Raw genomic sequence first — 43,911 nt, 5'->3', positions numbered from 1 at the left:
GAGGCGCCGGCCTCACCCGGCAGGTTGCGGCCCGGCTCGTAGGCGGCCAGGGGACCGCCGTTGACGCCGCCGTCGGCGAAGGCCTGCAGCTGCGCCATGGCGGCCGCCTCCCCGGGACGGCAGGGGCAGAGATCGGCGCCGCTGAAGGGGAAACCGAGTTCCTCGGCACTGGGCACAGCGTCCAGCATGGGCAGGGCCTGCCACAGGGGCGCCCGCTCCGCCGGCAGGGCGCTGGGCTCGAGATCCAGCAGACCGCCCGGCGCCGCCACCGGCTCCAGGCCGCCGGCGGATCCGGCGCCGAGGGCGGCCCGGCCCTCCACCTGGCCACGCCAGTTGCGCAGGAAGGGGCCGTAGACCCGATAGGGCTCCCCGGCGCCGGTGCGGATCGCCTCCGGGGCCACCAGCAGCTGGTCCCAGTCCACCAGCACCCGGGTGTCCTGGGCGCGCAGCGCCGCCGCCACCTGCCGGTCGCGCTCGCGGCCGTAGGGCTCCACCTCCCGGTTCCAGGCCACCACCGCGGCCCCCGTCGCCCGGGCCGCCTGGGCCACCAGGACCGCCGGATCGCCCTGCAGGATCAGCAGCCGGCTGCCCGCCGCCCGCCAGCGGGCCGCCAGCTCCCGCAGGCTCTCGCTCAGAAACCAGGCCCGGGCCGGAGCCATCAGCGGGCCTGAGACGATCGCCGGATCAAGCACGTAGAGGCCGGTGACCGCCGGGGTGGCGGCGGCCGCCGCCGCCAGGCCCAGGTTGTCGGCCAGGCGCAGGTCGCGGCGATGCCAGAACAGCCAGCGCTCCGGGGCCATCAGGATCCCAGCAGCTGGCGGGCGCGGTACCAGGCGGTCACGGTCTTGCCGTCCAGGGCCTCGTCGCCGCTGGCCAGGAGCGCATCCAGCTGGGCCGGCTCCAGCAGCAGCACCTCCATGTCCTCGTCGTCGTCACCGGGGGGGCGGTCCTGCAGCAGGGTGAGATCGCGGGCCAGGAACAGGTGGATCACCTCGTCGGAGTAGCCGGGGCAGGGGTGCATGGCGCCGAGGGGGTCCCAGCGGCTGGCGCTGTAGCCGGTCTCCTCCTCCAGCTCCCGCCGCATCGAGCCCAGGGGCTCCTCCCCCTCCTCCAGGGTTCCGGCCGGGAACTCCAGCAGCCGGCCGGCCACGGCGAAGCGGTACTGGCGCAGGATCACCACCCGGCCGTCCTCGAGCACGGGCACCGCCAGGGACGCCCCCGGATGGCGGATCACGCCGTAGGTGCCCTCAATGCCGATCGGCAGCACCACCCGGTTGAGCTCGAAGCGCACCTTGCGGGCCTGGAGGGCGGCGGTGGTTTCCAGATGGGTGCAGGGCTCGGGGGGCGGCAGGGGAGCCATGGGGCAGGCCATCGGGGCCCCCAGTGTGACGGGCGGGGGCCGCTGGGCGCGGTATCAGAGGCCTTCCGGCCAGCCCGGCTCCCCCGGCAGTACCAGGGGCGGCGGCTCCAGGGCGGCCCGCGGCAGGGCCGCCAGCCCTGCGGAGGCCGTGAGGGGGGTGCCGGTGGGCGCCACGGGAAGGGGCAGGTCCGGGTCGATGGCCGCCAGGGGGGCGAGCACGAAGGCCCGCTCCCCCAGGCGCGGATGGGGCAGCTCCAGCTCCGGGCTGCCGCAGGTGAAGGGCCCGCACCAGAGCAGGTCGAGATCGAGACGGCGGGGTCCCCAGCGCTCGCGGCGCTCCCGGCCGAACGCCGCCTCCAGCTGCAGCAGCCGCGCCAGCAACCGGGGGGGATCAGGCCATCGCTCCCCCGGCAGTGAGGCCGCTGCGAGCCGCGCCAGCAGGACGGCGTTGAGGTACGGGGGCTGTCCCGGCGGCCCCCCCACCGGCTGGGTGCGGAACCGGGGCGACCAGCTCAGCTGCAGGGGCACCACGGCCCAGGCGGCCAGCTCCGCCTCCAGCTGCGGCCGCACGGCCGTGAAGGTGGCGACGGGGTCGCCGAGGTTGGCTCCGAGGGCGATGGCCAGGCTGACGGAGAGGGGATCGGCAGGGGAGTGGACCATCGACCGTCGCCCTCGGGCCTTCGCCAGCAAGACCCTTCCGGGCCGGTGGGAGCCATCCTGGCCAACGGCCGGCGGCGGGGCGGCGCTGCGGCAATCCACCGGAAGGGGCCGGCGGTACTTGAGGCGTCCATCGACGCCGCCCCGATGTCCTTCCCCCTGTCCGTGCTGCTGCTCTCCCTCGCCAACCCGCTGCCCGGCGGCCTGGCTGGACCGGCGTCCCTCAGCGCACCGCTTCCGGTGGACGGAGCTGGGGCGTGGCTGGCCCAGAAGCCGGCCGGGGCCCTCGCCCCGTCGCTGCAGGGCCGCCCGGTGGTGGTGGATATCTATGCCAGCTGGTGCCCCGCCTGCCGCACGATCGCGCCGACGCTGCGCTCCCTCGCGAAGAGTCAGGCCGGCAAAGCCACGTTCGTGACCTTCGACGTGTCCGATGCCGCCACGTTGAAGGCCTCCCGCGAACGGGCCAGGTCGCTCGGGCTTGGCGCGTTCCTGGAAGCCAACCGCAGCCAGACCTCCCTGGTGGCCGTCATCGACCCCCGCAGCGGCACCAGCGTGCAGACCTTCCGGGCCAGCACGGATGCGGGCGCCTACGTCGCCGCCATCGGCAAGGCCCAGTCGATGATCCGGCGATGATCCGGTCCCCCCTGAACCGCACCGGACCGGCGTTGCTGGTGGTCCTGGCCGCGGCGTCCCTGGCGGCGGCACTGGCGCTGGAGGGCCTGCCGCGGATCGGGGCCCAGCTGGATCAGGCGATCCTGGCCGCGTCGCAGGCCTACGCCGAACGGTTCGAGGCCTGGCCTTCGCCCCCACCGCTGCTGGTTCCGATGGCCGCGTTCCTCGGTGGGCTGCTGGCGAGCGTGTCGCCCTGCGTGCTGGCGATGCTGCCGTTGAACCTCGGCTACATCGGCACCCTCGGGCCGCTCAGCCGAGGCCAGGCCGTGGTCAGGGTGGCCGGCTTCGTGGCCGGGACCGTTCTGGTGCTGAGTCTGTTCGGCCTGGTCGCCTCGTTCGCCTCGGCGGTGGTGGTGGACCACCGCGGCCCTGTCCACCTCGGGGTGGGTCTGGTGATCCTGCTGATGGGGCTCCATCTGGGGGGATGGCTGCCGCTGCGGCTGCCCCGCCTGCCGGCACTGCCCCCATCGGGAGGGCCGTTCCTCGTGGGAATGGGCTTCGCCCTGGTGAGTTCCCCCTGTGCCAGCCCCGTGCTGTTCTCGGTGCTGGCCGCTGCCGCCGGCACCGGCTCCGGTCTGCTGTCGGTGGTCACGATGGTGAGCTACGCCCTCGGGTACACGGCCCTGATCGCGGCCACCAGCCTCTGGGCCGGTCTGATGGGGGCCTCCCGGAAGCTGCTGCGCCATGGCGCCACCCTCACGCGGCTCAGTGCGCTGGTGCTGCTGGCGGCGGGGGGGTTCTATGTGCTTCAGGGGCTGATCTGGAGCTGGCGGAACGGATAGACGACGGCCATGGCCCCGCCGCCACCCGGTCGGCGAGACTGGCCATCCCACCCAGCCACTGCCCCATGGTCGTCAGCGGGTCCCCTGCCGCGCCCGCCGGTGCCGCCCCCACCGGCAGCTTTCCGCTGGCCGCCATCACCGGCCACGGCACCCTGAAGCTGGCCCTGCTGCTGGCGGCGGTGGACCCCGGCCTGGGCGGGGTGGTGATCGCCGGCGGGCGCGGCACCGGCAAGTCGGTGCTGGCCCGGGGGCTCCATGCCCTGCTGCCGCCGATCGACGTGATCGATCTGGCCGATGGTCCGGGGCTGCGGCAGGCGGATCCCTCCCGGCCCGACGAGTGGGACGGCCCCACCCGGCAGCGCATCACCGAGCTGGGCGGCGATCCCAGCGGCGCCGATCCGGAGGCCCTGCTGCCCACCCGGGTGATTCCTGCCCCGTTCATCCAGGTGCCCCTCGGCGTCACCGAAGACCGGCTGATCGGCTCGGTGGACGTGGCCGCCTCCCTGACCGCCGGGGCGCCGGTGTTCCAGCCCGGACTGCTGGCGGAGGCCCACCGGGGGGTGCTCTACGTCGACGAGCTCAACCTGCTCGATGACGGCATCACCAACCTGCTGCTGGCGGCGGTGGGCTCCGGCGAGAACCGCATCGAACGGGAGGGGCTGAGCCTGTCCCACCCCTGCCGCTGCCTGCTGATCGCCACCTACAACCCGGAGGAGGGGGCGGTGCGCGACCACCTGCTCGACCGTTTCGCCATCGCCCTGTCGGCCAACCAGCTGCTCGACACCGACCAGCGGGTGGCGATCACCCGCTCGGCCCTCGACCACGGCGCCTCCAGCAGCGCCTTCGGCGCCCGCTGGCAGGAGGAAACCGAGGCCCTGGCCACCCAGCTGCTGCTGGCCCGCCAGTGGCTGCCGGACGTGACCATCGACCGGGAGCAGATCCGCTACCTGGTCACCGAAGCCATCCGCGGCGGCGTCGAGGGCCACCGGGCCGAGCTCTACGCGGTGCGGGTGGCCCGGGCCCATGCGGCCCTCTCCGGCCGCGACCGGGTGGACGCGGACGATCTGCAGGTGGCGGTGCGCCTGGTGATCGCCCCGCGGGCCCTGCAGCTGCCGCCCCAGAATCCCGACCAGCCCATGGAGCCGCCGCCACCGCCACCGCCCCAGGGGGAGCAGCCCCCCGAGGACCCGGAACCGCCCGAGCAGGAGCCGGAGAACGAGGAGCCCGAGGATCAGGACGAGGAGGACGAGGACGACAGCCCGGAGGACCAGGCCCCGCCCCAGATCCCCGAGGAATTCCTCCTGGATCCCGAGGCCACCGCCATCGACCCCGACCTGCTGGTGTTCGCTTCGGCGAAGGCCAGGAGCGGCGGCAGCGGCAGCCGGGCGGTGGTGTTCAGCGACAGCCGCGGCCGCTACGTCAAGCCGATGCTGCCCCGGGGCCCCGTGCGCCGCATCGCCATCGACGCCACCCTGCGGGCCGCCGCGCCTTACCAGAAGGCCCGCCGCGCCCGGGAGCCGCACCGCAAGGTGATCGTGGAGGAGGGGGACCTGCGGGCCAAGCAGCTGCAGCGCAAGGCCGGCGCCCTGGTGATCTTCCTGGTGGATGCCAGCGGCTCGATGGCCCTGAACAGGATGCAGAGCGCCAAGGGGGCCGTGATCCGCCTGCTCACCGAGGCCTACGAAAACCGCGATGAGGTGGCCCTGATCACCTTCCGCGGCGAGCAGGCCGAGGTGCTGCTGCCACCCACCCGCTCGATCACCGCCGCCCGCCGGCGGCTGGAATCGATGCCCTGCGGCGGCGGCTCACCCCTGGCCCACGGCCTTGCCCAGGCGGCCCGGGTGGGGGCGAACGCCCTGGCCACCGGCGACCTGGGCCAGGTGGTGGTGGTGGCCATCACCGATGGCCGCGGCAACGTGCCCCTGAGCCGCTCCCTGGGCCAGCCGGTGCTGGAGGGGGAGGAACCGGTGGACCTCAAGGCGGAACTGCGCCAGGTGGCCAGCCGCTACCAGAGCCTGGGTCTGCGGCTGCTGGTGATCGACACGGAACGCAAGTTCATCAGCAGCGGCATGGGCAAGGTGCTGGCCGAGGCGGCCGGCGGCCGCTACGTGCAGCTGCCCAAGGCGAGCGACCAGGCCATCGCCGCCATCGCCCTGGAGGCGATCAACGGTTTCTGACCGTGGGAGCCAGCCGGTCCTGGGCGGCCTGGCGGGCGGCCCTGGCCTCCTGCTGGCGGGCGTCCTGGCGGGCCTTGCGGTCGCGCGCCGCATCCACCTCGGCGGGGTAGAGCTCTTCGAAGAACCGGCCCAGGCCGATCGAGACGCTGCGGATGCCGTCGAGGAACTTGGGATCCCCCGTGAGCTTGCTCACGTCGCCGCCGACGGCCGACCAGCGGTCGGTGAGCTGCTTGGCGTTGGTGAGCGTGGCCTGCAGATCGGCCACGGTCTTCGGGTTGTCCAATGCCGCCGCCAGGTTGCCCACGTGCTTGCTGGCCCGGGCGGCATCGGCGCTGGCCAGGTTGAGGTTGCTCAGGATCGGGTCCACCTTGCCCACCGAACGGTTCAGCTGGTTGACCAGCACCTGGGCGTCCCGCAGGAAGACCTGGCCACTCTTGGTGAGCAGTTCGGTCTCCTTGGCGGTCTTGGAGAAGGCGGCGGTGGCCGCCACCATCTGCTGAACGAGCTGTTCCTTCTCGGCCTGGTCGAGCAGACCCTGGACCGTTTCGGTGACCGTGTCGAGGCTGGCCGCCGCGATTCCCTTCACCTGGCCGCCATTGCAGACCATGCGGGTGTTGTTGCAGCCCCGCTCCCGTGGCCCCGGCAGGCTGGCCGGCAGGGGGGGACCTCCCACCAGCAGGGACACCTGGGCGTCGCCCCCGAGCAGGGAGGCATTGCCGACCCGGGCCACCAGGGGGCGGGCCAGCCGCAGGCGCGGGTCGGTGATCTCCAGGTCGGCCACCACGGCCGCGTCGGTGACGGTGACCCGGCGCACGCTGCCCACCAGCACGCCGCGGAAGGTGACCGGCGAACGGTCGGCCAGACCGGCGGCATCGGCGAAGCTGGCGCGGATCGTCCAGGTGTTGCCTCTCAGGGAGATCCCCCGCAGCCAGAACCACAGACCCAGGCCACTGGCGATGGCGGCCAGCAGGGAAAATCCAACCAGGGCTTCACGGACACTCCGGCGCATGGGCTCAGTTCTCGGCCGGCTGCATCGGTCCGTGCAGACTACCGCTCCGAAACTGCACCACATAGGGATTGGTGCTGACCCGGAAGTCCTCCACCGTGCCGACCCAGCGGAAGCGGCCGTCGTAGAGGAGGGCGACGCGTTCGGCGCAGCGGTCGATCGTGCTCATCACATGGCTGACCACCAGGGTGGAGGCGTGCACGATGCGGGAGGTGCGCACGATCAGGTCCTCGATGCGGGTGCAGGCCACCGGGTCGAGGCCGGCGGTGGGCTCGTCGAAGAGGAGCAGGGGGGTGCGGGCCGAGGCCAGGGTGGGGTCGTCGATCAGGGCACGGGCGAAGCTCACCCGCTTCTGCATGCCGCCGCTGAGCTCCCCCGGCATGCGGTCGGCGATGCCCGCCAGCCCCACGGCGTGCAGGGCCTGGTCCACCCGCTCGGCGATCTCCCGCTCCCCCAGGCGGCTGAAGCGGTAAAGCAGGAAGCCGACGTTCTCGCGCACGGACAGCGAGGCCAGCAGGGCGGGGTTCTGGAAGACCAGGCGCACGTCCGGGGGGTGGCGCTGGTCCAGGCGCAGGTAGGTCTGGGGTTCGCCGTGGATGCGCAGCAGGCCGGAGGTGGGCAGCTGCAGCCCCGCCAGCAGGCGCAGCAGGGTGGATTTGCCGGAGCCCGAGGGTCCCACCACGACGAGGCGCTCGCCCGGCGTGAGGCTGAGGTCGACGCGGTCGAGGACCATGTTGGGTCCCCAGCGCATGCTGAGGTTCTCCATCTGGGCCACCGGTGGGATGGCCGGGGGAACTTTCAGCGCGAGTTGACTGGAGGCCAAGGAACCACGGCGAGGGGGCCCCTGGGGCCCGGCTCCCATCCTGCCGGTTCAGGACGGGCTTTTCATCCGTACAGTTCCGTTGGTCTGTGCCGCGTCGCCACGCCCTGCCCTTGACGGTTCGAGGCCCCGCTGCGAACGCCCGTCGGCGCCGGGGCGGCTCCCGCCCGGGGCGCCCCCGCTGGGTGGGCCGCGGCGACCTGCGTCAGCAGGACCTGATGAGCCGCTCGCGGCGGGCGGCCCGCTGGCTGCAGCCGGGGCTGGTGGTGAAGCGCTGGATGATCACCTCGGGCCTGGGCCTGGTGATCGCCCTGCTGGGGGCGGCGGTGTGGGCCGACCTGCAGCCGATCTACTGGACCCTGGAGACGATCCGGTGGGGCCTCAACCGCCTCACCCAGGTGATGCCCCGGGGGATCACCGGCCCGCTGGTGCTGCTGATCGGCGCCGCCATGATCTGGCTGGGCCAGAGCCGCAGCTTCGGCGCCATCCAGCAGGCCCTGGCCCCGGAGAAGGACACCCTGCTGGTGGATGCCCTGCTCGCCCAGCGGCGCCTGAACCGGGGCCCCACCATCGTGGCCATCGGTGGCGGCACCGGACTGGCCACCCTGCTGAGCGGCCTGAAGCGCTACAGCAGCAACCTCACCGCCATCGTCACGGTGGCCGACGACGGCGGCAGCAGCGGCGTGCTGCGGCGGGAGCTGGGGGTGCAGCCTCCCGGCGACATCCGCAACTGCCTGGCGGCCCTGGCGCGGGAGGAGCCCCTCCTGACCCGCCTGTTCCAGTACCGCTTCAAGGCGGGCAGCGGCCTGGAGGGCCACAGCTTCGGCAACCTGTTCCTGAGCGCCCTGACGGCGATCACCGGCAGTCTGGAATCGGCGATCATCGCCAGCAGCCGGGTGCTGGCGGTGCAGGGGCAGGTGGTGCCCGCCACCAACGCCGACGTGCGCCTGTGGGCGGAGCTGGAGAACGGCGAGCGGATCGAGGGGGAATCCCAGATCGGCCACGCCCCCTGCCCGATCGTGCGCCTGGGCTGCACCCCGGAGCGTCCGCCGGCCCTGCCGCGGGCCCTGGAGGCGATCGCCAACGCGGAACTGATCGTGCTGGGACCGGGGAGCCTCTACACCTCCCTGCTGCCCAACCTGCTGGTGCCGGAGCTGGTGAGCGCCATCAGCGCCAGCAAGGCGCCGCGGCTGTACATCTGCAATCTCATGACCCAGCCCGGCGAAACCGACGGCCTGGACGTGGGCGGCCACCTGCGGGCGATCGAAGCCCAGCTGGCGAGCCTGGGGGTGGAGCAGCGCCTGTTCACGGCCGTGCTGGCCCAGGAGGACCTGGATGACTCCAGCCTTCTCGACATCTACCGGCTGCGGGGCGCCGAACCGGTGACCTGCGAGGCCTCCGTGCTGCGGGAGCAGGGCTACGAAGTGATCCTGGCGCCACTGCAGGGGGCCCGCCCCAGCGCCACCCTGCGCCATGAACCCCGCAGCGTGGCCAAGGAAGTGATCCGCTTCTATCGGAAGCACAGAAGGGATTGAAGCGGTGGTGAGTCCCGCCCCCTAATCTGCCGGTCGCCACAGGTCAGGAAGAGGTATGGCTTAACCGTCTGTCAGATCCACCGGTACGGACCGGGTATGGGTTCATCTGAGCACGTTTAAATAGGGCAGGAAACCTACCCGAGGACCTAGCCCACGGAAGCGCAGCTTAGGTGATTTTAAGCAAAATCACCGGTAGTAAAAAAGGATGTTCAACGCTGAAACAAAGAGAAGCTCATCAATGCTGGCCAACATCCTCAAATCCATAAGAAAGTCTTGCTTGACGGGATCAGCTCCAAGGGCTCTGCCGGCTGCCGGAGCTTTGAACAGGAGGCACGGTCGGCTACCGCTAGATTCATCCTGTTGGCTTGAGGCTGGACATGTACGCATCAGAGCACCCCGACGTTGATGCCCTTGCCGGCCGCCTCAACGATCTCATGATCATGAAGCCAAAGCCTTCACCATATCCACTCATCAGGATGGGGGGAGACAGGGATGGCGCCTATCTGATCCCGAATGATCTGGCAGACATAAAAGCCTGCTTCTCTCCAGGCGTGAACAATACGAAGAACTTCGAAGACGAACTGACAACCAGTCATGGAATCACCTGCCATCTCTGCGATTACTCCAGCGACATCAAGTCCCTAGAGACGCCGCTGATCGAACCGATGCAGACTTTCACAAAGAAATGGCTTGATATTGATGACAGGGAAGACAGCATCACCCTGGACGAATGGGTCGAGGGCCAATGCCCTGATCACAAAGATGATCTGCTGCTCCAGATGGACATTGAGGGCGCGGAATACAGAAACCTGCTAGCGTGCAAGCAGAGTACACTGAGCCGCTTCAGGATCATCGTCATTGAACTCCACGGGCTTGATTCGGCCAACAACCCAGTAGAGTTTGAACATGAACTTGGCCCACTCCTGAGGAGGCTCGACAACACCCACATCTGCGTCCATGCCCATCCCAACAACTGCTGCGGAGAGGTGACGATTGAAGGCTCAGACCTAGTGATTCCGCGTGTCATCGAGCTCACTTTTCTGAGGCGAGATCGCTTAATCCAACATCAGAACGGCAGCACTCACCAGCCGCTGCTTCCTCACCCCCTGGATCTTGACTGCAACGTGAGCGAACGACCGCCCCTGCTTCTTGAAGGCGCATGGGTTGATGAAAGGAGCTTCGCTTCGGAATCGCCTGCCGGCATAAGCACCTGGAAAAAGGTCGGCCTGTTGTCAAAGAGACTGGATCATGCATGCCTGCAACTTCAACAGCTCAAGGAGCAGAACAGGCAACTTGAACACACTCAGGAAAAAGCAAAGCAAAGAATCGACTATCTGGAGAAACGACTTGGCGAACTTGATCGCCCAATCAAGATCTACATTGGCCTCAAACGATTATTGAAACCAGGCAAGCGAGATGGCTGAATCTCCTTGAGTTGCCAATTCCCCGAACGGCTGAAAAGAATCAGCCTCGGCTCCAAGAAAAAGGAATGATCATCCTGCCTGAAGGCGCTGGTCCTCCCAACCTGTGATCCGCACTCTCTAGGCTCCTGCTCGATGGTGAAGTCCAAAGCCAACAACAGCGACAGCAACGGCATACAAGTTACCTGTAGTTAGATTGTGCACTAGACTTTCACGAACCTCATGATCACGGCGGCGAGAGCAGGATCCGAATGAGCAAAACTACGATCTCTATCGTGATCCCCACCTTGAACTGCAAGGGAGTCATTTCACGAGCGATGAACTCTATCATTGAACAGAATCTCACAACGATTGAGGTCATCATCTCCGACGGAGGCTCGGCCGATGGGACGGTGGACTTTTCACTCGCCACGCTGGCCAGCAACAAGATTCCAGCGTCAGCAGTGATCTATCCTGGAAGTAGCATCTATCAAGCGATCAACCTCGGCATCAAGATAGCCGCGGGCGAATGGATCTACATCTTGGGCTCAGATGACAGACTTTACCAGTCAGATGTGCTTCAATGCATGGAACATCGGCTTTCAGACTCCAAAGCTGACGTGGTCTATGGAGACGCGTGGGCCGGAGAAAGTGATGGCTTTCTTCTGGGTGGCGTGTTTGACCTCAATCGACTGTGCCGAGAAAACATCTGCCACCAAGCCCTTTTTTACAGACGAAGTGCATTGCAGTCGCTACAGCTGGAATACAACATCAAGTACGAGCTACTGGCTGACTGGGACTACAATCTACGATTGCTATCGCATCATCAATTTCAACATATTCCCATCATTATCGCATTCTTCAGTGGCAAGGGCCGGTCGAGCACCGAACGGGACCATGCCTTTGAGAGGGACCGGGCGAGGAACATCCTTCGCTATTTTGGATTTCGGACAATCTTCATGCTTCACCCGCTTCAGTTTGAGCCCGTAGCGGCCGTGACCCAGCGCCCCTTCCAAGGCCACCTGCTACGACAAGCCAACAGGGTGATGTTCCCCCTCTACAGACGCTTTGCCAGGCTCGGGCAGCAAATCCTGGCCCACTGAACCATCTGGGAGAGCTGGCTCACAGCTTCAGCTTCCGAAGGACACGCCGAACAAGCCGGAAAGCCAGAGGCTGGCTGCCTGCAGCCAGTGCGGCTTGCGCTATCTCCAGCTCCCTGCGGAGCCGATCTCCCCTTGAACTCTTCTGCATCACCTCCTTGAGATGAAGCAGATAAATCCAGATAGTCTGGGAAGGGCTCGAGGCGTCGCTCGCAGGTTGCGGATGCCTAAGCCGATCCTCCAGAAATGGATGATTAAAGTCGAACTTCAACCCCAATGGGCATGATCCGGAATCACCAGTTTTCACGGGGAAAAGCACGCCGACTTTGGATGACTGCGATGCCAGCAGGGCAGAGTAGCTCCGTTCCATCGCGTGAAGCGGGGTTCCATCATCGGCCAGGGGTTCCTCAGGATAGAAGGCCTCATTCAACGAGATCGCAGCAAAAGGCAGAAAGCGGTTGACGACCCCCCAGAACATATTTCCAGCCGGAAAGATCAGGGGCAAAAGCAGATAATGATCGCTGATCCCAGCGGATTGAAGCAGATCGGAAGCCTGAAGAAGATTCCTATGGCTTCCCCACCCTGCATGCCGAACTCCAATGAAAGGCCTTGGATAGATGGCTCCAATGTCTTCTTCGGTCATCCACCTCTCCATCCGCAGATAGTCCTGCCGTGAGGATGGGATCAGACAGCGGCAGATATCCTCCGTCCATGCCCATCCTGCATCACCATCATGATCGCCAAGAGCGTGCTGCCATTGCTCGTCCCAGACCGGGCTTCGCTTGAGATGCAGCTTCAGGAATAGATCATAACCTGACCCATGGCGCTGCAGCATCTTCCAGAAAGGAAGCACATCACGACCTCGGTTCTCGACCACCTCAACGACAAACTGAGCGCCTCCAAGTACAAGCTCGTGCCGCCAGGCCTCAATGCCTGCCGCCTTCTCGGCCGTATCGGTTGTGACGACTATGCCAGAAAAACAATTGGCAGCCGCCAAACGTACCAGAAGAGGCTTGAGGCGGTCGGGATAAAATGCATGAATGACAGCCAGAGCACGCCTTCGTGGACTAACATCAACTGACTCACATCCAGAGGAAACAAGCTCATCCAGGGGTCTGGGATGATCCGATAACTCCAGTGCCTCCCATCTCGGCATCAGGGTAGGCAAGGAATAGGGCTCAGAAGAATTAAGATGAAGATAGGATGAGAGGCCTCTCGAAAGACACTCATCAAGGTGGGATTTCCACTCGGGTAGCACTCCGCCTCTCCTGCTGAAGACAGCCTAAACCACTTTCGGAGTCTTTCCCATTCGAACGATCTACCCAGGCAGCATCACAAGGCTAGGATTTGATCTCTAAGTGAATAGCGACATCCCCGTGTCCCTACCCAAGGCCATTGCCTTCTATCTTCCCCAATATCACCCGATTCCTGAGAATGATGCGTGGTGGGGTAAGGGATTCACGGAATGGCGAAATGTCACCAGGGCAAGGCCGCTGTACCCCCGGCATTACCAGCCGCACCTGCCCGCCGATCTGGGCTTTTACGACCTGAGGCTGCCGGAAGTCCGCCAGGCCCAGGCAGAGCTGGCGCAATCTTTCGGCCTGTATGGTTTCTGCTACTACCACTACTGGTTCAACGGTCGGCGCGTGCTGCAGCGGCCGTTCGAAGACGTTCTGGCTTCCGGTGAACCGGACTTTCCCTTCTGTGTCTGCTGGGCCAATGAAAACTGGACCCGGCGCTGGGACGGATCCGATGATGAGATTCTTCTGGAGCAGATCTACAGCGAACAGGACGACCGCGAGCACCTGTTGTCCCTGTTGACGGCCTTCAGGGATCCTCGCTACATCAGGATCGCAGGTAAACCTCTGTTTCTCGTCTATCGCACCAGCGCCCTGCCCCATCCGGCCCGAACGGCAGAGATCTGGCGATCCATCGCCCATGACCATGGCCTGGGAGATCTCTATCTCGTTTCCGTTGAATCGAAGGAGACTGAGATCAGGAACCCTCAGGACTTCGGCTTTGATGCCGCGGTGGAGTTTCAGCCCTGCTGGCCGATGCTCGGCTCTCTCCCGCACCAGACCCCCAGTCTGCGGGAAAGGGTCAAGGGCTTGATCAAGAAGGAGTCACCGGGGAAAAGCATCCACCGGGTCGTCGATTACGACAAGGTCAGTCAGGCGGCCCTTTCCAGGCCTGTCCCCCCCTATCCCCGCTTCCCCTGTGTCACCCCGTCCTGGGACAACACCGCCCGGCGACGCTGGGGGGGCATCATCCTCCAGGATGCAACGCCGGAGCGGTACGGCCACTGGCTCAGGCAGACCCTGGCACGCCTCCCGGCCTGCGGTCTGCCTGAACCGATCGTGTTTATCAACGCCTGGAACGAGTGGGCCGAAGGCAACCACCTCGAACCCGATCAACGCTGGGGTAGCCGCTATCTGCAGGAAACGCTCGCCGCCCTCAGCGGCTCAGGTCTCCCATAGGCGCCATCAATAGGCATCCTGCATCTCATAGAAATCAGGCTGCACGTAATCCTTGCGCAGCGGATAGCCCTTCCAGTCCTCCGGCATCAGCAGGCGCTTGGGATGGGGATGGCCCTCGTAGGCGATGCCGAACATGTCGAAGGTCTCGCGCTCCTGCCAGTCGGCCCCGCGGAACAGGCCATAGAGGCTGGGGATCGACAGGGCACCGTCCCGGGGGAGGAACACCTTGAGTCGCACTTCCTCGGGACGCGCCTCGGCCGGCAGGGGGCCGTGGCCATCGGCCATGGCCGAAAACTGATCGACCATCGACGCCAGCTTGACCAGGTGATAGAAGCTCACCAGCCGGCCCCCCGGGCCCTCGTCGTAGCCCCCCTGGCACTGGAGGTAGTCGTAGCCGGCCGCCTTCAGGGCCGTGGCCACCAGGGGCAGAGCGGCGGGCTCCACCCCCAGCATCTCGACGCCCGAGTGGTCCGGGCCGAGGCTGACGGCATCAAAACCCTGGCCGCTCAGCCACGTGGCCACGGGCCCAGGGGCAGCGGCCTGCAGGGCACTGGCTTCGGAGGCCGTGCCGTCCGCGGCACCAGGGGTGACGGGGGACTCCTCAGGCATCGGTGGTGGGGGCGGTGGGGGCGGAGGCGGTAGCGCTGTCAGCGGCGGCGCCCATCGGCAGACCGGCGGCGGCGGCCAGGGCGGCCTGCTGGGTTTCCGCCCGCAGGTAGGCCCCGGTGACGATCGGGTCGATCCGTTTCATCTGGTGGGGGATCGTGCAGTAGCGGTGGGTGGGACGCAGGTTGCCGCGCTCGGCCAAGGCTTCGTTGCCCACCTTCTTGCGCAGCTTGATCACCGCATCGAAGATCGCTTCCGGACGGGGCGGGCAGCCGGGCAGATAGAGGTCGACGGGAATCAGCTTGTCGACGCCGCGCACCGCCGTGGTGGAGTCGGCGGAGAACATGCCGCCGGTGATGGTGCAGGCCCCCATGGCGATCACGTACTTGGGCTCCGGCATCTGCTCGTAGAGCCGCACCAGGGCCGGCGCCATCTTCATGGTCACCGTGCCGGCCACGATCAGCAGATCGGCCTGGCGGGGGCTGGAGCGGGGCACCAGACCGAAGCGGTCGAAGTCGAAGCGGGAGCCGATCAGGGCCGCGAACTCGATGAAGCAGCAGGCCGTGCCGTAGAGCAGCGGCCAGAGGCTGCTGAGCCGGGCCCAGTTGTGGAGATCGTCGAGGCTGGTGAGAATGATGTTCTCGGAGAGGTCGGCGGTGACGCCGGGGGCGCCCACGGGACCGCAGCTGGCCTCGCGCAGATCGCGCAGGGCATCGACGGAAAGGGAGCCGGCAGGGGGTGTGAGGGTCATGGTGGGGAGGTGCTCAGCTCCACTCGAGGGCGCCCTTGCGCCAGGCGTACGCCAGGGCCAGCACCAGGATGGAGATGAAGATCAGAGCCTCGATGAAGGCCAGCAGCCCGAGTCGGTGGAAGGCCACCGCCCAGGGATAGAGGAAGACGGTCTCGACATCGAAGATGACGAAGACCAGGGCGAACATGTAGTAGCGGATGTTGAACTGGATCCAGGCCCCGCCGATCGGTTCCATGCCCGATTCATAGGTGAGCTGTCGCTCCCCCTGGCGGCTCTTGGGAGCCAGCAGCTTGTTGGCCACCAGCGCCAGCACAGGAACCGCCGCCGAAATCAGCAGGAAGCCCAGAAAGGCGTCGTAGCCGGAGAGCACGAACATCGGCAGACCCAACCTGGCGCGCATTCTGCCACCTGCCTCCGGGGGCGGCGGTCGCCGGGACGACCGGCCCGGCCGGCCGCCGGGAGGGGCCGCTGGGCCCGGGGTCGCCCTCGATAGAGTCCCCTGGTATGGCCAGGCACGGGATGAGCACGGAACCGCCGACGGAGACATCCACCGAAGAGCTCCCCAGCGGGGCCGCCGGCACCCTCGGCGGGGCGGCCGAACCCGTCGCCGAGGACCCCTCCAGCCACCGCTTCGAGTGCCGCAGCTGCGGCTTCGTGTACGACCCGGCCGAGGGGGTGAAGAAACTGGGGATCGCGGCCGGCACCTCCTTTCTCGATCTCGACCCGGTCGGGTTCCGCTGCCCGGTCTGCCGCAGCCGGGTGGGAGCCTTCAAGGACATCGGCCCCCGCAACAAGCCCAGTGGCTTCGAGGAGAACCTCAACTTCGGCCTGGGGGTGAACCGCCTCACCCCCGGCCAGAAGAACGTGCTGATCTTCGGGGGGTTCGCCCTGGCCTTCGCTTTCTTCCTCTCCCTCTATTCCCTGCGTTGATGCCTGCGCCCCTCCCCGCCCTGCCGGCCATCCTTCGCCCGCTGCGGCCCCTGCTCAGCCTGGCCCTGTCCCTCGTGCTCGCCCTCGGCCTCACGGGCTGCGTCACCACCGGACTGCCCACCGCCGCCGCCAGCCCCTGGCAGGCGGTTCCCCTGGACACCCGCTCCAACCCCCTCGACGTGGCCTTCAGCAGCGCCGACCACGGCTTCCTGGTGGGCAGCAACCGGCTGATCATGGAAACCGACGACGGCGGTGCCAGCTGGCAGGAGCGGGCCCTGGACCTGCCGGAGGAGGAGAATTTCCGGCTGATCAGCATCGACTTCAACGGGCCTGAGGGCTGGATCGTGGGCCAGCCCGGCCTCCTGCTGCACAGCGACGACGCCGGCAGCAGCTGGAGCCGGCTGCTGCTCGACACCAAGCTGCCCGGCGAGCCCTACCTGGTGACGGCCCTGGGGCCGAAGACCGCCGAGCTGGCCACCAACGTCGGCGCGGTGTACCGCACCACCGATGCCGGCTCCAGCTGGCAGGCCCTGGTGGGCGATGCCGCCGGCGCCATCCGCGACCTGCGCCGCAGCGCCGGCGGCGACTACGTCAGCGTCAGCAGCCTGGGCAACTTCTTCGCCACCTGGGAACCCGGCCTGCCCGCCTGGCAGGTGCACCAGCGGGTCAGCAGCCAGCGGCTGCAGTCGATGGGCTTCCAGCCCGACGGCCACCTCTGGATGGTGGCCCGGGGCGCCCAGCTGCGCTTCGACGGCGACCCGAGCACCGCCGAAAGCACCGAAAGCGGCGACTGGAGCAAGCCCGTGATCCCGATCACCAACGGCTACGGCTACCTCGACATGGCCTGGGATCCCCGCGGCGCCGTCTGGACCGGCGGTGGCAACGGCACCCTGCTCGTGAGCAACGATGCCGGCGCCAGCTGGCAGCGGGATCCGGTGGGCAGCGAGCAACCCACCAACTTCTCCCGGATCGTCTTCGCCGCCGATGGCAAGGGCTTCGTCCTGGGAGAGCGGGGTGTGCTGCTGCGCTGGGTGGGCTGAGGGCGGGGGGCAACTGCATCCCTCTGTAACCAACCCCCCGACCCGCTCCCGCCAGCCGCTGGCCGACCCCTAGGATTGCCGGGCTGAACGCTTGTTGCTATGGCTGCCGGCTCCACAGGGGAACGCCCGTTCTTCGAGATCATCACAAGCATCCGCTACTGGGTCATCCATGCGGTGACCCTGCCGGCCATCTTCCTGGCGGGCTTCCTGTTCGTGTCCACCGGCCTGGCCTACGACGCCTTCGGCACGCCCCGTCCGGATGCCTACTTCCAGGCCCAGGAAACCAAGGCTCCCGTCGTGAGCCAGCGTTACGAGGGCAAGAGCAGCCTTGATCTGCGCCTCCAGGAACCATGACCCAGTCCACCGCCCCCACCACGCCGCGCAATTACCCGATCTTCACGGTGCGCTGGCTTTCCGTCCACGCCCTCGGCATCCCCACGGTCTTCTTCCTGGGTGCCTTGGCGGCCATGCAGTTCGTCCGTCGCTGAGACATCCATGCAGCGCAATCCCAACCCCAACAACCTGCCGGTCGAGCTGAACCGCACGAGCCTCTATCTCGGGCTGCTGTTCGTGTTCGTCATCGGCATCCTCTTCTCCAGCTACTTCTTCAACTGATCGGGAGGCACCCCATCCATGAGCGGCAAGAAATCCTCACTTCCTGACGGCCGGATCCCCGACCGCCTTCCCGACGGCCGCCCGGCCGTGGCCTGGAAGAGCCGGTGGACCGAAGGGGTCCTGCCGCTCTGGATGGTCGCCACCGCCGGTGGCATGGCCGTGATCTTCGTGGTCGGCCTGTTCTTCTACGGCTCCTACGTGGGTGTCGGTTCGGCCTGATCGGTCGCTGGCCAAAGCACGGTCCCAACTGACCCATTCAGTCGGACACATTCAGCGGATCTCCAGAGATCCGCTTTTTTGTTGGCTCTTTCCTTGACGCCGTTTGTCCACCATGGGTTGCCAGCCATGGGCTGGCCTCGGGCAACCGCGCCTCGGTTCAGCCCTGGCGCCGCAGCTCCTCCGACGGCAGCGCCAGGAACGCCTCCCGGCTCAGCACCCGATCCCCTGATCCAGCCTCGGCATCCAGGGGCAGCAGCCGCACCTGATCGGCCCCGGCCTCCTCGTCGCCCAGCACCAGGGCCCAGCGGGCGCCGCTCCTGCGGGCCCGCTTGAGCTGCTTGTCGAAGCCGGCGCCGCTGAGATCCAGCTGCACCGCCAGGGGCGCCCCGGGGCGCTGGCGGCAGCGACGGGCGAGCTCCAGGGCGCAGGCCTCGCCCAGGGCCCCCCGGTTCACCAGGTAGAGGTCAGGCTGGGCGGCCGTCACCGGAGCCTGGGTGCCCGCCTCCATGGCCTGGCTGAGCAGCAGCACCAGCCGCTCCATGCCCAGGGCCCAGCCGATGGCGGGCGTGGGGGGGCCGCCCAGCTGCTCCACCAGGCCGTCGTAGCGCCCACCGCCACACACGGTCGCCTGGGCCCCCAGCTGGCTGCTGGTGATCTCGAAGGCGGTGTGGCCGTAGTAGTCGAGGCCCCGCACCAGGCGCGGGTTGAGCTCGAACGGGATGGCGAGGGCCTCCAGACCCTGGCGCACCCGCAGAAAGCGCCCATGGCTCTCGCCGCTGAGGGCATCGGCCAGGGTGGGGGCTCCGGCCAGCAGCGCCTGGGTGTCGGGGTTCTTGGAATCGAGCACCCGCAGGGGGTTGGTGGTGATCCGGTTCTGGGAATCGGGATCCAGACGCTCCCGATGGGCCTCCAGCCAGGCCACCAGTTCGGCCCGGTAGCGCTGCCGGTCCTCGGGACTCCCCAGGGAATTGAGCTCCAGGGACAGGCCGCCCACCCCCAGGTCCATCAGCAGATCCCAGGCGATGGCGATGGCCTCGACGTCGCTGCGGGGATCGGCGTGGCCGAGGAACTCCAGGCCGATCTGGTGGAACTGGCGCTGCCGGCCGGCCTGGGGCCGCTCGTAGCGGAACATCGGCCCGCCATACCAGAGCCGCTGGGGTCCCTGGGCCACCAGGCCATGCTGGATCGCGGCCCGCACCACCGAGGCGGTGCCCTCGGGCCGCAGGGTGCAGCTGCGGGCGCCGCGGTCCTCGAAGCTGTACATCTCCTTGCCCACCACGTCGGTGGCCTCACCGATGCCCCGGGCGAACAGCTCCGTCACCTCGAGCAGGGGCGTGCGGATCTCCTCGACGGCGGCCCGGCGGAAGTGCTCCCTGGCGGTGGCCTCGATCCGCTGCCAGAAGGGGGTCTGACCGGGCAGCAGGTCGACCATGCCCCGCAGGCTCTGGAGCGGTTTCAAGACGGTGCGGATCGGCGAGCGCCCCATTGTGCCCGAAGGGCTCGGCTCAGACGTCGTGGAAGGCGCGGTACCAGGCGGCAAAGGAACCGATCCCGGACTCGATCGCCGTGGAAGGGCGGAACCCCACCCAGGACTCCAGGGCGGTGGTGTCGGCGGCGGTGGCCGGCACGTCCCCGGGCTGCATGGGCTGCAGATCCCGGATCGCCGGACGTCCGAGGGCCTGCTCGAGCAGTTCGATGAACCGCAGCAGGGGCACGGGCCGGGCATTGCCGATGTTGAAGACCCGGTGGGGGGCGGCGGCCGTGGCGGGATCGGGGTGCAGGGGATCGAAGGCCGGGTCCGGAGTGGCGGGCTTGTCGAGGCAGCGGATCACCCCCTCGACGATGTCGTCGATGAAGGTGAAATCCCGCTCCATGCGGCCCTGGTTGAACACCCGGATCGGTTCCCCGGCCAGGATCGCGCGGGCGAACAGCATCGGCGCCATGTCGGGCCGACCCCAGGGGCCGTAGACGGTGAAGAAGCGCAGGCCGGTGGCCGGCAGACCGTAGAGATGGCTGTAGGTGTGGGCCATCAGCTCATTGGCCTTCTTGGTGGCCGCATACAGGCCACCGGATGGTTCACCGGGTCCTGCTCGCGGAAGGGCATGTGGCGGTTGCCTCCGTAGATCGAGCTGCTGGAGGCATACACCAGATGCTCGACACCCGCGTGGCGGCAGCCTTCGAGCACCGTGCCGAACCCCACCAGATTGCTCTGGATGTAGAGCGCCGGATTGTCGATCGAGTGCCGCACCCCGGCCTGGGCGGCCAGATGCAGCACCCGGGCGGGACGCTCGGCGGCGAACAGGGCCGCCACCGCTTCGGCGTCCACCAGATCGAGCTGATGGAAATCAAAGGCTCCGGCAGGAGCCAGGGCCCGCAGCCGCTCCAGCCGGGCCCGCTTCAGGGCCGGGTCGTAGTAAGCGTTGAGATTGTCGAGCCCCACCACCCGCTCGCCCCGGGCCAGCAGGCGCTCGGCAGCCGCGGCCCCGATGAAGCCGGCGACCCCGGTGACCAGGATCGGCCCCTTCGCCGTCAACGGACTGCCTGCATCCGTTCCCGGAAGTAGGCGATGGTGGGCTCCAGCCCCTCCTCCAGGCTCACCTTCGGCTCCCAGCCGAGCAGCTCGCGGGCCCGGTCGATCACCGGCTGACGCTGCAGAGGGTCGTCCTGGGGCAGGGGCTGGGTGGTGAGCTCCAGCGAGGGCTGAATCCGGTCCCGGACCTTCTCGGCCAGCTGGCGGATGGTGAACTCGCCGGGGTTGCCGATGTTGATCGGGCCGGTGTGCTCCCCGTTCATCAGCCGGATCATGCCCTCGATCAGGTCATCCACGTAGCAGAAGGAGCGGGTCTGGCTGCCGTCGCCATAGAGGGTGAGGGGCAGACCCTGCAACGCCTGAACGATGAAGTTGCTGACCACCCGGCCGTCGTCGGGGAGCATGCGGGGGCCGTAGGTGTTGAAGATGCGCATCACCCGGATCTCGGTGCCGTGCATGCGCTGGTAATCGAAGCAGAGCGTCTCGGCGATCCTTTTGCCTTCGTCGTAGCAGGAGCGGATGCCGATGGTGTTGACGCAGCCCCGGTAGCTCTCGGGCTGGGGATGGACCTCCGGATCGCCGTAGACCTCACTGGTGCTGGCCAGCAGCAGCCGGGCGCCGACGCGTCGCGCCAGCCCGAGCATGTTGTAAGTGCCGAGGAAGCTGGTCTTGGCGGTCTTGATCGGGTTCGACTGGTAGTGCACCGGCGAGGCCGGGCAGGCGAGGTGCCAGATGCGGTCGATCTCCAGGCGGATCGGCTCGGTGACGTCGTGGCGGATCAGCTCGAAGCTGGGGTGGCCCAGCCAGTGGCGGATGTTGTCCTTGCGACCGGTGTAGAAGTTGTCGAGGCAGATCACCTCCTCGCCGGCCTCCATCAGCCGGTCGACGAGATGGGATCCGAGGAAGCCGGCCCCGCCCGTGATCAGATTGCGCCGCGTCACTCAGCCCTCACCCACCCGCCAGACGTTAAGACCCGCCGCCCGGGCGGCCGCGGCATCGGCGATGGCCCTGGCGTCGAACAGCCAGGCCGGACGGCGCATCACCGCCGCGATCGCGCCCCAGTCGAGCCGGGCGTAGTCACGCCATTCGGTGAGGATCAGCACCGCATCGGCTCCGGCGGCCGCCTCCAGCGGCGATGGCGCCGTCTGCCAGCCGCCGTCGGCCGGCGAAGAGGGCTGGCCGAGGTCCTCGGCGATCTGGGCAGCTGACACCTTCGGATCCACGATCACCAGACGGGCCCCCTCCTCGATCAGGTCCTGGCAGATGCGGATGGCGGGGGCCTCGCGGGTGTCGTTGGTGTCCGCCTTGAAGGCGAAGCCCAGCACCGCCAGCCGCTTGCCGGTGACGGTGCCGAACAGGCGCTGGACCACCAGCCGGGCGATGCGGTCCTGCTGCCAGGTGTTGAGGGTCACCACCTGCTCCCAGTAGCCCGCCACCTCTTCGAGCCCGTAGTGACGGCAGAGGTACACCAGGTTGAGGATGTCCTTCTGGAAGCAGCTGCCGCCGAAGCCGGGTCCGGCCTGCAGGAACTTGGCGCCGATCCTGGAATCGGTGCCGATGGCGCGGCCCACCTCGCGCACGTCGGCCCCGGTGGCCTCACACAGGGCGGCGATGCTGTTGATCGAGGAGATCCGCTGGGCGAGATAGGCGTTGGCGGTGAGCTTGGAGAGCTCACTGCTCCAGAGGTTGGTGCGCAGGATCCGTTCCTGGGGCACCCAGGTGCCGTAGATCCCGGCCAGGGATTCGATCGCCGCAGGGTCCTCGCCGCCGATCAGCACCCGATCGGGGGCCTCGAGGTCGGCGATCGCCGTGCCCTCGGCCAGGAACTCGGGATTGGAGAGCACGGCGAAGGTCTTGGCTTGCCGGCGATCGCCCTCCGGGCGGTTCTGCTGGGCGGCCCCCAGGATCGCCTTCACCGTCTCGGCGGTGCGGACCGGCAGGGTGCTCTTCTCCACCACGATCGTGTGGCCCCGGGCGGAGGCGGCCACCTGGCGGGCCGAAGCCTCGATCCAGCGCAGATCACTCGCCTGGCCGGCCCCCACGCCCTTGGTCTTGGTGGGGGTGTTCACCGAGAGAAACACCATGTCGGCGGCGGCGATGGCCGCATCCACCTCGGTGGTGAAATGGAGGTTGCGCCCCCTGGCCCGGCCCACCACCGCATCCAGTCCGGGTTCGTACACCGGCAGGCGGCTCAGATCCGGGTCGTTCCAGGCCGCGATCCGCTCGGCATTGAGGTCGACCACCGTGACCTGAATCCCGGGACAACGGTCGGCGATCACGGCCATCGTCGGCCCCCCCACATAGCCCGCCCCGATGCAACAGATGGTGCGAATCGGCGGATGGGCCGGGTCCATGGGGGATGGCAGTGCTGCGGGGACATTACCGCCATTGCCTGGCTTTGGCCGTGGCCGGGCGGGGAGAGGGCGGTGCCGGAGGTTAAGGACGGGTAAGTTGTGGCCGAGAGCCTGACGGGGGCCGGTCCTTGACCACGGTGCTGCTGACGGGAGGAGCCGGATTCATCGGCAGTCACACCTGTCTGACGCTGCTGGAGGCCGGTCACCGGGTGGTGGTGATCGACGACTTCAGCAACGGCCGTCCCGAAGCCCTGCGCCGCGTGAGCGAACTGGCCGGGCTGGGGGGCTGGCGGCAGCTGTCCCCGGAGCGCTGGGCCGCAGGGGATGGGGGCCCGGCCCGGTTCACCCTGCTGAAGGGGGATGTGCGCTGCCCCCTCGACCTCGACCGGGCCTTCGGGGAGGGGGAGGCGATGGGCGGCGGCGGCATCGCCGCCGTGCTCCACTTCGCCGGCCTCAAGGCGGTGGGGGAATCGATGGGCCAGCCCCTGCGCTACTGGGACGTGAACGTCGTCGGGGCGGTCCGGCTGCTGGAGGCCATGGACCGCCACGGCTGTCAGACGCTCGTCTTCAGCAGCAGCGCCACCCTTTACGGCCTCACCGACCGGGTGCCGATCCCCGAGACGGCCCCGCTGCAGCCGATCAATCCCTACGGCTACACCAAGGCCGCGGTGGAGCGGATGCTGGCCGATGTGGCCGCCAGCACCCCCGGCTGGCGCATCGCCCTGCTGCGTTACTTCAACCCGGTGGGCGCCCACCCCAGCGGGCGCATCGGCGAGGACCCCTCCGGCCCCCCCAACAATCTGTTTCCCTTCCTGTGCCAGGTGGCGGCGGGGCGCCGCCAGCGGCTGGAGGTGTTCGGTGGCGACTGGCCCACCCCCGACGGCACGGGCGTCCGCGACTACTTGCACGTCATGGATCTGGCCGAGGGCCACGGCCGGGCCCTCGAGGTGCTCCAGGCGGAGCCACCCCAGCTGCTCACCCTCAATCTCGGCAGTGGTCGCGGCCACTCCGTGCTCGATCTGGTGCGCAGCTTCGAGGCCACCAACCACCTGACCCTGCCCTACGCGGTGGTGGAACGCCGGCCGGGGGATTCCGCCATCAGCGTCGCCGATCCCCGCGAGGCGTCGCGGCGCATGGGCTGGCGGACCCGGCGCTCCCTGGCGGACATCTGCCGCGATGGCTGGGCCTGGCAGCGCGCCAATCCCGAGGGCTATCGCAGCGACAGCGATCGGCAGGCCGAGCCCGGGCGGGCCCTCATCGAGGTGCAGGGGGTGTCCTGAGGTACAGCCGCATCCCGTGGGCGTGCCGCACCAGCGGAAACCCCACCCGGGCGAGCTGGGCCGTGGAGAGCCGGTTGATGGAGAGATCGCCGTAGCGGCTGACCAGATCGGGCTGCCAGTGGTTGCTGGCCCGGGCGATCCGGCTCTCGTAGGGCGGGTAGGCATCGCGCAGCAGCACCACATCCACCCGCCGCCCATCGAGCCAGGCCCGCAGCGCGGCGGGGGAGGCCAGGGCGCTGCGCAGCCCCGGGTACTGGCCCGTCTCCACCGTGGGCGCCGCCAGCCTGGTGATGTCCCTGGCGGCCAGCGGAACCAGGCACTGGCGCATGCCCAGCACCGCGCCGACGAAGGGATCGCTCAGCAGGGTCCGGCCCTGGAGCCGCGGTTCCCGCTCGCACAGCTCCTGCAGCGGCTCGAGGATCGGCTCGATGGTGGCGCCATCCGCCGGCCGCACCTCCTCCAGGGGGGTGAGCAGGTGGGGCACCTTGGAGGCGAACACATTGGTCTCGCCCTGCAGCCCGAGCGGGACCGCCAGCACGGCGATCAGTCCGGCCAGCAGCACCATCAGGATCCCGCGTGCCCATGACAACCCCCAGAAGCGCTGCCGCCGCCCGACGGGGTCGAGGGCCCGGGCCATCGCCGGGATGCTGATCCAGAACAGACTCGTCCACACCAGCCGGTAGGCGCTGTCCGGCTCGATCAGCTTGAAGACCAGGTCGCTGACGAAGGGGGCCCACCACTCCAGCAGCACCAGCGGCGGCAGCAGCGCCAGGGCCAGCACCGCGCCGGGGACGGGACGCCGGCCCCTCCAGGCCACGGCACAGGCCAGGGACAGCCCCAGGGCCGCCAGAAACACCGGCTCCCAGGTGGCCACCGGCAGACTGGGCCAGAAATAGAAGAAGCGGTGGCCCAGAAGCCGGTAGTCGTGGACGAAGCGCATCGTCTCCGGCCAGGCGTAGAAGGAGGCGAGCCGCTCCGGCCAGGGAAGCCTGTTCAGGGCCAGCAGCACCAGGCCCGCCAGCGCCAGAGAGACCCCTAGTCGCCGCCGGGAGGGCCAGACCACCAGGCTGGCGGCCGTGGCGACGATCAGCAGGTTGACCGTCAGGAAGGCGGTCACGCCATGGGCGTGATAGGCCAGGTAAGCGGCCCCCAGCAGCAGCGCCGTCGCCGCGCCCAGCGGGCGGGCGCCCGGCCAGCACGGCCGCTGCAGCAGCCGCAGCAGCGGCGTGGCGGCGGCCAGCAGCAGGGCCAGTCCGGGCAGGGTGCCATTGAGGGCGATCTGGTGGAAGAAGGAGAAGTTCTGGTGCCCCATGCCCAGCAGGAACAGCAGGGCCGTGAGCCAGGCGAGGGCCACCCGGCCGGTGAGGCGCAGGCAGAGCTGGCAGCTGGCGGTCAGCACCAGGAAGGTGTTCAGCGCCGCCACCAGGCTGGCCCGCCATGGGGCCAGGGCGTCGGGGAAGCCGAACAGATAGCTGGCCGCGGTGAAGAACCAGTTGGCCGGGGCCCGGTAGCGCACCGGGTCGAGGCGCACCGTGTCGAGCAGGTCGCTGCCGAAATAGGTCGTGTAGTAGACGAAGCCATCGGAGGGAAACTCCAGCACCACCCCGCGCAGGGCCAGGGCGATGGCACACACCAGCGCGGGGGCCAGCACCGCCAGCAACGGCCGCCCCAGGGCCGGGTCGGCCAGCCGCTGACGCCAGCGCTGCGGCCGGATCCCCACGGTTACCGCCACCACAAGCAGGTCGATCACGACCAGCAGCCCATAGGCCTGACGCAGCGTGGGCCCCGCCGGCAGCAGGGACAGCCAGCCGATGGCGGCCCAGGAGCCCACCCCCAGCAGCAACATCTGCCAGCTGGGCCGGCGCCAGCGCCATCCCCACAGCAGCGGTGCGGCGATGGCCAGCAGCAGCGGCAGAAAGGGTTGGGTCAGCGCTGCCATTCGGCGCAGGGGAAGCCGCTGCCCCGTGACCCTAGGGGACCTGCCGGGATGGCCCGTTGCGGCGACGGCTCAGGGCCGCTCGTCCCGCAGCCGCTCCCCCCGCAGCTCCCGCAGGCGCTCCCCCAGGGCCGGTCCCGGCCGCAGGCCGGCGGCGATCAGCTCGCCCGCCGACACCGGAGAGGGGAGATGGCGCCAGCGGCACCACCAGCGCAGCAGGGGCCGCCGCGGCAGGGCCCCGCTCACCAGCGCCAGGGCGACGGCCTCGGCGGACCAGCCGGGCCGCTCCAGGAAGGGGGTCCAGGCCTCGGCCGTGGCGGGTGGCGCCTCCAGGGCCGGCCAGCCCTGACGCAGCAGGGCCAGCTGGGCCAGCAGCCGCTGCTGCCCGTGGGGGAGCTGCAGCCGTGCCGCCACGGTCACCGCCGACGTGCTGCCGGCTAGCAGGGCCGCCAGGGGAGGGAGGCCGCAGCGCCGGGCCCAGCGGAGGCGGCGGCGCCAACCCCTGTCGTTCTGCAGCGCCGGATCCACCAGCACCAGGGCGCCCCACGCCTGCAGACAGCCCAGCGCCGCCTCCCACGGTTCCCGCTCCAGCAACAGCTCCAGCTCCATCCGCAGCCGCGTGCCCAGGGCGGGCGGCACCCGTCCGCTGCCGGCGCCACGGCTCGCCTCCCCCCAGGGCCAGCGCGCCAGGGTGGCGCGGAGCTGCTCCAGGCTGGCGGGGGCCAGGCTGAACCCCAGCCGGGCGGCATAGCGGGCGGCCCGCACGATCCGGGTGGGATCGTCCTCCACACTCCTGGGGTGGAGCAGGCGCAGCTGCCGCCGGCCCAGGTCGGCCCGGCCGCCATGGGGATCGAGCAGGGACAGGCTGGGTCCAGAGCTGGCGAACACCAGGGCCATCGCGTTGATGCTGAAGTCGCGGCGGGCGAGATCCTCCTCCAGGGACCCGTCGATCACCACGGGGTTCTCCCCGGGGGCCGGGTAGGTCTCGCGGCGGGCGCTGGCCAGGTCGAGCAGGATCCCGTCCAGCTCCAGCTCGACGGTACCGAAGGCCTGGTGAAACTGGCAGAAACCCACCGCCGCGGCCGGGACATCCGCCAGCAGGGTTTCGGCCAGGCGATGGGCCGCCGGGCGCGGATCGGCCGGATCGGCCCCCGGGGCCAGCTCCACCACCAGGTCGATGTCCGGCAGGCCCCGAAGGGGATCGCGATGCACCCGATGCAGCAGCAGATCGCGCACGGCGCCACCCACGACGGCCAGCACGGCGCAATCCGCCGACCGATGGAAGGCGGCCAGCAGCCGGGGGGGCAGGGAGAGCTCTCCGGCATCGATCGCGGAGACCGTCATCGAGGCAGGCCCATGGAGCGCTGTCCAGAAGGCGCAGGGTACACTCGGGCCAACGACATCGTGCGACATCCCGATACATAAACCTCGGGAAGGTGTCCGCCTGTCATTGCTCCTGGAAGCCGCCACGGGCAGACGTCACGGGCAATCACCACAGCCCGTCGGCACGGCCAGCCGCCCGCCCATCGCCAGACCATCCACCGATGGGCCGAACCAGTGACGGCAAGCACCAACAACGACATCCAACAAGTCACATCCAAACCGCATGACTGACAGCGCCAAGAAAATCATCAAAGCGCCTCTTGGTATCTACAAAAGAATCAAGATCAAGGCGTTTATTCTGGTTGATTATCTTACGTCTCTGTGCGAGTACTGGCTTGGTCCCAACGGCTCCCGCAGCAGTCCATCGAGGCGGCTGATGCCCATTGGGAAGCCGTCCGTCGATGGCTCCACACCAACACGCATTGCTGTCTTCGTTGCCTATTCAAAGCGGCTGACACTGTCGAACAGGGCCTATCTCGAAGCGCTCAACAAAGCCGGCTTTGCAGTCCTCTACATCAACAACGAAACCACGGAGGAGGGGTCGCTTGATGCCATCAGCCAGCTGAGCTGGCGCGCCTTCAACAGGCGCAACATCGGCCGGGACTTTGGTGGCTTCAAGGACGGCATTCTGCTGCTTCTGGAGGAAGGCCACCTGCAACGATGCCAGCTCCTCTGCGTCGTGAATGATTCGATGCAGTTCATCCCAGGCAGGAATGCCGATGCCCTGGTCAGGTCCGTGGAGGCCTTCGCCAGCTCCGACCGGAAAGCCCTCTTCAGCCACATCAGCCATCAGATTCAGACCCACTATCAATCCTATTTTCAAGTTCTCAAGCCCGAAGTCTTCCTCGCCAAGCCATTCATCCGTTTCTGGAAGAACTACTTGCCTTTGTCCCATCGGGGCCACTGCATCTACAAGGGGGAAATCGAACTGTCTCAGCAGGTCTACCGACGCTTCAATCCCGTCGAGACCCTCTACACCAGCGACAAGCTACTCGAGGCCATCGAGCAGTCCTGCCCGGAGAAAACGGGAGTGCCCGCTGGGGAAGTCTTCCGGCTGATGCCCTCTCCGGCCAGGACGTCGCAGATGAAGAAGATTGGCTACTCTCTCAACCAGCTGATGGCGAAAAGCGATAAGAACGAGCATCTTTCTCGTGTGGAACTCTATAGCATTCCTGATCTGATTGAGAATGGCAATCCCAGTCACATCGCAGCTTTTCTCTATCCCTTCTATCTCCACTGTCCATTTGTGAAGCATGACCTCGGAACCGCAGGCAGCTACACGATGGCCCAGGCCATCAGCCTGTTCAAGGAAGCTCTTCTCGATTCCATGGGGGAAGAACGCCAACAGGAGATCAAGGCACTCGCGGATGAATTCCGTGATCTCATCTACGCACGTGGCGTTCCCCTGAGCTACAACAACCGGCTGCGCGAAGCCGCCTTGAAGGGCATCACAGGCGCCTTCGTCTATCCCTCCACCTATCAATGACCGGCGGGCGGGCGCTGCAGGCGATCCATTTCATCACGATCAATTATCACTGCAGTGATTTCATCATCGGGCTGATCGAGCACACGTTCGCCTCAGGGGACCCCGATCTGCACTTCATCGTCGTCAACAACTCGCCCCGGGACGCCGGCCTGCGGCACTGGCTCCCTTCCACGCCGAACCGCCAGCGGGTGACCCTGATCGAGGCCGGTGGAAATCTCGGCTTCGGCAGCGGCTGCAACCTGGGGCTCGCCCACGTGTGGCAGACCGACCGGCAGGCGGTGGCCTGGCTGATCAACCCCGATGCCCGCCTCGATGCCGGGGCGATCGCCTACGTCCGGCAGTGCCTGCGCGACGACGAACGGATCGCCCTGCTCGGCACCCGGATCCGGGACCCCCAGGGGGATGTCTGGTTCAGCCACGGCAGCTTCAACCGCTGGACCGGCCAGGTCGGCCATCGCTTCCCCGGCGACGACTGCCGCCCCCTTCCGGTGCGCACCTGGCCCACCCGCTGGATCTCCGGCTGCAGCCTGATCTTCCGCCTGGGGGTGCTGCGGGACTGCCCCCAGTTCGACCCCCGCTACTTCCTCGACTACGAGGACGCCGACATCTGCGAGCGCCACCATCGGCTCGGCTACCGCCTGCGGGTCACCCAGGCCGTGCTGGTGGAGCATCAGGTGTCCGCCATCACCCAGCGGGCCCCCCGGGCCAAGTACCAGCACGCCACCTTCAGCAAGCTCTACTTCCTGCACCGCCACGCCACGCCGCTGGCCCTGCTGCTGAACCTGATCTATTACGCCGTCCGCCCCCTGAGCTTCTGCCTCTCCGATCCGGAGCGGGCCCGGGGCCGTTGGTGGGGGCTGGGGGATTTCCTGCGCTGGTGCTGGCGGCGGCTCCTGCGCCGGCCGGAGCCGCCCCACCCGCGCACCTCCTTCACCGTTTCATCCTGAGGAAGCGGCCCGCCAGGGCCCGCAGGGTGGGCCAGCGCTGGGCCGGCGGACAGTAGCGCCAGAGGATGGCGGCCACCGCCGGCAGGTAGAGGTGGGACTTGGGGTGGAAGAAAGTGAACAGCAGCCCCCGCAGGCTGCCCAGGGGCAGGCGTTTCTGCTCGTCGCCGAAGTCGTTGAGGACCACGACCCCCGGGGTCACCCGGGCCTCGACGCCCCGGCGGACCGCCCGCATCACCCACTCGGAATCGGCGTGATAGTGGGGCAGCCAGCGGGCGTCGTAGAGGCCGACACGGCCAAAGACCTCCCAGCGGATCAGCACCCCGTTGCCCGGCATCGCCTCGGCGGGGAGCACCTCGGCGGCCGCCAGCGCCGGATCCAGCTGGCTGGCCAGCTCGTCGTGGTGGGACAGGCGCAGGAAGCGGTCCGTGCCCCAGTCGGTGCGGGTGCCCAGGGCCCAGATGCGCCCGGGCTCGGCCAGCAGGTCGATGCGGCTGCCGAGGATGCCGCAGCCGTGGCGCTGGGCCAGGGCCACCATCCGCTCCACGTAATCGGCCGGGACGACGGCGTCATCGTTGATGGTGAGCACGTAGTCGGTGCCGGCCGCCAGGGCCCGCCGCACGCCGCGGTTGGTGGCACCGGCCCAGAAATCCCTGTCCCCGGCCGCCACCACCGTCACCTTCGGATGCAGCCGGCGGATCGCCGCCACGGTGCCGTCGCTGGAGTTGGCATCGACCACCACCACCCGCAAAGCGCCGTGGGTCTGGCCGGCCATGGCGGCCAGGAAGCGCAGGGTGGTCTGGCGGCGGTTGCGGGTGGGCACCACGGCGGTGACCAGCGGCAGGGTCATGCCGGCTCGATCGGGGCCAGGCGCGGGTCGAGGATCTTCGGCCCCATGCCCTCGAACTTCACGGCGATGGAGGTCTTGTCGCCGCTGCCGAACAGGTGGGTGACCTGGCCCTCGCCGAAGCTGCTGTGCCGCACCCGATCCCCCACGGCCCAGGTGCGCGGTGCGCCGCGGCGGCGCACCGCATTGGCGGGAATGCCGGCCGACCCACCGGCCGCGACCCGCTGGCTGTCGTCCCGATCCACCCGGGTGAGCCGCTCCAGCCGCTGCTCCCGCCGCAGGGCCGCGCCGCCGCTGCGGGGGATGTCGCCCTGCAGCAGGGCCTCGGGCAGCTCGGAGAGGAACACCGAGGGCACCGCCGGCTCCCGCATGCCGCCCCAGAGCCGCCGCTCGCTGGCATGGGAGAGGAACAGCCGTTCCTTGGCCCGGGTGATGCCCACGTAACAGAGGCGACGCTCCTCCTCGAGGGCGGCGGGGTCCTCCAGGGAGCGGTAGCTGGGGAACAGGCCCTGCTCCAGCCCCACCAGGAAGACCACCGGAAACTCCAGCCCCTTGCTGGCATGGAGGGTCATCAGCGTGACCCTGTCGGCTTCGGTGTCCTTGCTGTCGGCGTCGCTGGCCAGGGCGGCGGAGGCCAGGAAGCCCTCCAGGGAACCCTCCTCGTTCTCCTCCTGATACTGCAGGGCCGCATTGACCAGCTCCTGCAGGTTGCGGCGCCGCTCCTCCGATTCATCGGTGGCCTCGGCCAGCAGTTCGGCCAGGTAGCCGCTCTGCTCCATCACCCGCTGCACCAGCTCGGAGGGGGGGGCATCCTGGAGGCGGCGGCTGAGGTCGGTGATCAGCTCCTGGAACTGCAGCACCCCCCGGGCGGAGCGGCCGGCGAGGGAGCGGACGGCCTCCGGATCGCTGACCACCTCCCACAGGGGGAGCCCCAGCTGATTGGCCGCATCGGTGAGCCGCTCGATGGTGGTCTTGCCGATGCCCCGTCGGGGCACGTTCAGCACCCGCAGCAGGCTGACGGTGTCGGCCGGGTTGACCAGCAGGCGCAGGTAGGCGAGCACATCCTTGATCTCGCGCCGGTCGTAGAAGCGCAGGCCCCCCACCACGATGTAGGGGAGCCCCCAGCGCACCAGCGACTCCTCCATGGCGCGGGACTGGGCGTTGGTGCGGTACAGCACGGCCATGTCGCCCCAGCGCAGATCGGGGTGGGACGCCTCCAGCATCCGCATCCGGTGCACCACCGCCTCGGCCTCGGCGATCTCGTCGTCGCAGCGGGTGAGGCTGATGGGCTCCCCCTCGCCGCGGGTGGGGCGCAGCACCTTGTCGATCCGCTCGCTGTTGTTGGCGATCAGGGCGTTGGCCGCCTCCAGGATCGTGGCGGTGGAGCGGTAGTTCTCCTCCAGCTTCACCATCGTGCCGGTGTCCCCGTCGAGGGAGCCGTCGCCGAACTCCTTCTGGAAGCCCATCAGGATCGTGAAGTCGGCGGCCCGGAAGCTGTAGATGCTCTGGTCGGCGTCGCCCACCACGAACACCGAGCGCCCCTCCCAGTCGTCGAATGTTTCGGGGGGATGGCCGTTGGCCACCAGCAGCTTGATCAGGTCGTACTGGGTGCGGTTGGTGTCCTGGTACTCGTCCACCAGCACGTGGCGGAAGCGGCGGTGCCAGTAGTGGCGGATCTGCTCGTTCTGCTGCAGCAGCTGCACCGGCATCAGCAGCAGGTCGTCGAAGTCGAGGGCGTTGTTGGCGGCCAGGGCGCGGCGATAGCGGCGGTAGGCCTCGGCCTCATGCTTGCCGCGGGGGCCGGGGTGCTCCTCCTCGAGCCGCTCCGGCAGCCAGCCCTGGTTCTTGGCACTGCTGATCGCCCAGCGCACCTTCTTGGGCTCGAAACGCTTGGGGTCGAGCTGCATCTCCTGGGTGACGATCTCCTTGACCAGGCTCTGGGCGTCGCTCTCGTCATAGATGGAGAACTGGCGCGTCCAGGTGAGTCCCTCGGGGTCGCGGAACTTGTCGATGTCGAAGCGGAGCAGCCGGGCGAACAGGGCGTGGAAGGTGCCGATCCAGAGGTCCTTGATCACCTCCCGGTAGATACGGCTGCGCAGCTGCTTCTGCTCCCGGGCCGGCAGGGTGCTCCAGGGCTGGCCGAACTGGCTCTGGGCCAGCCGCTGGGCCAGCAGCACCTCCAGCCGCTCCTTCATCTCCCGGGCGGCCTTGTTGGTGAAGGTGACCGCCAGCACCTGGGCCGGATCGACGCCGTGGTGCCCGATCAGATGGGCGATCCGGTGGGTCAGGGCCCGGGTCTTGCCGCTGCCGGCCCCGGCCACCACCAGCAGCGGGCCGGTGTGGTGATCGACCGCCCGCCGCTGGGCCTCGTTCAGACCGGCCAGAAAACTCACAGGCTCCGGCGGAGAAGGTTGAAATCGGACCCTAGCAGCCCCCTCCCGATGGGCGGGCCGGTCCCGACAGATGCGGGTCGCTCAGCTAGAGAAGGCGGCGCGAGTCTGTCGATGGGAGCAATAGCCTTCCAGCCACAGATTCCTCCTCAACACCATCAACCGAGCGGGCTGGATAGGCGGCGTTCAAAGGAGGCCAGATCATTGAAGGTATCCGAGCGCTGGCGGAGCTGGTCGAAGGTTCCAGAGGCCTTGATGCGCCCAGCCTCGAATTCGAAGATGCAATCCGAGCGCATCACGGTGGAGAGCCGGTGAGCGATCACCACCAGGGTGCAGCGGCGTCCGATCACCTCGATGGCATCCATCACCTCGGATTCGGTGCGGTTGTCGAGAGCACTGGTGGCCTCATCCAGCACCAGGAACTTGGCATTGCGGTAGAAGGCGCGGGCCAGGGCCAGCCGTTGCCGCTGGCCTCCGGACAGACGGATGCCGTTGTCACCAATCGGCGTGAACAGACCGAGGGGGAGGTCGGCGACGATGTCGGCGAGCTGGGCGGCCTGGAGGGCCTCCCAGACCCGCATCTGATCGACCTCATCGACCTCCTCGGCGAAGGCGATGTTCTCGATGATGTTGCTGTTGAGCAGGTTGATCGCCTGGGGAACGTAGGCGCAGTTCGCCTGCCAGGCCGGTACATCGGCCTCGTCCACATCGATGCCGTCCAGCTGGAGGGTGCCCGAGGTGGGACGCAGCAGGCAGAGGAGCTGGTTGGCCGTGGTGGTCTTGCCGCTGCCGGTGGCACCGACGAAGGCGACACGGGACCCCACCGGAATCGACATGGAGACGTCACGAAGGACATCCGTGTCCGACCCGGGATAGCGATAGGAGATGTTGTTGAGACGGATCACCCGTTTGGGCATCACACCATCCGGGGAGGGCACACCCTCGGAGCGAATCGTGAGGCGGGCCTCGGGAAGCTCGATCAGCTTGAGCGTTTCCTCCAGGTCGGGCAGGCCGGCCCGCAGGGAGGTGATGGCGCGGAAGCTGTCCTGCAGGGGAGGGGTGAGCTTGAGGGAGGTGACCGCCACCGTGGCCAGGAACGGAATGATCTTCAGCAGCGCCCCAGGGTCGGGATTCGAAAGCAGGGGCAGCATCCCGGCCGCGAAGATCATCGTGATCCCGAGCGGCTCGATCAGGGCTCGCGGGGTCTCGGGCAGGACATCAGCCTTCCAGATGAAGGGGATGGTTTCACGGCCGGCCTGTTGGTAATGGCGCTCGAAGTAGGGCTCCGAGCCGGTGAGCTGCACATCGAGAATCGTGCGCATCGATTCCGAAAGGATCGTGTTGGTGCGCACCTCCAGCAGGATCCTCTGACGGGCGGCAAAGCGCAGGAACGGGGTGATGGCGGTGGAGATGAGCAGATAGCCGCCCAGCAGGCCAACGATCAGCACAACGGCCATCAGCTTGCCGACGATCAGCATCCCGGCGGAGAGCAGGGCGATCACGAACACACCACTGGCCAGCTGCAGCAGGGGCAGCACGACGATGTCGGCGACGCGCGACACGTTGATGAGAACCATCGAGGAGATATCTGACTTCGATTCGCCCAGAAAGTAGACATAGGGCTGGGCGATCAACTTGCGCTGCGCCATATCCGATAGATCGCGCCAGATTGACGCCTTGAGCCGCAGCTGAAACGCCCGCAGCAGCAGCTTGGAGAGCGAGGAAAACCAGGCGGCCGCCACGAAGGCCACCACCAGCACCACCACCTTGACCCGGGGATCTTCCGGTACCAGGCCCTCCCAGGGGATGGAGGGGCGGTTCTCTCCGCCGACGACGACCGTGAACAGGCGAGCCACCAGGGCCACCACCACCAGATCGGCCACCCCGGCGAGGATCGCCAGCGGGATGAGACGCATCAGCGCCCGCTTGCGGCGACGCGGCAATTGGGCCAGAAGTCGCACCAAACTCTTGAAGGTTTGGCTTTTGCGAAACATCTGGTCAGACTTTTGCGGAAATCGTACCCGTGCGGCCAGAAGGGCCGTCGCCACGCCAGCCAGTCAGTTCAGTGATCGCCACATGGCCGAAAACCGGCGCCGCCACTGGTCGATCCGCAAGGCCAGCAGGGGGGGCGAGCGCAGCGGCGACGCCCCTCCCCGCAGCAGGTGGGTCCAGTGGGCGTCGATGGCCTCCAGGGCCGAATGCCAGCGTTCCTGCAGCACCGGCTCGCTGCAGGCCTCCAGCAGGCTGGCGAGGCGGCCCGGCGGCGGCAGCCACGCCAGCGGGTCGGCCACCGCCGCCTGGATCCGCTCCAGGTCGTTCTCCAGGCTGCCGCAGCCGATCTGGTGGCCCACCACCCCCGGGTCAAGGCTGTCGGCCAGGGCGTGGTTGAGGCTGCTGAACACCACGCAGCCGCAGGCCATGGCCTCCAGCGGCGGCAGGCCGAAACCCTCGCTCACCCCCCGGCCGCGCCAGTAGTCGGCGGAGTCGTAGAGCACGACGGCCGCGCTGTTGAACAGGTCCACCAGGTCGTCCACCCAGCCGCTCTGCACCTCCACCCGCAGCCCCCGCCGGCGCAGGGCCGGCACCAGCCGCTCCAGGACATAGCGGCTGTTCTTGCGCTGCTGCACGAGCACATCGATGGGGCGGCCGACGCCCGCGGGGGCCGCCCGATTGCCCCGCTCCAGCCACTGGGGCTGGAGGGCGTTCGGCACCAGGAACAGGGGATGGCGGGGGGCCCTGTCGCCCCAGTAGCCGAGGGTGTTGCGGCTCACCGCCAGCACCGGCACCCCGGGCGGCAGCGAAAACCCGTAGCCGCTGCTGTGGGCGTGGTAGGCCACGGGCCGTCCCAGCAGCTGCCGCATCAGGCGGGGCACATCAAAGCCCCAGCTGACGACCCAGAGGGCGTCCCCAGGCGCCGACTCCCGGGCCAGCAGGTCAGCCAGGAACGGGTGGTCGGGCTCACGGTTCCGGTAGGTGACCACCTCGGTGGGGGTCAGCTGGGAGGTCAGCCGGGCGGTCTGCAGTTCCACCAGCAGGCCACCGCCGCGGAAGCGGCCGGTGGTGCCGGGAAGCAGGAAGCGGATCGGGCGCACGCGGTTCGAAAGGGCGGCGGCCGCCGCCGGCCTGGCAAACCTAGGCGGGCACGGCCTCGGTGCTGCCGGTGCGGGTGCGGCGGGTGAGGAAGCCGAACAGCACCTTGCCGATCGCCGCCACCAGATTGCCTTCCAGCTCCTGGAACATCTTCATGTTGCAGTGGAAGGCCTCATTGGCCTCCGCCACGATCCGGTCGGCCATGGCCTGGTCGATGGGCAGGCTGTCGAGGGTGGCGCGGTAGTTGGCCTTGAAGGCCTTCTCGTCGTCGATGGCGTCGAATTCGTAGAAGCGCAGGCCATCGTGCTCCCCCAGGTTCATCGCCTTCTGGGCGATGTTCTTGAGGATCTGGCCACCGGAGAGGTCGCCGATGTAGCGGGTGTAGTGGTGGCCGACCAGCAGTTCGGGGCACTCCCGCGCCACCTGGTGCAGGCGGGCCACATACTCCTGGGCCCCGGGGGTGGCGCGGATCTGCTGGCGCCAGTCACCGCCGAAGTAGAAGGTGAGATCAGCCTCGAGGGACTCGCGGCGGTTGAGCTCGGGGGAGGCGATCGGACCGACCACCGGATGGTCGGCCAGCTTGCCGATCTCCTCCTCCATGGCGCTGTAGACGAACCACAGGTCGGCCACCAGGGTGCGATAGCTGGCCTTGTCGACGACCCCCTTGAGGAAACAGCTCACGAAGCCGGTGTTCTCGGCCATGGTGTGGGCTTTCTTCGTTCCCTCACGGAGTTGGGAAGCAAGGGCGACGGGCATGGGATCGGGAGGCTGCGCGGGCAGACGTCCAAACGTAGGTGGGGCCTGCAGGACGGCGCGGCAAGGTTGCGAAGGATTACGCGGCCCGGCTGCCGCCGGCCGACACATCGCCGAAGAGATCGAACAGCTCGCGGCACACCTGCTGCAGCACGCCGACCACCTCCTCACTGGGGAGATGGGAACCCGACGGCTGCCAGTCCCCCACCGTGGCCAGGCGCCAGCGCTCCGATTCGTAGGTGAGGCCGCGGATCAGCACGCCGAGCAGCCGTGGCCGTTCGCCGGACCCGACCGGCGCCCGCTCCAGACGCAGCTGCACCAGCAGCGAGCGGCACTGCAGACGGGGACTCCAGCCGGGGAAGTGGAAGGAGAGATCCAGCGTCTCCCGTTCATCGAAGGCCCGGGTGAGGGGATCGTCGCGCCAGGGGGTGAGGTTGGCCCGGGCGGCGGGGAAATGCAGGCGGAAGTGCCCCACCACCGCGGCGATCGCGGCGGCCAGTTCCACCGATCGGGCCTGGTCGGCCGCATTCATGCCGTTTCCCCTGAGCAGAAAGCCAATGTCCCCGAAACCTAGGCTCATCGGCGCGTTCCGTGCCGACTCAATGGCCACATACGAGAAGCTCACCGTCCCAGCCAGCGGCACGGCGATCCGATTCGAGGGCGGCCAGCCGATCGTTCCCAACGACCCGATCATTCCCTTCATCCGCGGCGACGGCACCGGCGTGGACATCTGGCCCGCCACCCAGCGGGTGCTGGACGCGGCCGTGGCCAAGGCCTACGGCGGCGAGCGCCGCATCGAGTGGTTCAAGGTGTATGCCGGCGACGAGGCCTGCGAGCTCTACGGCACCTATCAGTACCTGCCCCAGGACACCCTCACGGCGATCGAGCAGTACGGGGTGGCCATCAAGGGCCCCCTCACCACCCCGATCGGCGGCGGCATCCGCTCCCTCAACGTGGCCCTGCGCCAGATCTTCGACCTCTACTGCTGCGTGCGGCCCTGCCGCTACTACGACGGCACCCCCAGCCCCCACAAGCGGCCCCAGGACCTGGATGTGGTGGTCTACCGCGAGAACACCGAGGACATCTACATGGGGATCGAATGGGAGGCGACGGATCCTGTCTGCCTCGAGCTGATCGCCCACCTCAATGACACGGTGATCCCCGCCAACGGCAAGCTGGGCAACCGCCGCATCCCGGCAGGGGCCGGCATCGGCATCAAGCCGGTGAGCAAGGCCGGCACCCAGCGCCATGTGCGCAAGGCCATCCGCCACGCCCTGGGGCTGGAGGGCGCCAAGCGCCACGTGACCCTGGTGCACAAGGGCAACATCATGAAGTTCACGGAGGGGGCCTTCCGCGACTGGGGCTATGAGCTGGCCACCACCGAGTTCCGCGACCAGTGCATCACCGAACGGGAGAGCTGGATCCTGGGGAACCTGGAGGAGAAGCACGGCCTCAGCATCGAGGACAACGCCCGCCTGATCGAACCCGGCTACGACAGCCTCACCCCCGAGAAGAAGGCGGCTGTCGACGCGGAGGTGAAGGCCGTGATCGACGCCATCGGCGCCAGCCACGGCGACGGGAAATGGAAAGCGATGGTGATGGTCGACGACCGCATCGCCGACAGCATCTTCCAGCAGATCCAGACCCGGCCCCAGGAGTATTCGGTGCTCTGCACCCTCAACCTCAACGGCGACTACATCTCCGACGCGGCGGCGGCGGTGGTGGGCGGCCTGGGCATGGCACCGGGGGCCAACATCGGCGACAACGCGGCGATCTTCGAGGCCACCCACGGCACCGCCCCCAAACACGCCGGCCTCGACCGCATCAACCCCGGATCGGTGATCCTCTCCGGCGTGATGATGCTCGAGTACATGGGCTGGCAGGAAGCCGCCGACCTGATCACCGCCGGGATCAGCGCCGCGATCGCCAACAAGGAGGTCACCTACGACCTCGCCCGGCTGATGGAACCCCGCTCCGAGGCCGTCAGCTGCTCCGGCTTCGCCGAAGCCGTGGTGCGCCACTTCGGAGGGTGAGGGCAGGGGGCGAGCCTCCACCCTCAAGGAGCTGGTCGGAGTGGGCCTGCGGATCCATGGCCACCGCTTTATGGTCCAACCCTGATCCGTCATCCTCGGGATGCTGTCTGCAAGGAACTGGAAGTCCCAAGCGACTGGACAGTTGATCAGGGTGCTGCCGAAGCGGGTGCAATTGGCCACCTGCTACCGCCAGGTGAATGGGTTCGCTCCCGACCTTCGCCACCCCCGGTTGCTGAGTGAACGGATCCTGCATCGAATCCTGACGGACCGCGATCCACTGCTGCACACCTTCTGCGACAAGATCGCCGCGAAGGAGTGGATCGCGGCCCGCATTGGATCGGACCGTACCCCGCGCACTCTGGCGGTCGCCGAGAGCCTTGAGGCCCTGACCGCCCAGCCCCTGCCGGAGCGCTGGATGCTCAAGGCCAGCCACGGATCCGGTTGGTACCAGCTAGTGGCCGCCACCACCCAGGGCCTCGATGCGCTAGTGCAGGAGCAGGCACGCCGCTGGTTGGCCGCCGACTTCGCCGATGCGTACCAGGAATGGGGCTACAGGGGGGTGCCGCGCCGGCTCCTGGCCGAGGAGATGCTCAGCTTCGGCGGCGGACAGTGCACGGAAATCAGCGCGTTCTGCTTCCGCGGCCGGGTCGGGGGGGTGCGACTGTTCCGACAGGAATCCGCTCTTGCCCCCCGCCGCAGCATCCAGCGGCATCTGCCTCGCGCCAAGGAACTGTTCCTCGATGGGGCCCTCCAGCCCCTGCCGCTGGTGCGGCCGCACTACGAGCACTGGCCGGCCCTCAGCGGCACCGACCGTCAGCCGCTGGGGGACTTCCTTGCCCTTGCGGAGAAGCTCTCCGTCGAGACATCCTTCCTGAGGGTCGACGGCTACATCAGCGAACGGGGTGCCCTAGTGGGCGAACTGACGCCCTACCCGGGGGCTGGGATCTGGCTGAGGCTGCCGCGGGAGTGGGATGCCTGGTTCGGCGCCTTCTGGAACTGAACGGCCACGGGCGTGGGGCCCGCGCGAGCGATCACAATGGGCCCCATGAGCCTTCCGTCCATCGCGACCAGCGGATCCCCGGCTGCCGGGGCGCCCGGGGCCGGCTTCATCGCCGCCGACCCCTGCGTCCACTGCGGCTTCTGCCTGCCCACCTGCGCCAGCTACCGGGTGCTGGGCACCGAGATGGACTCACCCCGGGGACGCATCCATGCCCTCAAAGCCATCGACGCCGGGGAGCTGGTGCTCGATGCCACGGTGGCGAAGCATTTCGACACCTGCCTGGGCTGTTTCGCCTGTGTCACCGCCTGCCCGGCGGGGGTGCGCTACGACGAACTGATCGAGACCATGCGGCCGCGGCTGAACGCCCCCGAGCTGCGCAGCCCCGGCCAGCGCACCTTCCGACGCCTGCTGTTCGCCCTGCTCCCCTACCCCGGGCGGCTGCGGGCCCTGCTGGCCCCCCTGCGGGCCTACGCCGGCACGCCCCTGCAGGCCCTGGCGCGCCGCAGCGGCCTCACCCGCCTGTTCGGTCCGCAGATCGCGGCGATGGAGACCCTGCTGCCGCCCCTGCCCGCCCAGTCCTTCCGTGACGACTGGCCCGTGCTGGTGGCGGCGGTGGGGCCCCGCCGCCACCGGGTCGGGCTGGTGCTCGGCTGCGTGCAGCGGGTCTTCGAGCCGGGGGTGAACGCCGCCGCCGTCCGGGTGCTGGCCGCCAACGGCATCGAGGTGGTGATTCCCCCTGATCAGGGCTGCTGCGGGGCCATGACCCACCACCAGGGCGAACTGGAGCAGACCCGGGAGCTGGCGGCGGCCCTGATGGCCAGCTTCGAAGCGGTGATCGGCCCGGGGCGACCGGCCGGCCCCGAACCCCTTGATGCCCTGCTGGTGGCCGCCTCGGGCTGCGGTCACACCCTGAAGGCCTACGACCAGATCCTCGGCACCCGCCACCCCGTTCTGGGGAGGGTGGCCGACCTGCAGGAATTCCTCGACACGGTCGGGCTCAGCGAGGGCTTCCAGGCGGGTCTGCGGCCCCTGCTCCACGACGACGGCACCCCCGCCAGCGCCGAGCGCCCCGTGCAACTGGCTTATCACGATGCCTGCCACCAGCTCCACGGCCAGGGCCTGGCGGCCCAGCCCCGGCGCCTGCTGGGCCGGATTCCCCATGTGCGGATCCGCGAGGCCACCGAAGCCGGCGTCTGCTGCGGCAGCGCCGGCATCTACAACCTGGTGCAGCCGGAGGAGGCCGCCGAACTGGGGCGGATCAAGGCCGCCGATCTGAGCGGCACGGGCGCCCAGCTGGCCGTGAGCGCCAACATCGGCTGCACGCTGCAGATCCGCCAGGCGATGGGGGCGCAGCCGCGACCGCTGCCGGTGGTCCATCCGATCGAACTGCTCGATCGCAGCTACGCCGGTCCGGCCTGAGTGTCCATCCAGCGCCAGGCCTCCCACAGGGTGCCCGGGTCGCCGAGATTGCCGGGGAAGGTGAGCACGGGCAGGGGCTCCTTCCGGGCATCAGGGGCTGGCTCGGTGGCGCCGTCGGTGGCAGCCAGCACCAGCGACAGGCCCGGCAGCAGCTGTCCCTGGAGCTCCACCAGCTCCAGGGACAGCCCGTCGGCCAGGAGGGTGTGGGTGGTGATGCCCCCCTTGCTGATCAGATAGCCCAGGGCGGGAGCCACGGCGGCGGCCAGCCGGGCCATCACCCCCGCCAGGGCCAGGCCCAGCGCCCGGCGCTCGCCGGCATGGCGGCAGCGGGCCTCGCCACGGCTGGTGTAGAGCACCGGCGTGCGGCCCCCGGCCAGCACCTCCGCCAGGCGCCGCCCCCAGGCCTGCTCCAGGGAGGCCAGCAGCAGGGCGGGTTCCGGGCCCTCCAGCAACCGCTGGACCTTGGCCACCTCCAGTTCCACCCCGACGCAGTCAGGCTCCGCCAGCAGCCGTTCGAGCTGCCGGTCGGCCAGGGGCACGTGGGAGCCCACCAGCACCAGCCCCGGCAGGGGGCCGGCGCCGCCACGGCGGCGCAGTCCGGCCAGGGCCGCCGGCGCCAGCGGCTGGGGCGGCAGCGACGCCAGGGCCTGGATCAGGCTGGCGGCGCTCTGGAACAGGAAGCGCCGGGGGCGCCCAGCACCGGGGCCATCGCCTCGGCCGATGGCGGGGCCCTGCTCCGCCGGGGATCCCGCGATCAGGCAGCGCACCGCGGCGGCCAGGGACGCCAGCTGGCCCTCGGAGGCGCCGTCCACCGCCACGCAGACATTGCGCTCCAGGCGGGCCAGGCGGCGGAGGAGGGCGGGGCCGCCGGTCTCCAGTTCCCGCCAGCCGATGCGGTCCACGGCGCTGGCCGGGATGCGGCCGCCGCTCTTCTCCTCCACCCAGTCCGGCAGATGGCTGGTGCCGTAGGCGAACAGTCCGTCCCGGGCGAAGGGGCTCTCGTGCACGGGCCGGCCCTGGAGCCGATGCACCCCATCCACCGTGGTGCGCCCCCCCTCGAGGAAGGCCGGCACCAGCAGGGTGGCGTCGAAGGGGCCAAGTTCGGCGGCGATCACCTCCACCTCCAGCGGGAAGTGCCCCCGCAGGGTGGAATCGCCGCGGCTCACCACGATCCAGCCGCCGATGCGGCCGGCGGCGACGGCCTGGGCAAGGGCGGGCCCCAGGGCGCGGCAGATCTCCCGCACCCGCTCCGCCGCCGCCGCCGGCGCCAGGGCGCGGGTGTTGGCCAGCAGGAACAGCAGCGGCGACGGGTGGGCCAGGCCGGCCGCCAGGGTCCCGGCGTCCCAGCGCAGCAGCAACGGACAGCCGTGCACGGTCTGGGAGCCGGTGGGGTCGTCGTCGATGACGACGATCTTGAGCCCGGGTCCGGGGTCGAGCGTTGCCTGCGCCATGGCACCATCGTGCCGTGATGCGACCTGAGCCCAGTGAGCTGCAGGAGCTGGTGCGGGACCTGCACCGGCAGGGTTCCGCCTGGCTGCCGGCGGGCCTGGGCACCCGGCTCGACTGGGGCCCGCCCCTCCAGGCCCCTTGCACGGTGGTCAGCTGCGCTGCCCTGCGGGGCGTGCGGGAGTTCAATCCCGGCGACTTCACCATCACCGTGGCCGCTGGCACACCACTGGTGGAGGTGCAGGACGCGCTTGGACACCAGGGGCAGTGGCTGTCCGTGGATGCCCCCTGGGGAGACGACGATGGCGCCGCCGCCGGCAGCATCGGCGGCCTGGTGGCCCGGGGCCTGGCGGGGGGCTACCGCCAGCGCTACCTGGGGGTGCGCGACCAGCTGATCGGCCTGGCGCTGATGCGGGCCGACGGGGTGACGGCCAGGGCCGGCGGCAAGGTGGTCAAGAACGTGGCCGGCTACGACCTGATGCGGCTGTTCACCGGCAGCTGGGGCTCCCTGGGCCTGATCACGGAGCTGACCCTCCGCACCCTGCCCCGGCCGCCCCTGCGGCGCAGTGTCTGCTTCCAGGGGGGGGCGGAGGACCTGGCCGGCCTCAGCCGCTGGCTGCTGGGCTCCAGCCTCAGCCCGGAGCGGATCGACTGGTGGAACGGCAGCCTCGCCGCCGCTGCCGGGCTGGACCCGGATCCCCTGCTGCTGATCGGCCTGGCCAGCGTCGATGCCGCCACCCTCCAGGAGCAGGTGCGCTGCCTGCAGGAGCGCTGCAGCCTTCCGGCCCGGGTGCTGGATGGCGCCAGCACCGGCGCCTGGCTGGCCCGCGCCCGGGGGGGCAGCGGCGCCGAGCCTGCGGCCCCCGCACCTCC

41 protein-coding genes and 1 pseudogene are annotated in these 43,911 nt (G+C 68.7%); 20 read left to right on the top strand and 22 right to left on the bottom strand.

Annotation, left to right across the window (positions count from 1 at the left end; genetic code table 11):
• The 3 genes from KBY81_RS07745 to folK form a co-directional block, all read right to left on the bottom strand.
• A partial coding sequence (locus tag KBY81_RS07745) for a deoxyribodipyrimidine photo-lyase (protein ID WP_254976149.1) occupies positions 1-800 on the bottom strand: 800 nt, incomplete at its 3' end.
• Positions 800-1,360: an NUDIX hydrolase gene (locus KBY81_RS07740; RefSeq protein WP_106221033.1), complete on the bottom strand. Its 561-nt coding sequence runs from the start codon at positions 1,358-1,360 to the stop codon at positions 800-802. The genes KBY81_RS07740 and KBY81_RS07745, both read right to left, overlap by 1 nt.
• Before the next feature lie 54 nt (positions 1,361-1,414).
• Positions 1,415-2,020, bottom strand: a complete 606-nt coding sequence (gene folK / locus KBY81_RS07735; RefSeq protein WP_254976148.1) for a 2-amino-4-hydroxy-6-hydroxymethyldihydropteridine diphosphokinase — start codon at positions 2,018-2,020, stop codon at positions 1,415-1,417.
• A gap of 45 nt (positions 2,021-2,065) precedes the next feature.
• Between folK and KBY81_RS07730 the strand changes: the two genes are divergently transcribed.
• The 3 genes from KBY81_RS07730 (at position 2,066) to bchD (ending at position 5,648) form a co-directional block, all read left to right on the top strand.
• A complete protein-coding gene (locus KBY81_RS07730) occupies positions 2,066-2,650 on the top strand; it encodes a thioredoxin family protein (protein ID WP_254976146.1) in 585 nt (194 codons plus the stop codon).
• A complete protein-coding gene (locus KBY81_RS07725) occupies positions 2,647-3,471 on the top strand; it encodes a cytochrome c biogenesis CcdA family protein (RefSeq protein WP_254974073.1) in 825 nt (274 codons plus the stop codon). The genes KBY81_RS07730 and KBY81_RS07725 overlap by 4 nt, the downstream gene beginning before the upstream one ends.
• 65 nt (positions 3,472-3,536) lie before the next feature.
• Positions 3,537-5,648, top strand: coding sequence for a magnesium chelatase ATPase subunit D (gene bchD / locus KBY81_RS07720; protein ID WP_254976145.1), 2,112 nt, complete (start codon positions 3,537-3,539; stop codon positions 5,646-5,648).
• Here bchD and KBY81_RS07715 read toward each other — a convergent pair.
• Together KBY81_RS07715 and KBY81_RS07710 are read right to left on the bottom strand one after the other, a co-directional pair.
• Positions 5,635-6,657: an MlaD family protein gene (locus KBY81_RS07715; protein WP_106221043.1), complete on the bottom strand. Its 1,023-nt coding sequence runs from the start codon at positions 6,655-6,657 to the stop codon at positions 5,635-5,637. The genes bchD and KBY81_RS07715 overlap by 14 nt on opposite strands.
• 4 nt (positions 6,658-6,661) lie before the next feature.
• On the bottom strand, positions 6,662-7,420 hold the full coding sequence (locus KBY81_RS07710) for an ABC transporter ATP-binding protein (RefSeq protein ID WP_254974118.1): 759 nt from the start codon (positions 7,418-7,420) through the stop codon (positions 6,662-6,664).
• 272 nt (positions 7,421-7,692) lie between these two features.
• Between KBY81_RS07710 and yvcK the strand changes: the two genes are divergently transcribed.
• The 3 genes from yvcK to KBY81_RS07695 all read left to right on the top strand — a co-directional run bounded on the left by yvcK (position 7,693) and on the right by KBY81_RS07695 (position 11,512).
• A complete protein-coding gene (gene yvcK, locus KBY81_RS07705; protein ID WP_106221047.1) occupies positions 7,693-9,009 on the top strand; it encodes a gluconeogenesis factor YvcK family protein in 1,317 nt (438 codons plus the stop codon).
• A 377-nt stretch (positions 9,010-9,386) separates the two neighbouring features.
• Positions 9,387-10,433, top strand: coding sequence for an FkbM family methyltransferase (locus KBY81_RS07700; protein WP_254976144.1), 1,047 nt, complete (start codon positions 9,387-9,389; stop codon positions 10,431-10,433).
• A gap of 248 nt (positions 10,434-10,681) precedes the next feature.
• On the top strand, positions 10,682-11,512 hold the full coding sequence (locus tag KBY81_RS07695; protein WP_254976143.1) for a glycosyltransferase: 831 nt from the start codon (positions 10,682-10,684) through the stop codon (positions 11,510-11,512).
• Positions 11,513-11,531: 19 nt separating this feature from the next.
• Here KBY81_RS07695 and KBY81_RS07690 read toward each other — a convergent pair whose 3' ends face one another.
• Entirely contained in the window at positions 11,532-12,665 is a 1,134-nt protein-coding gene (locus KBY81_RS07690) for a rhamnan synthesis F family protein (RefSeq protein WP_254976150.1), read from the bottom strand.
• 220 nt (positions 12,666-12,885) lie between these two features.
• Here KBY81_RS07690 and KBY81_RS07685 point away from each other — a divergent pair, with 220 nt between their 5' ends.
• Positions 12,886-13,986 carry a glycoside hydrolase family 99-like domain-containing protein gene (locus KBY81_RS07685; RefSeq protein ID WP_254976142.1) on the top strand — a complete coding sequence of 367 codons (1,101 nt, stop codon included), beginning with the start codon at positions 12,886-12,888 and terminating at the stop codon, positions 13,984-13,986.
• A 6-nt stretch (positions 13,987-13,992) separates the two neighbouring features.
• Here the strand turns inward: KBY81_RS07685 and KBY81_RS07680 are convergent, their stop codons facing one another.
• The 3 genes from KBY81_RS07680 to ndhC are packed head-to-tail and all read right to left on the bottom strand — an operon-like array spanning position 13,993 to position 15,719.
• Positions 13,993-14,595, bottom strand: coding sequence for an NAD(P)H-quinone oxidoreductase subunit J (locus KBY81_RS07680; protein ID WP_106221053.1), 603 nt, complete (start codon positions 14,593-14,595; stop codon positions 13,993-13,995).
• On the bottom strand, positions 14,588-15,343 hold the full coding sequence (gene nuoB, locus KBY81_RS07675; protein ID WP_254976141.1) for an NADH-quinone oxidoreductase subunit NuoB: 756 nt from the start codon (positions 15,341-15,343) through the stop codon (positions 14,588-14,590). Before nuoB ends, KBY81_RS07680 begins: the two co-directional genes overlap by 8 nt.
• 13 nt (positions 15,344-15,356) lie before the next feature.
• Entirely contained in the window at positions 15,357-15,719 is a 363-nt protein-coding gene (gene ndhC, locus KBY81_RS07670) for a photosynthetic/respiratory NAD(P)H-quinone oxidoreductase subunit C (RefSeq protein WP_015109697.1), read from the bottom strand.
• Between the two features lie 143 nt (positions 15,720-15,862).
• On the opposite strand from ndhC, the gene KBY81_RS07665 reads away from it, so the two are divergent.
• The 6 genes from KBY81_RS07665 to KBY81_RS07640 all read left to right on the top strand — a co-directional run bounded on the left by KBY81_RS07665 (position 15,863) and on the right by KBY81_RS07640 (position 18,147).
• Positions 15,863-16,273 carry a rubredoxin gene (locus KBY81_RS07665; RefSeq protein ID WP_254976140.1) on the top strand — a complete coding sequence of 137 codons (411 nt, stop codon included), beginning with the start codon at positions 15,863-15,865 and terminating at the stop codon, positions 16,271-16,273.
• On the top strand, positions 16,273-17,313 hold the full coding sequence (locus tag KBY81_RS07660; RefSeq protein WP_254976138.1) for a photosynthesis system II assembly factor Ycf48: 1,041 nt from the start codon (positions 16,273-16,275) through the stop codon (positions 17,311-17,313). Before KBY81_RS07665 ends, KBY81_RS07660 begins: the two co-directional genes overlap by 1 nt.
• A gap of 99 nt (positions 17,314-17,412) precedes the next feature.
• On the top strand, positions 17,413-17,667 hold the full coding sequence (psbE, locus tag KBY81_RS07655; protein WP_015109700.1) for a cytochrome b559 subunit alpha: 255 nt from the start codon (positions 17,413-17,415) through the stop codon (positions 17,665-17,667).
• The gene (gene psbF / locus KBY81_RS07650; protein ID WP_015109701.1) at positions 17,664-17,801 is read left to right on the top strand and encodes a cytochrome b559 subunit beta; all 138 of its coding nucleotides are present in this window, start codon (positions 17,664-17,666) and stop codon (positions 17,799-17,801) included. Before psbE ends, psbF begins: the two co-directional genes overlap by 4 nt.
• Before the next feature lie 7 nt (positions 17,802-17,808).
• Positions 17,809-17,928: a photosystem II reaction center protein L gene (locus KBY81_RS07645; RefSeq protein WP_015109702.1), complete on the top strand. Its 120-nt coding sequence runs from the start codon at positions 17,809-17,811 to the stop codon at positions 17,926-17,928.
• A gap of 18 nt (positions 17,929-17,946) precedes the next feature.
• Entirely contained in the window at positions 17,947-18,147 is a 201-nt protein-coding gene (locus KBY81_RS07640; RefSeq protein WP_015109703.1) for a photosystem II reaction center protein J, read from the top strand.
• A gap of 157 nt (positions 18,148-18,304) precedes the next feature.
• Here KBY81_RS07640 and hisS read toward each other — a convergent pair whose 3' ends face one another.
• The 4 genes and pseudogenes from hisS to KBY81_RS07620 form a co-directional block, all read right to left on the bottom strand.
• Positions 18,305-19,633 carry a histidine--tRNA ligase gene (gene hisS, locus KBY81_RS07635; RefSeq protein ID WP_396103669.1) on the bottom strand — a complete coding sequence of 443 codons (1,329 nt, stop codon included), beginning with the start codon at positions 19,631-19,633 and terminating at the stop codon, positions 18,305-18,307.
• A 19-nt stretch (positions 19,634-19,652) separates the two neighbouring features.
• Positions 19,653-20,680: pseudogene (locus tag KBY81_RS07630) on the bottom strand (NAD-dependent epimerase/dehydratase family protein).
• Entirely contained in the window at positions 20,677-21,618 is a 942-nt protein-coding gene (locus KBY81_RS07625; protein WP_106221066.1) for a UDP-glucuronic acid decarboxylase family protein, read from the bottom strand. The pseudogene KBY81_RS07630 and the gene KBY81_RS07625 overlap by 4 nt, the downstream one beginning before the upstream one ends.
• Complete coding sequence (locus KBY81_RS07620) at positions 21,619-23,031, bottom strand: nucleotide sugar dehydrogenase (RefSeq protein ID WP_254976136.1); 1,413 nt, start codon at positions 23,029-23,031, stop codon at positions 21,619-21,621.
• 128 nt (positions 23,032-23,159) lie between these two features.
• Between KBY81_RS07620 and galE the strand changes: the two genes are divergently transcribed.
• Positions 23,160-24,311 carry a UDP-glucose 4-epimerase GalE gene (gene galE / locus KBY81_RS07615; RefSeq protein ID WP_254976134.1) on the top strand — a complete coding sequence of 384 codons (1,152 nt, stop codon included), beginning with the start codon at positions 23,160-23,162 and terminating at the stop codon, positions 24,309-24,311.
• On the opposite strand, the gene KBY81_RS07610 is transcribed toward galE, so the two are convergent.
• Together KBY81_RS07610 and KBY81_RS07605 are read right to left on the bottom strand one after the other, a co-directional pair.
• On the bottom strand, positions 24,286-26,250 hold the full coding sequence (locus KBY81_RS07610) for a hypothetical protein (protein ID WP_106221071.1): 1,965 nt from the start codon (positions 26,248-26,250) through the stop codon (positions 24,286-24,288). The two genes, galE and KBY81_RS07610, sit on opposite strands and share 26 nt — an antisense overlap.
• Positions 26,251-26,319: 69 nt before the next feature.
• A complete protein-coding gene (locus KBY81_RS07605) occupies positions 26,320-27,591 on the bottom strand; it encodes a CCA tRNA nucleotidyltransferase (protein ID WP_254976132.1) in 1,272 nt (423 codons plus the stop codon).
• 262 nt (positions 27,592-27,853) lie between these two features.
• Between KBY81_RS07605 and KBY81_RS07600 the strand changes: the two genes are divergently transcribed.
• Both KBY81_RS07600 and KBY81_RS07595 read left to right on the top strand, forming a co-directional pair.
• Positions 27,854-29,116: a hypothetical protein gene (locus KBY81_RS07600; RefSeq protein ID WP_146134604.1), complete on the top strand. Its 1,263-nt coding sequence runs from the start codon at positions 27,854-27,856 to the stop codon at positions 29,114-29,116.
• Positions 29,113-30,063: a glycosyltransferase gene (locus tag KBY81_RS07595; RefSeq protein ID WP_254976130.1), complete on the top strand. Its 951-nt coding sequence runs from the start codon at positions 29,113-29,115 to the stop codon at positions 30,061-30,063. The genes KBY81_RS07600 and KBY81_RS07595 overlap by 4 nt, the downstream gene beginning before the upstream one ends.
• Here the strand turns inward: KBY81_RS07595 and KBY81_RS07590 are convergent.
• From KBY81_RS07590 to KBY81_RS07565, 6 genes are all read right to left on the bottom strand, one after another.
• Positions 30,047-30,910, bottom strand: a complete 864-nt coding sequence (locus KBY81_RS07590; RefSeq protein WP_254976129.1) for a glycosyltransferase family 2 protein — start codon at positions 30,908-30,910, stop codon at positions 30,047-30,049. The two genes, KBY81_RS07595 and KBY81_RS07590, sit on opposite strands and share 17 nt — an antisense overlap.
• Positions 30,907-33,300, bottom strand: a complete 2,394-nt coding sequence (locus tag KBY81_RS07585; RefSeq protein WP_106221081.1) for a UvrD-helicase domain-containing protein — start codon at positions 33,298-33,300, stop codon at positions 30,907-30,909. Before KBY81_RS07585 ends, KBY81_RS07590 begins: the two co-directional genes overlap by 4 nt.
• A gap of 155 nt (positions 33,301-33,455) precedes the next feature.
• Complete coding sequence (locus tag KBY81_RS07580; RefSeq protein ID WP_219904203.1) at positions 33,456-35,213, bottom strand: ABC transporter ATP-binding protein; 1,758 nt, start codon at positions 35,211-35,213, stop codon at positions 33,456-33,458.
• A 141-nt stretch (positions 35,214-35,354) separates the two neighbouring features.
• Positions 35,355-36,389 (bottom strand): glycosyltransferase, encoded by a 1,035-nt coding sequence (locus KBY81_RS07575; protein ID WP_254976128.1) that lies wholly within the window; start codon positions 36,387-36,389, stop codon positions 35,355-35,357.
• Between the two features lie 40 nt (positions 36,390-36,429).
• Positions 36,430-37,143 carry a heme oxygenase (biliverdin-producing) gene (locus KBY81_RS07570; protein WP_015109717.1) on the bottom strand — a complete coding sequence of 238 codons (714 nt, stop codon included), beginning with the start codon at positions 37,141-37,143 and terminating at the stop codon, positions 36,430-36,432.
• 76 nt (positions 37,144-37,219) lie between these two features.
• Positions 37,220-37,672, bottom strand: coding sequence for a hypothetical protein (locus KBY81_RS07565; RefSeq protein WP_106221087.1), 453 nt, complete (start codon positions 37,670-37,672; stop codon positions 37,220-37,222).
• A gap of 70 nt (positions 37,673-37,742) precedes the next feature.
• Between KBY81_RS07565 and KBY81_RS07560 the strand changes: the two genes are divergently transcribed.
• From KBY81_RS07560 to KBY81_RS07550, 3 genes are all read left to right on the top strand, one after another.
• Entirely contained in the window at positions 37,743-39,173 is a 1,431-nt protein-coding gene (locus KBY81_RS07560; RefSeq protein WP_254976126.1) for an NADP-dependent isocitrate dehydrogenase, read from the top strand.
• Between the two features lie 172 nt (positions 39,174-39,345).
• Positions 39,346-40,173: an ATP-grasp fold amidoligase family protein gene (locus KBY81_RS07555; protein WP_254976125.1), complete on the top strand. Its 828-nt coding sequence runs from the start codon at positions 39,346-39,348 to the stop codon at positions 40,171-40,173.
• A 45-nt stretch (positions 40,174-40,218) separates the two neighbouring features.
• A complete protein-coding gene (locus tag KBY81_RS07550) occupies positions 40,219-41,592 on the top strand; it encodes a (Fe-S)-binding protein (protein ID WP_254976124.1) in 1,374 nt (457 codons plus the stop codon).
• Here KBY81_RS07550 and KBY81_RS07545 read toward each other — a convergent pair.
• The gene (locus tag KBY81_RS07545; RefSeq protein WP_254976123.1) at positions 41,574-43,043 is read right to left on the bottom strand and encodes a four-carbon acid sugar kinase family protein; all 1,470 of its coding nucleotides are present in this window, start codon (positions 43,041-43,043) and stop codon (positions 41,574-41,576) included. The genes KBY81_RS07550 and KBY81_RS07545 overlap by 19 nt on opposite strands.
• Positions 43,044-43,060: 17 nt before the next feature.
• On the opposite strand from KBY81_RS07545, the gene KBY81_RS07540 reads away from it, so the two are divergent.
• Positions 43,061-43,911 (top strand): FAD-binding oxidoreductase (locus tag KBY81_RS07540; protein WP_254976122.1); only part of this gene is annotated, 851 nt, incomplete at its 3' end.

The sequence above is a fragment of the Cyanobium sp. Lug-B genome, assembly GCF_024345635.1.
GTDB lineage: Bacteria > Cyanobacteriota > Cyanobacteriia > PCC-6307 > Cyanobiaceae > Cyanobium > Cyanobium minutissimum.
Note: the sequence above shows the minus strand (reverse complement) of the source record. Positions and strands in the feature narration are given on the sequence as shown.

Excerpts from the sequence above, each read along its gene's own strand:
- KBY81_RS07740 (WP_106221033.1), bottom strand. The coding sequence starts at position 1,360 with ATGGCTCCCCTGCCGCCCCCCGAGCCCTGCACCCATCTGGAAACCACC.
- folK (WP_254976148.1), bottom strand. The coding sequence starts at position 2,020 with ATGGTCCACTCCCCTGCCGATCCCCTCTCCGTCAGCCTGGCCATCGCC.
- KBY81_RS07725 (WP_254974073.1), top strand. The coding sequence starts at position 2,647 with ATGATCCGGTCCCCCCTGAACCGCACCGGACCGGCGTTGCTGGTGGTC.
- bchD (WP_254976145.1), top strand. The coding sequence starts at position 3,537 with ATGGTCGTCAGCGGGTCCCCTGCCGCGCCCGCCGGTGCCGCCCCCACC.
- KBY81_RS07715 (WP_106221043.1), bottom strand. The coding sequence starts at position 6,657 with ATGCGCCGGAGTGTCCGTGAAGCCCTGGTTGGATTTTCCCTGCTGGCC.
- KBY81_RS07710 (WP_254974118.1), bottom strand. The coding sequence starts at position 7,420 with ATGGAGAACCTCAGCATGCGCTGGGGACCCAACATGGTCCTCGACCGC.
- yvcK (WP_106221047.1), top strand. The coding sequence starts at position 7,693 with ATGAGCCGCTCGCGGCGGGCGGCCCGCTGGCTGCAGCCGGGGCTGGTG.
- KBY81_RS07700 (WP_254976144.1), top strand. The coding sequence starts at position 9,387 with ATGTACGCATCAGAGCACCCCGACGTTGATGCCCTTGCCGGCCGCCTC.
- KBY81_RS07695 (WP_254976143.1), top strand. The coding sequence starts at position 10,682 with ATGAGCAAAACTACGATCTCTATCGTGATCCCCACCTTGAACTGCAAG.
- KBY81_RS07690 (WP_254976150.1), bottom strand. The coding sequence starts at position 12,665 with ATGCCGAGATGGGAGGCACTGGAGTTATCGGATCATCCCAGACCCCTG.
- KBY81_RS07680 (WP_106221053.1), bottom strand. The coding sequence starts at position 14,595 with ATGCCTGAGGAGTCCCCCGTCACCCCTGGTGCCGCGGACGGCACGGCC.
- nuoB (WP_254976141.1), bottom strand. The coding sequence starts at position 15,343 with ATGACCCTCACACCCCCTGCCGGCTCCCTTTCCGTCGATGCCCTGCGC.
- ndhC (WP_015109697.1), bottom strand. The coding sequence starts at position 15,719 with ATGTTCGTGCTCTCCGGCTACGACGCCTTTCTGGGCTTCCTGCTGATT.
- KBY81_RS07665 (WP_254976140.1), top strand. The coding sequence starts at position 15,863 with ATGAGCACGGAACCGCCGACGGAGACATCCACCGAAGAGCTCCCCAGC.
- KBY81_RS07660 (WP_254976138.1), top strand. The coding sequence starts at position 16,273 with ATGCCTGCGCCCCTCCCCGCCCTGCCGGCCATCCTTCGCCCGCTGCGG.
- psbE (WP_015109700.1), top strand. The coding sequence starts at position 17,413 with ATGGCTGCCGGCTCCACAGGGGAACGCCCGTTCTTCGAGATCATCACA.
- psbF (WP_015109701.1), top strand. The coding sequence starts at position 17,664 with ATGACCCAGTCCACCGCCCCCACCACGCCGCGCAATTACCCGATCTTC.
- KBY81_RS07645 (WP_015109702.1), top strand. The coding sequence starts at position 17,809 with ATGCAGCGCAATCCCAACCCCAACAACCTGCCGGTCGAGCTGAACCGC.
- KBY81_RS07640 (WP_015109703.1), top strand. The coding sequence starts at position 17,947 with ATGAGCGGCAAGAAATCCTCACTTCCTGACGGCCGGATCCCCGACCGC.
- hisS (WP_396103669.1), bottom strand. The coding sequence starts at position 19,633 with ATGGGGCGCTCGCCGATCCGCACCGTCTTGAAACCGCTCCAGAGCCTG.
- KBY81_RS07620 (WP_254976136.1), bottom strand. The coding sequence starts at position 23,031 with ATGGACCCGGCCCATCCGCCGATTCGCACCATCTGTTGCATCGGGGCG.
- KBY81_RS07610 (WP_106221071.1), bottom strand. The coding sequence starts at position 26,250 with ATGGCAGCGCTGACCCAACCCTTTCTGCCGCTGCTGCTGGCCATCGCC.
- KBY81_RS07605 (WP_254976132.1), bottom strand. The coding sequence starts at position 27,591 with ATGACGGTCTCCGCGATCGATGCCGGAGAGCTCTCCCTGCCCCCCCGG.
- KBY81_RS07600 (WP_146134604.1), top strand. The coding sequence starts at position 27,854 with ATGACTGACAGCGCCAAGAAAATCATCAAAGCGCCTCTTGGTATCTAC.
- KBY81_RS07595 (WP_254976130.1), top strand. The coding sequence starts at position 29,113 with ATGACCGGCGGGCGGGCGCTGCAGGCGATCCATTTCATCACGATCAAT.
- KBY81_RS07590 (WP_254976129.1), bottom strand. The coding sequence starts at position 30,910 with ATGACCCTGCCGCTGGTCACCGCCGTGGTGCCCACCCGCAACCGCCGC.
- KBY81_RS07580 (WP_219904203.1), bottom strand. The coding sequence starts at position 35,213 with ATGCGTCTCATCCCGCTGGCGATCCTCGCCGGGGTGGCCGATCTGGTG.
- KBY81_RS07570 (WP_015109717.1), bottom strand. The coding sequence starts at position 37,143 with ATGCCCGTCGCCCTTGCTTCCCAACTCCGTGAGGGAACGAAGAAAGCC.
- KBY81_RS07565 (WP_106221087.1), bottom strand. The coding sequence starts at position 37,672 with ATGAATGCGGCCGACCAGGCCCGATCGGTGGAACTGGCCGCCGCGATC.
- KBY81_RS07560 (WP_254976126.1), top strand. The coding sequence starts at position 37,743 with ATGGCCACATACGAGAAGCTCACCGTCCCAGCCAGCGGCACGGCGATC.
- KBY81_RS07550 (WP_254976124.1), top strand. The coding sequence starts at position 40,219 with ATGAGCCTTCCGTCCATCGCGACCAGCGGATCCCCGGCTGCCGGGGCG.
- KBY81_RS07545 (WP_254976123.1), bottom strand. The coding sequence starts at position 43,043 with ATGGCGCAGGCAACGCTCGACCCCGGACCCGGGCTCAAGATCGTCGTC.